This window comes from Mariniphaga sediminis (genome assembly GCF_003573545.1).
Taxonomy (GTDB): Bacteria; Bacteroidota; Bacteroidia; order Bacteroidales; family Prolixibacteraceae; genus Mariniphaga; species Mariniphaga sediminis.
On the sequence record NZ_QWET01000025.1, the window covers coordinates 1 to 57,671 of the forward strand.

The window sequence follows — 57,671 nt, forward strand, 5'->3', positions numbered from 1 at the left end:
AAGGGAAACATCTTTTCGGCTTACTCTTATGCGATGGAATTGACAGGTTGCCCGGGGAATTATCACACAGATTATGACACCGCAGTTTCAGAAGAACTGAAAAACGAAATATCTGATGTGATGAAAGTAATAGGAGAGATTTAATTCCTTGTAAACCGGTATTTGTTTAAGGTGCTGTGTGTAGTATTTCCCTTTTGTTTTTTTGTGTTTCAACATAGAAAAACAAAAGGGAAATGTATTTTAAAAACGGGGACCTGATGTAAGATGAAATTCTGAAAATCCCGGCAGAAATGAAACCCTGACCGGTTTTTATTTCTGACAGATTCAATTTTGTGCCTGAACGGTTGTTTGCCTTTTTTTGAAAAGGTGGATGAAATTTGACACGCCGGCGATTTTTGAAACGGTTTTGTTTACCCACAACCCTTAAGAGATAGGCAGTCCGGTTTCGCGAATGATGGTCTGGCGCAGTTCGTGTGTCTATTTCAGCGCTCCCCAGAACCGATCGATGCCGGTAATGTCGAGGTAATGTTCATCAACGGAAGCCTTTTCGTAAAGCGGCGCTTTCCCGGCAATAATACCGATTACCAGCCGGGAATATTTACTGTACAGGTTCATGTCGCCCCTGATGACAGTGGCATCGTGGCAAAGGTTCAATGCCATTTTCATGGGCATGGCCGAATGTACGCCAAACCGCCGGGCTTTCTTTTTTTATTACCGTACCAGCCAAATCAGGCTCCTGTATTTTTATGCTTTTATAACATGGTTTAGTCTTTTCTTATATTCTATATTTGGGGCTTTAATAAAAAACCGGCCAATACTTTTACTATCCGCTGTTTTACAAAGTATTGCTTCGTATTTAATTGATTGAGATGAAGAAATTACGAAAACTTTTACGGGTTTTGCACCGTGATTTAGGGTACTTTATAGTAGGGATGACCCTGGTTTATTCCCTGTCAGGAATTTTTCTGAATCACCGTCATGATTTTAATCCGGATTATAAAATAATTACGGAAAATTTTCAGACCAGTATTACATTCGATACCCCCGTTAGCGAAGAGGTGGTAAAAAATGCACTGGAAGGATTGGAATATGATGTAACGTATAAAAAACATTACATGAACAATCAGGGAAATATAAAAGTGTTTGTCGAAAACGGGGAGGTGGTGATTAATCCCCAAACGGGCAAAGGAACGATGGATTACCTGCAGCGCCGGCCTGTTATTTTTGAGATGAATATGTTGCACAAGGCAACCATCGGTTCTTTGTGGAAGTGGGTGAGTGACGGCATGGCGGTTATCCTGCTTTTTGTTGCTGTTTCCGGGTTGTTTTTATTAAAAGGGAAACGCGGTTTCGGGCGTTGGGGCTGGTGGTTTACAATTACCGGGATTATCGTACCCTTATTTTTTGCTTTAATGTATATTTGAAAAAAATAACCAGGAATTACGAATAAAGATGAAGAAAATTACTTTGCTTTTTTCTGTTTCTCTGTTCCTCTTTAGCTGCGGAGGCCGGAAAACACAAAATGAAAATACCGCAGCTATTTCCGAAAAAGCCGCTGTGGTTTATAAGGTGGATGAACTGTATGTCCGCGCCGCTGATTTGGTGGATCAGGAAGTAACGGTAAAAGGTACTGTGATGCATGTGTGTAAACATGGAGGCGAAAGGTGTTTTCTGATGGGGAGTACGGAAGATTTAAACATCAGGGTAGAAGCCGGAGAAAAAATAGGGACGTTCAGCCAAAAACAAATGGGTAGCGACCTCACCATTACAGGCATTTTTAAAGAGGTAAAAAATGAGGCCGACGCCCACAACCCGGGCAGCGGACACGGCGAGGAAAACCATAGCGGGGATAAAGAAACGGAAACCGCCCACCAGGTTATTGCAGAAGCCGAAAAAAATGCTCCGGTGGTTTATTTTATGGAAGGCCTGGAAATCGTTAAAGAAGAAATTTAGCCTGAAACCAGCCTTTTAAAGGGATTCAGATTTTGAAAACCCGTTACTTTTTTGCCGGTATAAAATCGAGGGAAACGGAATTTACACAATGCCGGGTATTTTTTTGGGTGAAACCTTCACCGTAAAAAACATGCCCCAGGTGGCCCCCGCAATTACTACAGGTTATTTCAGTACGCATTCCGTCAGGGTCGGGTGTTTTGGTAACCGCTCCTTCAATTTCATCGTCGAAACTGGGCCAGCCGCAGTGAGAATCGAACTTGTCGGACGACTTGTAAAGCGCCGTTCCGCAGCGTTTACAAACGTAGGTCCCTTTTTCCTTGTGGTTGTTGTACTCCCCGGTAAACGGGCGTTCGGTCCCCTTGTTTACAATAACGTATTCTTCAAATTCTGTTAGTGGCTTAAAATTCTTCACCTTTTGTTCCTCCATAATTTTTTCCTGTGCCTCCACTTTCGCTTCTGCCTTTTCGGGCTCCTTTGTCTGCCGCACCTTCTGTCCGCAGGCCGAAAAAGCCATTGCAATAAATAATATGGAAATTATTGTTTTCACTTCAATGTTAATGACAATTGGGAAAGGAGAATGGTTCAAACTGAGGGGATTATTTAAAAAAAAGTTCCCCACGCCGGGGCATCGATTCTCCGGTTCCAACCGGAACGGCAGCCTCCTTTTTTTATGTGTGTGCGCATCCACCGGAAACATAAAATCTATGCTAAGGTTATGGAAAAAAAGTTGGTGAGGATATGAATGAACTTAAACAAAAGCTGATAAAAAAGGGTCTGACTTAATTCTGCGGACATTTCATAGAATAGTGAAAATTTTTATAGTTTTGTTACCTACTATACCAGCAAATAGAGCATGAATGAAAATGAACAACAACTTTTTGAAAGATTAAAAAACAGTGATGAAGCTGCTTTCAGGGTCATTTACAATAATTATTCTTCAAAGTTGTATTATTTCGTTTTTGAGTTCATTCCCTTAAAAGACGTTGCTGAAAATATTGTCCAGGATACTTTTGTAACGCTGTGGAACAGGCGTAAGGAATTAAAAGACAATACCAACCTGGCTTCATATCTTTTTACAGGAGCTAAAAACAATGCTTTATACAGATTACGTGATAAAAAATACAGGCAAAAATTGTTCTCAGATGCAATAGATGTCAGTGAACTGAATTTAAACGTTGATGCATTAGCTACTGCCGATACTTCTGCTTTTGCATTTCAGGAAATTGAACAAATCATACAAAAAACATTAAGCAGTCTGCCTCCCCAGTGCAGAAAAGTCTTTGAGTTGAGCAGGTTCAGGGAAATGAAGAACAAGGAAATTGCGGAAGAACTCAATATTTCTGTCAGAACGGTGGAGGGACATATTTCAAAAGGGATAAAAGCATTCAAAATTGCCCTGAAAGATTACCTGCCTTTAGTTGCATACCTTTTTGTGGTCTGAAAATCATTCTATTATATAGAATAAATAAAAATGCATAAAAAAAATGCAGTGTACGACCAGGTGTAAATGCTTATTTGTGCATTATTTCTATATAGCATGGAAAATTTTGAAGACATATTAAAACTGGTTACAGGCAATTTAGCCCGGGAGGAAAAAGAAAAAGTACTTTCTGAAATCAATGCAAAGAAAGGAAACCGGGAAATTTTCAGGAAAGTAAAAATTGCATGGGCAATCTTTTCTTCCGGTAGTAAACAATTAAGCGATTATGATGAAGAGAATTTATTCCTGAAAATTAAAGATGAAATTTCAGGAAAAAAGAAGAGTCTGACCATCTCCGTTCATACAGTGCTTAAATATGCTGCGGTTATAATTTTTATGATTAGCCTGACAACAATATTTTATTTAAATAAGCAAAATAGTAATCCCGAAACTACAGACGAATCACTGTATACTTCTGTGGTAACCGAAAACGGTCAACGGTCTAAGGTCATTTTACCCGATAGTTCATTCGTATGGTTAAATTCGGGCACGACCCTTTCTTATCCCAACAATTTTTCCAGTCAAAACAGGAAGATTTTACTTAACGGACAGGCATTTTTTCAGGTTTACCACAAAGAAAATTCTCCTTTTTTAGTGCAAGCGAATTCCCTGATAGTAACAGTGCGGGGTACAAAATTCGACGTGGATGCATATCCTGATAACGATGCGGTTACTGTTGTGCTTGAGTCGGGAAAAGTAGATCTTTCACACCAGGGCATTGAGTCGTTTAATTACACCATGCAACCCGGAGAAAAGGCAAGTTTCAATATAGCCGCCAATTCATTGAACATAGGTCATGTCGATACTGTCATTTATTCTTCCTGGAAAGACGGGAAGCTTATATTCCGCAATGAACCCATGAAGAATGTAGTTGAAAAACTGAAAAAATGGTATAACATTGACATTGAGGTTGCCGATACAGAAGTTTACAGCTCCATTTTCTCAGGGACAATTCAAAACGAAAGCTACGAAGAGATTTTCAGGCTTATCGGAGCCGTTTGCCATGTTAACTGTAACTTGATACATAATTACGAAAAAGAAGCGAAGCCAAAAATTATCATTTCAAATAAATAGGAAATAATTGTCTAACAAAAAAATTTATGCCTATGATATGAATAAACTAAGACAAACAAAAAGGAGATGCCGTTAACATCTCCCCCTTTTCTTTTTTAATGCCTCGTGGTATACAACTTCAGAAGCATAATTAACTTGAATTTTAAAAATCCAAATCAGGACAAATTTATGAAAAAAAATTATTATGGATTGATTTCCGGAGCATGTATAATCTGGAAATCCAAATTATTGAAAAGAATGAAGATTGTTACATTACTAATTCTGGTTACCATAACCCAAGCGTTTGCGCTTGACAGTTATGCGCAAAACAAACGGTTAAGTCTTCGTTTTACGAATGAAAGAATCATCAACATTCTGGATGAGATTGAAGAACAATCTGAGTTTTATTTTATGTTCGACGCTTCAAAAATCGATGTAAACCAAAGGAAAAGCATCGATTGTGAAAACCAGACAATAACCAATATCCTTGACCAGCTTTTTGAAAATACAAGGATAACATACCGTGTCAGCGACCGCCAGATTGGGCTTATCAGCACTAATTTTGCAAATGCTGACCAAAGTCAGGCAGTTTCCGGAAAAGTATCTGACTCCTCTGGTTCTCCACTACCGGGAGTAACCGTAGTGATAAAAGGTACTACGCAGGGAACGGTTACCAATGGTGATGGAGAATATTCTCTGTCCAATATTCCGGATAATGCTGAATTGGTGTTTTCTTTTGTAGGGATGAAGACACAGGAAATAACTGTGGCTGGGAAAGCTAATATTAATGTTGTAATGGCAGAAGAAGCAATTGGTTTAGACGAAGTGGTTGCTGTTGGATATGGAACACAAACAAAAGCAAGTCTAACTGGTTCAGCTCAGGTTGTTAAAATGGATGACATCGAAAAAAGAGGTATTTCTACCGGTAATATTGTTAAAGCTATTGAGGGTTTTGTTCCCGGGCTTCAAATTTCCTATAACGGAAATCCTAATAACACAACATCGATGATACTTCGCGGTAGAGGAACATTGAATAGTGGAATCGCTCCTCTTATTATTATTGACGGAGTCCCGACAAACAGAGGATTAAATGAGTTAGCAGTCCATGATATTGAGAACATCCAGGTACTAAAGGATGCATCATCAGCAACAATATATGGCTCTCGGGCGGCAAATGGAGTAATACTCGTAACGACAAAAAAAGGAGAAGAAGGAAACAATATTACGATCAATTCATCCATAAAAGTTGGTTTTTTACCACAGAATACAATTCCACTATTGAATACCGAAGAGTACGGAAGGGCCCAATGGATTGCAGCCAAAAATGATGGAGTTGATCCAAATTATGGAACTTATAGTTATCTGGACCATCAGGATGCAAGTGGTAAATGGATTTTAGATGAAATTATTTTACCAGATTTCTTGGATGCTGATAAAACGATGAAGCCCGCCAATACAAACTGGGAAAAAGTTATTTCCCGTAATGCAATAACTCAAAATCATAATATAGCAGCTTCTTTTGGAGGAAAGAAAGCAAATGCTTTATTATCATATGATTACTTAAAGAGTGAAGGAACTACAAAATATAACAATTGGATAAGAAACACCCTGCGCATTAATTCTAGTTATAATTTAATTGGTGGAAGACTAGAAGTTGGCGAGAATATTTCATTAATAAAAATGATGTATACGGGAAGCTCTTACCTTGATAGAATTCCCACAATACAATCAATTGTACCCGTTCACACGATAGATGGCAAAGGTTGGGGGGGGCCAGTTAAAGGTATGAGCGATCGAAACAATCCACTTTTGATGATTATGAACAATAGACAGAATCATTCCGATGATTTACGTTTAGTCGGTTCTCTTTATATGGATTTAGAACTTTTTAAGAATTTTCATTTTAAATCAACAGCGGGGGTAGATTATGATGGGAAGTGGCAACGTACCATGAATTTGAAATATAACGCAGGATTTATGTCGGAAGATGTTACAAAAATGGAAGTCTATGCTTCATATGATGGAAGTTGGACTTGGAATAATGTCTTTAACTATCAGTTCAAACTGAACAAAAATAATTTTAATTTAATGGTTGGGCAGGAGCTAACTGAAGCTAATGGTTCATATTTATGGGGGGCAAGAGATGGGTTTGCTATGGAGAGTACCGATTATATGTATCTTGATGTAGGGGAAGAAAATGTTCGTAATGGAAACATAGCCTGGGATAATGCTTTAAACTCATATTTTGGACGTCTTGTATATGATTATTCAAGGAAATACTTATTAACTGCAATAATAAGAAGGGACGGCTCTTCTCGTTTTGGCACAAACAATAAATATGCATTATTTCCTTCATTATCAGCAGGATGGGTGATAACAGAAGAATCTTTTATGGAATCTTTCAATTGGCTTTCTTACTTGAAGATTAGATATGGTTGGGGAAGAACAGGAAATCAGGAAATTGACAACTATGCTTCTTATAGTCAGTATATGGCACAATATGACGACTCGACGACTGGTATCAATCCAAGTAATTCAACTGCTTATGATATTTATGGTAATGATGAGGGCTTCCTTCCTTCTGGATTTAGAATTTTACTAAATGGTAATAGCGATTTGAAGTGGGAAACTACAACTCAAAATAACTTCGGAGTTGATTTTAACCTTTTCGATTCGAAACTAACTGGTTCATTTGATTATTATATAAAGCATACTTATGATATTCTTGTAAAACCGCCAACCCTCAGAGTAACTGGGTATAATCAAAGTACCTGGTATAACGGAGCAGAAATGAAAAATAAAGGATGGGAAGCAACTCTCTCTTATTCAGGACAAATAAATAAATTAAGCTATTTTGTTGGGTTTACAGGATACCACAACGATAATGAATTTGTATATATTATGCCTGAAGCTTTAGGTGCATATGCAGGAAATGGCAAAGATCAAACTATCTTAGGAAGACCTTTGCGTTCTTTATATGGCTATATAGCTGAGGGTATTTTTCAAAATCAGGAAGAGGTTGATGCTGCTCCTGTTCAACCAGGGAAGGGTGTTGGCAGAATTAAGTACAGAGATATTAGTGGTTCCAATGGTGTTCCTGATGGTAAAATCGATTCTGATGATAGAACCTGGATAGGAGTTGATGAACCTAAGTTTGCCTGGAGTTCAAACCTACAAGCAAAGTGGAAAAATTTTACGCTTTCTATGTTATGGAACTCAGAGATAGGCAGAGAAATATCAAGTCCGACAAAAGGTCTTACAAATTTCTTCGGATTCTATGGTGGACAAAATTATGGAAAGGCATTATTGAACGCCTGGACAACTGATAATAACAAATCAGATATACCAGCTTTAACCAAAAGTGATAATAATAGTGAACAGCGTTTCTCCACATATTTTGTTGAAAATACGTCCTATCTAAAACTACAATCCTTTGAATTAGGATATGAATTACCTAAAGCTATTGCTCAAAAGCTTCTAATGCAAGATGCCCAGGTTTTTGTACAGGGTGAGAATTTATGGACAATCAAATTGCCAGGGAACTCCTTTACTGGTTACGACGAAAAGAACCCAAACTTAACTTACCCATTACCGATTTCATTCACATTTGGTTTAAACTTTAAATTTTAGAACACTATGAAAAATAAATATATTGCAATCTTTGGGATTTTATTTTCGCTTTTATCTTGTAACGAAGATTTTTTAAAACGACTTCCTCAGGGAGTCATATCTACAGAGCAACTTGAAACTATAGAGAATGCTGAAAAAATGGTTATTGCTGCTTATGCCGGACAAATTAATGAAAGGTACAATCTACGTCCACTTACACCATGGCCATATGGAGATTTGAGAAGTGGTGATGCCTACAAAGGAGGAGCAGGAATTGGTGATAAAAAGCAGTGGCATCAACACGAGACATTTGTTCTTTTAGATGTAGACAATACTGGTGTTAGAGGAAAGTGGGAAATTGAATATGAAGCTATTTCGAGAACAAATCAAGCATTAAAAATAGTAAATGCCGTAGAAGAAGATTATCCGGAAAAAACTCAACGTATTGCTGAAATGAGATTTCTACGGGCTAATAATTATTTTTGGTTAAAAGTTAATTTTCGCTATCCTGTATATTTAGATGAAACAATACCTGTAGAAAAATACAGGGAAGTTGGAAATAATTTATCTGATGAAGAATTATGGAACAAAATTATTGATGATTTTAGATTTGCTGCAGATAATTTACCTGAAGAACAGGATGCAGTAGGACGTCCCACGAAGTTTGCTGCACAGGCATATTTAGCTAAGGTATTATTATTTGCTGCTTATGAACAGGATAAGAATAATCAATTGGTAAATATCAACAAAGATAAGTTGAATGAAGTTGTTGCACTCTGCGATAAAGTTATTCAAGGGTCGGGAAAAGATTTATTTAATGATTTTGGTGATAATTTTGAATGTGGGCATCAAAATGGGATAGAATCAATCTGGGCACTCCAGTTTTCTCACAATGATGGAACGGAAACAGGTCGCATAAACGCCATGAATGAAACATGTTATCCTATGGTTGCAGAATATGGTTGTTGCGGTTACCACAGTCCGTCTCAAAACTTAGTGAATTCTTTTCGCACCTACCTTGGGTTACCTGATTTTGACCATTTTAATGAAATCAATATTGGCGAGTACTCTAACAGTGTAAAAGAAAATCCAATAGATCCGCGTTTACTGCACACAGTAGCAATGGATGGACTACCCTATAAATACAAAGTTGATTTTATTTACGATAGTGAGACGTGGCCTCGCCAACCTGAGATATATGGTCCTTATTTATCAATGAAAGAAACTGTTAGATACGATGACCCCTGTTATCAGCCTGTTAATCCGTGGAAGAGCAGCTCTTTAAATCGTGATGTAATAAGACTTGCTGATGTTATATTATGGAAAGCAGAAGCATTAATTCAACTGGATCGTGAAAGCGAAGCATTGCCACTTATTAATAAGATTCGAATGCGTGCCGCCCAAAGTACTGAAAAATTAATAGATATAGACGGTATGCCAACAGGTGATTTTGATGTAGCGCAATATATTGATGGAGATAACTGTAATTGGACAAAAGATTTTGCTTTTAAAGCACTACAATGGGAAAGAAGATTAGAGTTTGCTTGTGAAGGATTTCGTGCTTATGATTTGTTAAGGTGGGGTATAATGGCTGAAACATTAAATGAATATATTGATGTTGAGAGGACTCGTCGTCCTCATTTAGCCAATGCTAAATTTACAAAAGGGAGGGATGAATACCTGCCTATTCCAAAGTACGAAATAGATCTAAGTCAAGGCCTTTATAAACAAAACATTAGTTATTAAAAAATGGCACTATTGCCATCCTTTGAATCAATAATTCGGAATATGCTGATGGATACATTTCGTTGATTTCAAAATTTGTAAACTGAAACTCTAAATAAATTAAACTTTGACAAGAGAACACAAAGTGCGAATTTGTAAATTAATGAGGTGAATCCTTCAGCAATATTTAAAATTCTATAATTAAACAAATTAGACACTTAATAAGTATCAATTAAAATGTAGCTAAAGATATTCTGGTTATACTATGATATAATTCTTAAATAGATAGGTTATTCCCAATATCCAAAAAACTATTATGTTTATTGGATAGATTTCTAATTTAATTTTTGATTGAAATATTTTAATATTATGTTGAAAAAAAAAATGTTCCTGATATGCTTATTACTTGTTCAAATGCATATAGCTGTTTCTGCCCAGGAAGATTCCATTTCTAATGCAGATATAGAAGCAGCAAGAAAAATTAGAAAAATTGAACTTGAAGACCCTATTCGTCCCACCTGGCATCTTACAATTCCTGAAGGCAAAGCACATCCTTTCGACCCTAATGGTGCGATTTTCAAAGACGGGGTTTATCACCTTTGGTACATTTATCAAGCTAACGGAGAACATCGCTGGCAACATGTTTCAAGTATCGATTTGTTTCATTGGAGATGGCATTCAAATGATTTACAACCTACTCCAAATGCTCCGGAAAATGGTATTTATAGCGGTAACGCATTTTTTGATAAAGACAGCAATATTGTTATTGCTTATTACGGACTTGGAACAAAAGGTAATTGTATTGCAGTTAATTATGATGAAGATTTAAATTTGTGGAAGAAATTGGAAGCCAATCCTATTGTAACCGAATCGCAAGGGGATCCTCATATGTGGCTAGAAGGAGACACCTATTATCAAATTGCAAGAAATTTACCCAGAAATAATCCTCCTCTACTTTTTAAAGGAACCTCGTATGACAAGCCACTTGAAAAAGTTGGCTATTTCATGAGTCACGATATGCCCGACGCCGAAGATGATACGGATATTTCTTGTGCTGATTTCTTCAAAATGGAAGATAAATGGGTGCTTTTATGTATAAGTCATACCCATGGAGCAAGGTATTACATTGGTAATTGGGATGGGAAACAATTTACACCCGAATCACATCATCGGATGAACTGGCCCGGAGGAACCTTCTTTGCCCCGGAATCTCTAATTGATAATAAAGGAAGGCGTATTTTTTGGGCATGGATTTTAGATCGAAAAACAGGTTCATCAAGTGGAACGATGTCAATGCCACGGGTAATAACCCTTGCGGAAGACAAACTATCATTAAATATTGAACCGCCAAAAGAAATAGAACTTTTAAGATATAATGCAAAAGAGGAAAAACCATTTGAGGTTTCAAAAGAACAAAGGGTTACTTTAGAAAAAACGAAAGGGAACATTCTTGAAATAGATATGACTATAAATCCAGGACAGGCCAAACGTTTTGGGATAAAAGTCTTTTGCTCAAAAGATGGAAGAGAAGAAACACCAATAATTATTGACCTAAACAGGAATACCATACAGATAGGTATGGAATCATCAAGTTTAAGCAGGCCTGATTATTTCAAATATGTCATGCGCACTCCAAATCCGGTAGTTACAACTCAAGAAGCGCCATTTATCTTGCAAGAAGGAGAAAAAGTACACTTAAGAATATTTCTCGATAAATCGATAATGGAAGTTTTTGCAAATAACCGTCAATGTATAACTCAGGTAATATACCCAACTCTCAAAGATGCCATATACGTGAGGCCATTTACGGAAGATGCGCCAATTAAGATTGAAAATATTCAATCGTGGAAATTATTTCCTGCGATGCAATGGTAAAGGATACCTAAAATATTAAAATACTTTTCTAATGATTTTCTATTTTTATGAAAAATACAAACAGAATTTATAAATGGTCATTAATAGTCGCGTTAGGCGGTTTTCTTTTCGGATTTGACACAGCCGTAATATCAGGAGTGGAAAAGTCTATTCAACAACTGTTTCAGTTAAATCCTTTCTGGCACGGTTTTACAATATCATCTGCTTTAATTGGTACTATAATTGGTGCTTTAACTGCAGGTAAGCCAGCAGACAAATACGGACGTAGGTTTCTTCTCTTTATTATCGCTGCGTTATATGCCATCTCAGCAATAGGAAGTGCAATAGCACCTTTTCTTAGCTTGTTTATTGTTTTTCGTTTTTTAGGGGGAATAGCTGTTGGGGCATCTTCGGTTGCCGGGCCAATGTATATTTCTGAAATCTCGCCAGCAAATATGAGAGGAAGGATGACCGGCTTATTTCAGTTTAATGTAATTTTTGGAATTCTGCTAGCTTACATTTCCAATTATTTATTGAGAAACACAGGAGATGAACCCTGGCGGTGGATGCTGGGAGTAGAAGGAATTCCATCGGTCATTTTTTTTCTTTTACTTTTTAGAATACCAAGGAGCCCGCGTTTTCTGGTAAAAATAAATAAGATTGATGAAGCCCGTGAAGTTTTGAATATAATAAACAACGGGAATACTGAATCAGAAATTGTAAAAATAAAAGATGGATTACTAAAGGGAAAAACTGCCAGTCAGGTTCTGTTTTCAAAACATTACATGAAACCTATTTTAATTGCATTTTCGGTAGCAATGTTTAATCAATTATCAGGTATTAACGCTATTCTTTATTATGCTCCGAGAATTTTTGAACTTACTGGCTTGTCAATTGCAGATTCAATGTTTCAGCCTGTTCTGATTGGTATAACCAACGGGATATTTACAATCGTAGGTATGATTATTATTGACCGGGTTGGAAGGAAAAAATTACTAATTGTTGGTTCTCTCGGGATGGCTGTATGCCTTGGGTTAATTTCCAGGACTCTTTTTATTCAAAATTTTTCGGGGTATGGAATTTTAGTATACTTACTTGTTTATATTGTTTTTTTCGCTTTTTCTACCGGTGCAGTTATATGGGTATTAATCTCTGAGGTATTTCCCAATAGTGTTCGAGGTAAAGGGCAGGCATTGGGAAGTTTTACCCATTGGAGTTTTGCAACTTTGATAACATTCTTGTTCCCAATATTTAATAGTACCCTGAAAGGAAGCAGTTATTCCTTTGCATTTTTTTCTATAATGATGATTATTCAGGCATTGGTTGTTTGGCGTTACTTTCCTGAAACAAAAGGAAGATCTTTGGAGGAATTAAGTGAAGAACTTTCAAATTAATATATAGGCGCTACCGGAAGTTGAAAAAGTTACACCATGTTATTTTTAACAAGTCAGCTGATGAAAAACCTATCTTTTTCCAACCCTACCGTTGTGTTAATAACCGATCCTATCAATGTAATTTGTATTTCAGATGAAGCAGACAGAAGCCAGACAATAATATACCCCAGAACTTAAACAATAGGTTAAGTTCTGTTTTTTTATTTGAGGCTCTGTCTCGGGGTATAAAGGAAAGTTTTAAAACCTATAGGTTTTCATGGTGCTTTTTAAAAAGGATAACTTTATTGGATGAGTGGACATATTACTAAAAGGCATAATAAAACGCTTTGCTATATCATATAGTTAGTCCAATGAAATATCGTAGAGGTTTAATAACAAAAGAGATAGGAAATAGCTTAAAAGAAATTTGTTTGCAAATTTTAGAACGAAATGAGATGCATTTTGTTGAAATAAGATATGAGCCTGACCATGTCTGTTTTTTTGTTCAAAGTGTACCCAAACAGAGTGTTTCAGAGATTGCAAGGACTTTAAAAAGCATAACCGCCAAATAGCTTTTTCTGCGTCATCCAGAAATTGAAGCAAAGTTATAGGGCCGTAATTTTTGGAAAGTGAATATTATGCGAATATAGTGGGGCAATATGTGAATGACGAAGTAATATGAAAATATATTGAAAATCAAGGAAAAAAAAGTACACGAAGATGTATGTTCAGTGTTCTGCCTTATGTTGCTGATAAATAGGGGCTTTTCTCGGGATAGTTCATTGATAAAAGAAATTCCACAATGCAGGATTATACCTTGTCCGCTTTGTTAACGAATGAATGCTGACGAAGTATATTAAAACAGAACAGGATAAGTTGGAGCAAGCTGGTCAAACGCTTGGCTAATTAGGAATTTAAATTTTTGCTACCCAATCTTATTTACTACTTATTATTTACCCCAAACCCGTTGGTGGAATTAATTTGTTAATAAATTATCGAATAACTTAATGTTAAAAAAGCTGTGCATATTATTGGTATTTAGAAATTTAAGGTTGCGAAACAAAAATTACATACCTATGCACAACTTGAAGGTAAACTTCGATAAAATATTGAAAATTTGCAAGTTAAACAGCAATGATTTGGTAAATGAATTTGGGAATGTTCCTCGTCCCGGCCCAATTCCAAAGTTTTCAGACCTGGAAGTAATTTCTCTAAGCATGATGGCAGAAGCTTTGGGAATTGATAGTGAGAATCTTCTCTTTCTGAAGATAAGAACTGATTATCCGGAAGATTTTTGAACTATTATCTCCCGACGACAATATAACGACAGGAGAAAATCCTTGTTCCCATTGCAAAAGGATATTCAAAGCCGTATGTTATTGTGCCACTCAAGACTTCTATTATTATGGCTATAAACTTCATGCTGTAACAAGTATGCGTGGTGTAATTCACTCTTTCGATTTGACAAAAGCTTCTGTTCACGACCTACATTATCTGAACGATGTGAATATTGAGATAGAAGATTGTACACTAATAGGTGACAAAGCATACCTAAGTAAAGAAGTGCAACTCGATTTGTTTACAACTTCAACTATTGTTCTTGAAGTGCCAAGGCGGGTAAACCAGAAAGAATATAAACCCCAATTCCCTGTATTTAAAAAGATACGCAAGAGAATAGAGACCGTATTTTCTCAGTTGGATGGCCAATTTATGTTAGGACGAAATTATGCCAAAGACATAGATGGCTTATTTACAAGAGTTTTAGCAAAAATATCAGCACTGACTGTGCTGCAGTATATAAACAAATTTGTTTTGAATCAGCCCATTGGCAGAGTCAAGCATACTTTAGCTGCTTAATTCCGCCAACGGGTTATATCAACAGTATCATTTATTGCTACTTCAATCTTGCAAGGCTTTTCCTGATGTAATTCCAGCATTAATAGAATTAAAGAATCATCAACTAGGTATTATTTCAAATGGTATCTATTCAGACCAGATTTACAAACTAAGACAAAACAAATTACTTCCTTTTTTTAGTGAAATTATTGTTCCTGAGGATATCGGCTTCTCAAAACCCGCCAAAGAAATATTTTTTTACGCAGCTCAAGAATTTGGTGCTTCACTATCAAATTGTATTTATATTGGAGATTCATATGAATTAGATTATTTAGGTAGTATGAATGCTGGTATGCGAAGTATATTATTAGACAGAAAAAAAATCTACTCGCTCAATCAGTTGAAATTTGCCATAGAATTATAAGGTCTTACCCTGAAATAACTTGACACGAAAAATGTCCTTCAACTTTATTACCCGTCCTGCGTCATTTTAGGCATTTCCTGCGGCCTTTTTTTTGATTCTGCAGCGTTTTTAGTCATTTCTGCGGTATTTTTTGTTGTCCTGTTTTGTTTTTTTGAATTTCTGTAATACAGGGAATTACAAATTTGAGACAGGGAGGAGTAAAAACAAGCAGGGCGCTCCAACAGGATGTAGGAAGTACCTATTTAAGTTGTTTAGTGTAAATAATATCACCAACGCAATAAAATTATCTTTTAGCCGGACACTAATGATAGAAAAACAAAAGGGAAATGTATTTTAAAAACGGGGAGCTGATGTAAGATGAAATTCTGAAAATCCCGGCAAAAATGAAACCCTTACCGGTTTTTATTTCTGACAGATTCAATTTTGTGCCTGAATAATTTTTGCCATTTTTGAAGTTCAAAATTGACTAATTATCGGCTTGCCTGTTAAAAGAAGGTTTAATACATGGTTTTATGAAACGAATTGGATTGTTGTCAGATACCCACGGATTTGTGCCTGAACGGTTGTTCACTTTTTTTGAAAAGGTGGATGAAATTTGGCACGCCGGCGATTTTGGCGATTTAAGAACAGCCGATCAATTACATGCATTTAAACCGCTAAAAGGCGTTTACGGCAACATCGACGGACAGGATGTGCGTACCGTTTATCCGCAGCATCAGCGTTTTATGTGCGAAGGTGCGGATGTGTGGATGACCCATATCGGAGGGTATCCCGGCAGGTACGAACGGTATGTAAAACCAGAAATCTTTTCTCATCCGCCCAAACTTTTTATCAGCGGACATTCCCACATTCTGAAAGTAATTTACGATAAAAAGCTTGGTTTGCTGCATATTAATCCCGGCGCAGCAGGTTACAAAGGTTTTCACAAAATGTGTACTGCCGTCAGGTTTGTCATTGATGGTGACAATATCAGAGATTTGGAAGTTTGGGAAATTCCCAGGGAATCTTGTTTCCCGCAAAGTAAATAGTTCAGTTATTTTTGTTAAAAATATAAATTGAAAGGACGCAACCTTTTTGTTGGCTTTACATCTTTATAAAAAACTTTAACGATGAAAAAAAAGCTAACGTATTCCTTGTTTTTATTTCTTCTTTTTATCGCTGTAGCGGGTTTTGATATTTTACCCAATAGCACATATGAACCGGTTTTTATGCGGCGTTCTGAAATGGAAAAAAATGTAATGCTGGAAGAACCCCGGAGTATAAAAAATCCCGGAAAGATTTATCTGAAAGACCATCTGATTTTTATCAACGAAAAGTACAAAGGCATTCACGTGATTGATAATTCCGATCCGGAAAATCCTGAAAACATTGCCTTTGTAAAAGTGGATGGTTGTATTGACATGGCAATGAAAAGCAATGTGTTGTATGCCGACAATGCTGTGGATTTGATCGCATTAAAGTTTGATGAAAACCTGAGTGCCATTAATGTGGTGAAAAGGATTAAGAATGTTTTTCCTGAACCGGTTTCTCCCGATGGAAGGGGATTGACCTGGAAAGAACAGCAGGCTGTTCCGGAAGATGCAATTGTTGTTCGGTGGGAACCTAAATAAGGAACGAGATTATGAAAAGTAGATTTTTGAAATATCTGTTTTCAGCTGTGCTGTTGCTCTTTGGAAGTGCATGCAGCTATGACAATGCTTCATTCGATAACAGTACAGAAGGAGGAAAAGGCGGTTCAATGGCGCGTTTTACTGTCGTGGGGGATCACTTGTTTACGGTGGATCATGAAAACCTGAAGGTTTTTGATATTTCCTCAGTTGAGGCTCCGGAGTTCAGGTGGGAAAGCCATGTGGGGTTTGGAGTTGAAACCATATTCCCGATGGGGGATAAACTCTTTTTAGGAACCAGTACAGGAATGTATATTTATACGGTTAATGAAAGCGGCATCCCGGACAAACTTTCGTTTTATGAACATGTCATTGCTTGCGATCCTGTTGTTTCTGATGGAAGCTATGCTTATGTTACATTAAGTACAGGGCGGTCTGGCTGCTGGCGATCCATAAATGAACTACAGATTGTTGGGTTGCAGGATTTAAAAAATCCGAAACTGGTAAAGGGATATCCGATGAATAGTCCAAGAGGGCTGGCAGTGAAAAATGATACACTTTGGGTGTGTGACAATGGACTGAAGGTTTTTGATATTTCTGACAAAGAAAATATGGAGCTACTACATCACTTCAGTGATTTGGTGGCATACGATGTTATTTGGGATGAAGATCGTGCTCTGGTCATTGGCGAATCAGGTTTTGTGCAATATACGCTTGAGAACGGCACAATAAAAAAATTAAGTGAGTTACCTGTTGAATCTGAATAAATAGAAATAGAATGAAACATTTTTTTGTCCTTCTTTTTTGTCTTCCGTTGTTACTCGCGGCGCAGAATGTTACTGATGAAGAACAGGTGCAGGCAACTTTCGGAATAGGAGTTGTTCCGCAATATGCAATTTCAAATGGAATGCGCATGGATCTGGATTTCAGAATTAATGATAAAAACCATTGGTTAGTGATAGCGCCGCAGTTTTACCTGAGAAATGATCCGAGTTTCACCTGGGATTACAACAGCATGAGTGGCGTTGGGGTAGAACTTCAGCATAAAGTATTTCTGAAACGGAAGTTTAGAATGGTTAATCCTTATTTTGCCTACGGACCTGTTTTTAACTATTTCTCAGTAAAGGATGATGGTTTGACAGCCCGCGCTTTTGCGGAAGACGGAGGAAATTATATTGGGCTTACGGAAGACGAAATGACTACCCGGATTTATAAGTTCGGCGGAAACATAATTTTTGGCCTGCATTATTTTATGTTGGATAATTTATATCTCGACGCCTATGTTGGAACCGGGATCCGTTTTAGTTACGATAATCAGACTTCGGGTCTCCACGGTTATTACAACGATTGGTGGTTGGATATGGGCTACTCCGGAACATTAATGGTAGGGGGCATCAGGTTTGGAGTAATGTTTTGATAAACCGGATTTATGGTTTTACGAAGATGCCAACAACCCAATTGTTTTTATCTAAATGGCCTTTGAAGTTTAAGCCCGATTGCCGGGCTTTATTTTTTATGTCTTCCAAATCATTCAGGTAGAAGCCACTCATTAAAAGTTTTGCTTCCGGATTCATTGATGTGCTGTATGCCGGGATATCTTCCAGCAACACATTTTTATGAATGTTGGCAAAAATCAGGTCATATTTTTCATTCCCTAACAACGATGCGTCACCTTTTTTTACGGTCAGGTTTTTGATATTATTTCGGACGGTATTTTCTTGTGTCCCCTTCACCGACCAGTCGTCAATATCGATGGCGGTAATGTGTGCTGCTCCTTTCATGGAGGCCAGAATACCCAGAATACCTGTGCCGCAGCCCATGTCGAGTACCTTTTTACCCGCCAGGTTTTCTTTTAAAATGGTTTTCAGCATTAAAGAAGTGGTTTCATGATTCCCGGTGCCAAAAGCCATGTTGGGTTCAATAACAATTTCATATTTACATTGGGGGTATTCTTTATGGAAAGGTGCCCGCACCAGGCATTCTTCTGCAATTACCAGTGGCTTGAAATAATTTTTTTCCCACTCTTCATTCCAGTTCCGGCTTTTAATCAGCTCTTTTTTTACCTCAAAAGAAAAGTTTTCTTCGAATGGTTGCAGCACAGCAAAAACACCTGCTTCGCTGAAATTACCTGCCGGGATAAATCCTTCCAACCCGGTGTCTGTTTCTGTGAAACTTTCAAAACCGGTTTCAGCCAGTTGTGCGGCCAGCACATCGCGCAGCCATTCCTCAAAAGGAGTGATTGTTATTTCAACTTTATAGTAATCCACAATGTATCTTAACCTTTGGATGTCTTTTAATAAAGAAAAAAGGCGGTTGGGAAACCGCCATATCTTTAAAACCCTTTAATAATTCCGAGGAAATCTTCGGCTTTGAGTGATGCTCCTCCGATGAGTCCGCCATCAACATCTTTGTTGGCAAAAAGTTCTTTTGCATTACTTGGTTTGCAGCTTCCTCCGTACAAAATGGAAGTTTCTTCCGCTACTTCATCTCCAAATTTTTCAGCAATAATGGAACGGATATAAGCATGAATTTCCTGCGCCTGCTCTGAAGAGGCAGTTTTGCCTGTTCCAATGGCCCAGATTGGTTCGTAAGCGATAACCAGTTTTTTGAATTCGTCAACGGGCAAATTGAAAATGGTTTCTTCAAGTTGTTTTTTAACGAACTCGTTTTGAGCTTCTGCTTCGCGTACTTCGAGTGGTTCGCCACAGCAGTAAATGGGTGTCAGTCCGTTTTCCAGTGCCAGTGCCAGTTTTTTGTTTAGTACCTCGCTGGTTTCACCATAATATTCGCGACGTTCAGAGTGACCGAGAATAACATATTGAGCTCCGGTTGATTTTACCATCTCGGCGGAAACCTCACCGGTAAACGCCCCTTTGGGCTCAGCGGCACAGTTCTGGGCTGAAACGCCAATACGGTTGGTATCCACTGTTTCCACTACTTTAGTCAGGTGGATAAACGGAACACCCAACACCACTACCACATCATTGGCAGCTTCATTTGCTACAAGGTTATTTACTGCTCCTGCCAGTTCAATTCCTTCCTGTAAATTGGTGTTACATTTCCAGTTTCCTGCTACTATTTTCTTTCTCATTTTTCTGGTATTTAGTTTTTTACGATTAAATTTTACATGCAAAATTAACAGCTTATCCCGGATTCACTGATTCCGCTGTTTCAGGTAGTTTACAATTAACTATTTGTTGATGAATTCCTGCTGGAATTTTTCCGGTGTGGGAAAATCGTTATAATGATATTTTGCCACAATAGTACCGTTTTTTAACACCATCAGACCCGGGTTTGACCGGACAATGGTTTTCAGGGTAATTTCATCGCAATTGAAAAATTCGTAAGGAACATTATGTGTTTTTGTATAAGCCTCCCACTCATCGGGAAGGGAAGAGGTGAGGCAGATAAAGGACAGTCCCTGTTCTGTTGCCCAGTTTGCCAGGGTATTGATTTTTTCCTGCGGCCTGGTGCTTGTCTTTTTCAAATCGTAGGCAATGAGTATAAATACATAATTCTCGTCGTGCAGAAAAAAATCGATGATATTTTCTCCTTCGGGTGTTTCAATCCGGAAGTCGTGAATGGGCGGCTCGTAACCTTCCTGCAGGAGGATGGATTCCATATCGTCAAATTCCCAGTTAACAGTATCCTGCCATGGATAGTTTTCTTCTGTAAACTGTTCTGTTTCTCCGGTATTTTTGTTTTTGTAATAGAAAATATTTTCATATTCAGCATGAGGGGCATCTTCCGGGATAGACATGGCATCGGGAATATTGACCCCAACTTTGTAAGGCCTGAAATCGAACACAGGCAGGTGTTTGTATGAATAGATGACAAAGCCTGCGTATACTGCTACCGCCAGCAGAGACAAACCAAATCCCATTTTTTTTGCGGGCAACCCTTTTATATTTTTTCGGTAGAAAAAGATAATGAGGGTTAGTACAATTAAAACCAGGTTTTTATAAAATGTTTCCCAGTTGGAAATTACCAGTGCATCGCCAAAGCAACCGCAGTCTGTTACAGGGTTTTTAACGGCGATCCACAAAGTGAGCCCGGTAAAAAAAATCATAAAAAGCAGCGCCAGCCAGGAGAAAAAACGCAGGAAGACATTAAAGAGTAGCGCCACACCGATAGCAAACTCAGCGAATGACAGCAATATCCCCAGCGGAAAAGCTGCCCATTGAAGCCAGTCGAGATGCATGGCTGTGAAGTAATCAGAGAATTTATAGGCTGATCCCCACGGGTCAATACCTTTTACAAAACCGGAAAAGATAAACGTCAATCCCACCAGAATGCGGGCAGCATGTTGGGTTATTTTCATATCAACTCCGTTATTTCTTCGTCTTTAAAATCGATTTTTATCAGGGCAAAAACGGCATAGTTAATAATGTCGAGGTAGTTGGCATCAATACCTTCCGATACGGTTGTTTGCCCCTGGTTATCTTCAATCTGTTTGGTGCGTTTCAGTTTCATTAAAATAAGATCGGTGTATGAACTCACGCGCATCTTTCGCCAGGCTTCCCCATAATCATGGTTTTTAGCCTGCATCAGTGATTTGGCTTTTTGAAAATAACTGTCGTAAAGTTTCTGGGTTTTTCCCTTATCCAGTTCGGTTTCAGAAGAGCCAAGCTCCAGTTGAATAAGCCCCATAATAGCATAATTAATAATGCCGATAAATTCAGGGCGAATTCCTTCGTCTACTTTGGAAACGCCTTTTTCTTCAATACTTCTTATTCGTCGGGCTTTGATATAAATTTGATCGGTGAGTGATGCGGGCCTTAAAATCCGCCATGCCGTTCCGTAGTCCTTCATTTTATCGGAGAATACAGAACGGCATACGGCCACCACTTCGTCGTACTGCTGGTTTGTTTTTTCCATACCTCATTTAAAAAGAGGCATAAAAATAGGAAAAATTGATGAACTTGAGGGGTTTTGTTATACATTTGTATAACTTAATTGTATAACCATAAAACATTTTGCTATGTTGATTACCCAGTCTGCGGGTAAGTTTCTTAAACGGAAAAATTCGATCAATCTGGATGGCAAATTGATAGATTTTTCTAACCCGGTGGTAATGGGAGTTATAAATGTTACTCCCGATTCTTTTTCAGATGGAGGAAAACTCTCAAGTAAAAAAGTTTTGCTAAATACGGTGGAAAAAATGATAGATGAAGGTGTTTCTATCATTGATGTAGGAGCCGTATCTACCAGGCCCGGGTCTACCTTGGTTTCAACCAAGGTGGAGTTGGGGAGGCTTTTGCCGGCAGTTCATGCTATTCGGAAAGCCTTTCCGGACATTCCGCTATCTATTGATACATTCCGCTCGTGGGTTGCAGTGAGGGTTATTGATGAGATTGGTCCTATAATAGTGAACGATATTTCCGGCGGTACACTTGATTCAAAAATGTTTGAAACCATCGGGAAAATGAATGTGCCGTATGTGCTTACCCATATTCAGGGAACACCTCAAAACATGCAGGAAGATCCGCAATACGAAGATGTGGTGAGAGATGTTTCAAACTGGATGAGTGATCGGGTAAAGCTTTTGACTAAATTGGGAGTGAAAGATGTGATTATCGATCCGGGATTCGGTTTTGGAAAGAACTTACAGCACAATTATGATTTGCTCAACCGCCTCGACTCATTCAAAGTTTTTCAACTGCCAGTAATGGTAGGGCTCAGCCGTAAGTCCATGATCTGGAGCTGGCTGGGCATTAAACCCGAGGAAGCCATTAACGGAACAACCGTGGTCAACACCCTGGCTTTGCTGGGTGGCGCCGATATTTTGCGGGTACACAATGTAACAGAAGCAGTACAGGCTATTGAAATTGTAAAAGCCCTGAAACTTACTGTAACCTGATGCAGGCCTTTATTACCATACGGTTTCTGGACATCCTCGATATCTTGCTGGTAGCTGTACTCCTTTATCAATTGTACCGGTTTATTAAAGGAACGGTCGCGTTTAATATCGTTATAGGATTATTCTCACTCTACTTGCTGTGGTTGGTTGTCAGGGCATTGAATATGCAATTGCTGGGATCCATTATGGGGCAGTTTATTGGGGTGGGGGTGTTGGCACTTATCATTGTTTTTCATCCCGAAATCCGAAAGTTCCTGGTGTTTATCGGAACCAACTACAACGTAAATCGTGTGTTATCGCTTGATAAACTCTTTGGTACCAACAAAGGGAAAGCTGTGGGTAGCGAACAGGTTGAGATCCTGGTGGACGCGTGTTTTTCGCTTTCCAAATCGAAAACGGGCGCTCTTATTGTTATTGCGCGGAATTCGGAATTATTGGAACAGATAAACACAGGAGAGATTCTTAATGCCCAGATTTCTTCGTCGCTGTTGCGTACGATTTTTTTTAAGAACACTCCACTGCATGACGGGGCCGTAATAATTAAAGATAACATAATTGTGGCAGCCGGGTGCATTCTTCCGTTAACTCAACGCGACGTGGATAAAGCCCTGGGACTGCGTCACCGTGCGGCCATCGGAATAACTGAAAATACCGATGCGTTAACCATTGTTGTTTCCGAGGAACGCGGCTCGGTTTCATTGGCTATTGACGGCGAGCTTAAAAGACGTATTTCAAAAGAAGTGTTGATTGAATTACTTGAGGAAGATTTAAGCCCGCCGGCTTAACTGAATTTCATTTAGCTTCCTTTCACTTCATCAAATAGCATAATTTATATGAACAGAGTTTGTCAAATATTCAATATAAAATATCCTGTGGTACAGGGAGGAATGGTGTGGTGTTCAGGCTGGCGTCTTGCTTCTGCGGTAAGTAATTGCGGAGGGTTGGGTCTGATTGGCGCCGGCTCCATGCATCCTGAAACATTGGAAGAACACATCTTAAAAGCCCAAAAGGCAACAGATAAACCGTTTGGAGTGAATGTTCCTTTACTTTATCCCGAACCGGAAAAAGTAATGGATATTATTGCAAAAAGCGGGGTGAAAATAGTTTTTACATCTGCCGGAAGCCCTAAAAAATGGACTCAATGGCTTAAGGATCGCGGAATTATTGTGGCACACGTTGTTTCAAGTTCGCTTTTTGCAGAGAAAAGTGAAGCCGCCGGTGTAGATGTTATTGTCGCCGAAGGATTTGAGGCGGGAGGCCATAACGGACGGGAGGAGTCGACCACTTTTACGCTAATTCCATCGGTGCGAAAAGCGACGGGATTGCCATTGCTTGCCGCGGGGGGAGTTGCCACAGGCCAATCGATGCTGGCAGCTATGGCGTTGGGAGCTGACGGAGTTCAGGTTGGTTCCCGTTTTGCCATTTCTGAAGAATCGTCGGCTCACCCTAATTTTAAACAGCTTGTTTCGCAACTGGGGGAGGGAAAAACCCTTCTGACGCTGAAAAAACTGGCTCCGGTGCGCATGATAATAAACGATTTTTTTGAGCAGGTAGATGCTGCAGAAAAACGAGGTGCTTCGGTTGAGGAGTTGAGGCAATTACTGGGAAAAGGCCGGGCGAAAAAAGGCATTTTCGAAGGCGATCTGAAAAATGGTGAGTTGGAAATAGGACAGGTTTCAGCCCAGATAAACGAAGTGCTTCCGGTGAGGGAAATTATGGAAAACTTAATTTCGGAATACCTTTCGGCGTTGGAAAAGATAAGGGAAGATGGTAAATTCAGGTTTTAGCCATTCTGTTTCAGAATGAGTACCGGAGTTTCAGATGCTAAGTATATCATTCTCAGATTTTGATCGGTTGGGGTAGTCTGATTGGCTTTCCAGCGCTTGTCTTTCTTTTATTGCCTTTTTCGGTAAAGAAACTGTTTCAATTTTTTTCTTGTTCAATCAAACGTCTGTTGGTCTATCTGGTATTTATTACGATCGCTTGAACTGCGTGAGATAAGATCGCCCAGAAAACCGGCAAGGAAAAACTGCGCCCCGATGATCATGGAGGTAAGTGCTATATAAAAATAAGGACTGTCGGTAATTAAATTACCTATAATTCCATGCCTGAGCTGAATAATCTTTTGAATACCCAGCCACACCGCTGCTGCCAGTCCGATGAGAACCATAAATATTCCAAGAATACCGAAAAAATGCATCGGACGTTTTACGAATCGGGAAATAAACATCACCGAAAGCAAATCGAGCGGTCCCCTGATAAACCTTTCCAATCCGAACTTGGTAACTCCGTATTTTCTTTCGCTGTGTGTAACTACTTTTTCACCAATCTTCTTGTATCCGGCCCATTTTGCCAGCACAGGAATGTACCGGTGCATCTCCCCGTAAACCTCAATGTTTTTTACTACGTTTTTACGGTATGCTTTCAGGCCACAGTTCATATCGTGAAGTCTGATACCCGTTAACCTTCTGACCGTCCAGTTGTAGAATTTGCTGGGTATATTTTTTGTTAGAACCGGGTCGCGCCGCTTTTTTTTCCAACCCGATACCAGGTCAAAACCATCCTCTTTTATCATCCGGAATAATTCGGGAATTTCATCCGGACTGTCTTGCAAATCAGCATCCATGGTAATTACCACATCGCCTTGCACTATATCAAAACCGCAGTAAAGGGCGGCCGACTTTCCATAGTTGCGCCGAAATTTTATCCCTTTAATATTTGGATTTTCTTTTTGCAGGTTTTCTACAACTTGCCAGGACTTGTCCCTACTTCCATCGTCCACCATCACAATTTCGTAAGAAAAATGGTGGGCCTCCATTACCTTTTTTATCCATGCAGCCAATTCCGACAGCGATTCTTCTTCATTATAAAGTGGGACAACAACAGAAATATCCATATTCTTCTTACTTCTTCCTGGGTTATGCTGAGAAATCTTCTTTCGGTTTTTTCTGAGTGAAAATAGATGTGATGAGTGAAATAATCAATCCGACAAAAGTGCCGCTAAGAATACTCATTACAAACATAATAGCCGGCTTTTGGAATTTTGCAGCCATTTCTACAGCCATATCTATCTGTTCTTCCGGAACTCTTCCCTGTTTTACCAATTGCTCTTCGATTGAAAGCCGCAACTGTTCCTGAAGGGAAGGGTCAATGATTGCATAGAGCAGGTAGGTGAAGAATCCTGTAATAACCGAGGCAAAGAGCATGGTGAGTACCCCAATGGCAAGTGCCTGGCTGTAGGTCATTACTTCACCCAGCAACTTACGATAACTGAATTGAGCAATAATGACACCTGCAATCATGACTCCGTAACTTATCCATTGTGCCGATTTGGCAAAAGGATTACCTGTAACATAAAAAATAACCGAAATAAGAATGATGGCAATGCCGAGATAAAGACCGTATGTAAGCGATGATTTCCAGGGTGATATAGATTTCTCCTCCATTGTAAATTGTTTTTTTAAAGGTAAAGTTTCGTACAAATATATGTTTATTTGATCGTAAATTTGCCGGGAAGGTAAAATTTTCTACTTTTGCAGCCGGGTAAGTCCTGTGCGACCAGCTCCTGCTGAATTCCCCCAGGGTCGGAAGGCAGCAAGGGTAGGCGGTTGTAGCGGTGCGACACAGGTAGCTTACCCACTTTTTTTGAAAAAAAAACATTGGTTTGAAAGTTTGAAAAAAAATCTTGCAGAATTAAAAATTAATTCCTTTCTTTGCGCCGCTGTTTTGAAAAAACAAACGTTCTGAAAGTACTGAAAAGAAAGGCCGGATTAGCTCAGTTGGCCAGAGCACGTGATTTGTAATCTCGGGGTCGTCAGTTCGAATCTGACATCCGGCTCAGCATATATCCGGGGAGATACCGAAGCGGTCAAACGGGGCAGACTGTAAATCTGTTGGCAAAGCCTTCGTAGGTTCGAATCCTGCTCTCCCCACTTAAGGGAATCATAGAAATATGGTTCCCTTTTTTTTGCCTTGTTCCGTTCATTTTTTAATTACTGAGGTGTTCAAGAATTTTAATATAATCCCTGATTCAATTTCAACCTGGGAAGAGTTTGAGATAATATACATGTTCATTATCTTACGGAACTTTTAGTACGATTTAAAATGTCCCGGAAAATTAATCAGTTCAGCCACGGCGGATTTATTGAATTTGATAATGGAAGTTTCGACAATTGGTGTGTTTTTGTGACGCGCGCCAACGGGGAGCGGTTTGCCCCCTCCGATGTGCAGTATTTTTCGCGATTAAACATTCTGGGAAAAAAATATGGATGCAGGGTTATTTACGACGATTTTGTGACTGTTTACAATCGGACAGGTCCGCAAATTAATAATGATGTGCTGAACCTGATAACAACTTTGAGCCGGTTTTACGGAACGGATATGTTGGAAATGGAAATCTGGTTTAACGTATTGTATGCAGGAATGATTGCGGAAGAGAATAAGGAGAATGCCGTGCTGAAAAAGCGGATAAAACGCCTGGGGATGCACCAGGTTCTGATTGAAAAAATGGAGCCTGAGATTGCCGCAGCCTTCAGTAAAGGAAAAAAGTGGAGGGAATTGGACAGGTTGATGAAACAAAAAGGTTTTTGAGTAGGTTTTTACAATTCAAAATCAACGGGCATCGGATGATTAAAACGGTTTACCGTAAAAACCGGCATGGAGCAACCATTTACAACTTCAGAAACAAATTTGCCAACCTGGGCGCCTGTCAGGCTCGAATCCTGGTGGGTACGAATAATAACCATATCCGGTTTTTCCTTTTCGATATAATCTAAAATGACAGCATGCTTTTCTTTTCCGTTTGTTTTAATGATATCTACATTGCAACTGATGCCCCGTTGAATAAGCATTTGCTTTAGTTTCTCGGCATCTCGCCAGACCAGACTGCGCTTAGTGTCTATATTTACTGAAAGGGCCGATACAATGTTAATTTTAGCCCCAAATTTTTTGGCAAAGTAAGTAGCCCACAAAAGTTTCTTTTTGGTGGATTGTGAAATGTCGATCGGGATAACAATTTTTTTGATTTTTTTTACCGGGAAGTTTTTACTGATAACCAATGCCGGGCAAAAGGCACGACTGATAAGTTTGTCGGTTTCATCCCTGTTTAATGTACTACCTGGTTTGCCCTTTTTAACCATCAAAAATTCGTATCCTCCGTTTTTCGATTGACCAATCAAAACCGATAGAGGACTTCCTGTTTTTACCCGGTACGACATGTGTTGTAAATCCTCCCTGGGAGTCCGTTTTTCAACAAAATCGTGCAAGGCTTTCAATTCTTCGTTTTTGACATTCTTCGACTGTTTGGACTGAAATAGTTTTTTTAGAAACGAAGGCTTTTCGATTATGTGGTAAAAAAATACACGCATATTGAGCGATTGCCTGAAAAATAAAATCTGCTCCAAAAAAGGTTGTTCTTCTTTATTTGGGGTAAGAAGTGCCAATATATTATTCGAACGGTATCGCATTTTAAATTTTTAATAAACCCTAAACATTACAATATACGAAATTAGGGGGTTGTAGGGTTGCAGATATTTTGTAAAACATAAAAAGAATTAAAGTAGTCTTGGTCTGACTTTGAATGTTTCCGCAGGATTCAAAACAAAAAGTTGATGAATATCCTGCTGGCTTAACCCGTTCTCCCGGAGGGCCGGAATAAGTATGTCTTCTATCTCTGTAAACCCCCGGAAATTGCCGCCTCCGGGCTCCCCGGGACGGTACCAGCCAGCGTCGTGCGAAAAAAGGACTTTGTGAAGAAGTCCATGCTTTTTCATAAAAAGGGAAAAGTCTACATAGCGCTCAAGCCGGTCGGGCCTAAAATTATCGAAAGCAATCCAGGCGCCCTGCTGTGCTGCTTCGAGGTGCTTGTTAAAGTCGGTTTCGTTATGTGCATGTGTCCAAATGAAAGCAGAAGGATGTACTCCATGTTCCTTTAAAATTTCAAGTTGCTGAAAAGCAGGTACTGCCAGGCCTGTATGCGACATAATAGTGAGGCCGGTTGCTTTGTGCGTCAGACAAGCTGCTTCTACCACTTTACGGTTTATTGCCTCCAGCGGTTTTCGATCCACAGAAATTTTTATAAAACCGGGAAATATTCCTGTATGCTCAATCCCGTTTTTTGCTTCTTCAATCCATCGATTGGCCAGTTGTACCGCTGTTTCATCAAAGGTGTGCCGGGGTAGAAATTTTCCTTCTACAGCCGAATAATACCCCGTATTGGTAAGTAGTTGGATGTCGGATTCTTTTGAAAGCATATGCAATAGTTCAGGGTCACGTCCGAGATAGGCAGGTGTGCATTCTACCAGTGTTTTGTATCCCAGCTTTTTCAGTTCGAGAAGGTAGGGGAGAAGCCGTTCCGCTACACTATCCTTGTTCCAGCGATGATATCCGGTGCTGTCAGCGCCAATAAAATCTACCAATAAATGCTCGTGATGCAGGGTTTTACCCAAGGCGCCTGCCGGAATTTTCCCGGTTACTGTGATGATTCCGGACTCATTTTTTGAACAGGAGGAAACAAATAGCAGAAAAAGGCATAGATAAAAAAAATGTAACTTCATTTTCATGCAAACAATGGTTTAATTCTGATTTCAATTTACGAAATAAAAAAAATCACTCCAAATAAATACTTTTAAGTCTTTATTTTGTAATTTGAACAAAAAATTAAATATACCTTATATGAAACGTTTACTTTGGATTGTTCCGCTTGTTTTAATTGTAGCGGTTTTGTTATTTGTTGCTTACCTTAAACTTGCACTGCCTGATGTTGGACCGGCCCCTGATCTGAATGTGGAAATTACCCCGGAAAGAGTGGAACGGGGAAGGTATCTTGCCAATCATGTGATGGCTTGCGCCGATTGCCATTCCATGCGCGATTTTTCAAAATATTCAGGCCCGGTAAAAGGTCAGCCATTTGTGGGAGGAGGAGAGGAGTTTACAGAAGAGTTTGGCTTGCCCGGTAATTTCTACCCCGATAATTTAACCCCCTTTCATCTTGGTGATTGGACCGATGGTGAAATTTTCAGGGCAATTACCTCAGGGGTTTCCAAAGACGGGAAAGCCCTTTTCCCAGCTATGCCTTATCCGCTTTATAACCAGGCCGACAAAGAAGATATTTATGCAGTAATTGCCTATCTCCGTACACTTCCGGCAACGGAAAATACAGTTAAGCCCTCCGAAGCAAAGTTTCCGGTTAGTTTACTGATAAATACGATGCCGATGGAATATTCTAATCCGAAAAAACCCGATATTCAAAATGTTACGGAATACGGAAGATATATGGCCACCATTGCAGGCTGTGTTGATTGCCATACGCCCATGGAAAAGGGAGAATTATTGCTGGAAGAGGCTTTTACCGGCGGAAGGGAATTCCCGATGCCGGGTGGACTGGTTAAAACGTCGAATATTACACCCGATAATGAAACAGGGATTGGAATGTGGACGGAGGAAATGTTTGTGACACGTTTTAAAGCATATGGCGATTCATCTTATGTGCCTCATGATGTTGATATAAGCAAAGATTTTAATACGCTTATGCCCTGGATGCTTTATGCCGATATGAAAGAAACCGATTTAAAAGCGATTTATGCTTTTTTGCGTACACTTGAACCAGTAAAAAAGCAGGTTGTGAAATTCTCCCCCAAAGAATAAATGAAAAACAGTCACTTTCCGGCAGAGAATTTCAAATGTCCGGCTCGTGTCTGAAAAATTTTTGTTTTTTTTGCTTTGCGATTACTTTTTAATGGAAACAAGAGTACTGCCACAAAGAAATCAGTACCCGAATTTTTTATAATAAAAGTATTTGTTTGAAAGGGATTAAAATGATTTTTTGTTTCATTCTGTTTGCGTAGAAATTTAATGCTGAGTAAAGGGATGATGCAAAAACCTAAAAACATCTTGTCAACGAAAATTTAAATCGATTGTAACCAAAAAAATAAAAGTATGATACGAACAGGAATAATTTTGATGCTGGCGATTATTACAGCTTTTGGAGCGATTGCCCAAACTGACGGCCCCATGCCGATGAAACCCGAAATGACAGAAATCTGGGATCCGGAGGTGCCGGTGGTAACTCCCGGTGCCACACCGCTTGATGCGCCTTCAGATGCCATTGTACTTTTTGATGGTATTGACCTTGAAAATGAATGGACGAATGCAGATGGCGGTAAACCAGAATGGAAGGTGGAAGATGGTTGTGCCACTGTAGTTAAAGGTTCGGGAGTTATTAAAACCAAACGGGTTTTTGACGATTTTCAGTTGCATATTGAGTGGCGGGCACCTGCTGAAGTAGTGGGTAAAAGCCAGGGACGAGGCAACAGCGGTGTGTTTTTGCAGGAACGTTACGAAGTGCAGGTACTCGATAATTACAACAACCGTACGTACCGCAACGGACAGGCAGGCAGTGTTTACAAACAACATGCCCCGTTGGTAAATGCCTGTAAAGAGCCAGGTACGTGGCAAACGTATGATATTATTTATACAGCGCCACGTTTTAATGATGACGGAACCTATTTTACTCCTCCCGTGGTGACTGTTTTGCATAACGGAGTATTGGTCCAAAACAATGTAACGCTTCGCGGACCGACGGAATATATCGGAATTCCTGAATACAGCGTAGAGGAACACGGACCGGGAAGTATTATTCTTCAGGATCATGGAAATCCTGTTAGCTACCGTAATATCTGGATCAGGGAATTATAAAAAATATTAGTGGCTGAGGTATAAAAAAGACGGGGCCATTTTTTAGCCCCGTCTTTTTTTATGCGTCAGAATATTTTTTAATTCTGTGTCATAACTATTTCAATTGTTCTTTGAATATCTTTCTGAATTTTTCCAGTTTGGGAGCCACCACAAACTGGCAGTACGGCTGATCTTTATTTCGTTCAAAGTAATTGTGGTGGTAATCTTCTGCAAGGTAGAAAGTATCGAAAGGTGTAATTTCAGTTACAATTGGGTTGTCATATACTTTTTCTTCTTCAAAACGTTTTATGATTTTCTCAGCTGTTTGCTTTTGTTCTTCGTTGTGAAAAAAAATGGCTGAACGATATTGCGTGCCAACATCATTCCCCTGCCTGTTCAGTGTTGTAGGGTCGTGTGTCAAGAAAAAAACTTCCAGAATTTCAGCAAAGCTGACCTCCTTCGGGTTGAAAGTAATCTGCACTACCTCGGCATGGCCTGTACGTCCGGTGCAAACTTCCCGGTACGAAGGGTTTTTAATATGCCCGCCACTGTATCCGGGCACTGCTTTAACCACGCCTTTTAGTTCTTTATATACTGCTTCGGTACACCAGAAGCAACCACCCCCCAACGTGGCTTTTTCCAAACCGTTTCCTTCAGCTGAAATAGAATTCATGGTAAGTGTCAATAATATTAAAGTTAAAAAACTCATTTTCTGAATTTAAAACGCGAAAAAACTTTCTTTTCAAATTCCCAGGCAAACTTGTGCTGGCCCAACAATGTTCCAATAACTAAAAATAAAACCTGGTAAGCCGGGAAAATAATAAGTACATAAAGTGGAATTTTTACCCAGAGACTGGTGTCACCCGTTATTCCAATCCATGAAAATACGGCCTTGCGAACAAAGAGTGAGGCGCTTCCTGCAAATGAAAAAGCCAGTAAAATCAGCGTTAACTGAAGGTTACTCTGGATATTCCATTTTTTTTTGAGTTGTTTAAGCATAAATAGCGTAAAATGTTTTCTTCTACAACAATTTTGCTCAAAGCTTGTTTCTTTCGTTATCGTTTTTTTGAAGGTTCTAAGGATTTCCTTCTGCGTTTTTATCCGGATTTTTTGGAACTTCAATAAAAAACGTAGTTCCTTTTTCAACCGAACTTTCAAACCACACTTTACCGCGCAGGTACTTTTCCCCAAACAATTTCATACTATATGTTCCTATTCCTCTTCCCATCCCTTTGGTGGAAAAGGAGCGATTAAAAAGTTGCAACTGAATTTTCCGGTCGATGTAGGAATCGTTATGTACGGAGAATCTTACCGAATGGTTAATGCAGGAGCAGGAAAAAGAAATGGTTGAACCCGGCATGGATGCTTCCAGCGCATTTTTTAGCATGTTGCCGGTAATGCGTCGAAGAATGACCGGATCGGAAAAAAAGCTGACGTTTTCAGCATTCTCCTTGAGAGAAATACACTTATTGGAAGCAATTTCGTATTTAGAATACATCTCAGTAATGTCGTTGAGCAGTTTAAGGCTTTTTATTTCTTTAAATTCAGGAATTAAATCTCCCCGTTCTGCTGCGCTCAAATTTTGTTGCATCTGAATTTCATCGATCATATGTTCCGTGGCCTGCTTAATGCTACTGACAATTTCGGTTATCTCGTCCGGATCTTTTATCTCAAGTAGGATGGAAGACAATCCTGCAACACTACCTGCTGTATTTAGCACATCGTGAAAGAATATCCGCTCGAGTGTTTGTCTTCGTTTCTCATGACTAATGTCGTGGATGGCAAATGCAGTGTATTCAGAGCCGTTTTCCATATAGGGAGTCGCTGTTACCCGAAGGTCAAGGGCATCTCCTGAACGAGTTGTTATCCGGCACTCTTTTACTGAACTCTTCCCTGTTTGAGATTCCAGAATGGCCTGCACGGCTCCACATGTCCGGCAAAATTCACTCGTGCCACAACCTCCTTCTTCCTCATTGGAATGAATACATTTGAGTGCTTCTCCGGGGCGTTTCCCTGCTACATCATCAATGTTTTCCAGACGAATAAAATTAAGGAATAATTGATTGGCGAAAATAATTTGCCGTTGCCTGTTTAGGATTACCAGCATTACAGAAACAGCGTCTGCAATTTTATTTAAAGCCGGATTATTGGCAAACATTCGGATATCTTCTTCTATTTGAAGAGAGTTGGCTCTTTCTGCGGGTGCAAAGTATGTTGGTTTTTTCCTATTCATCTTATCCCTTCTACTGAAATTTTCCGAAAGATAACTTTTAAATCGTCAATCGTAATTGATGTAAAACAAAAAAGCCCCACAAATGTGAGGCTTTTCTGCTTCTGTGGTAAGGTTAAATACTTTTTATCTCGGTCACCAGTTTTTGAATCGAACCTTTGGCATCGCCAAACAGCATACGCGTTTTGTCGTTGAAAAACAAGGCGTTCTCGATACCGGCATAGCCTTTGCCCATCCCGCGTTTCATAATAATGATATTCTTTGCCAGGTGAGCATCAATAATTGGCATACCGTAAATAGGGCTTCCCGGATCGTCATAAGCTGCCGGGTTTACCACATCGTTGGCACCAATCACAATGGCTACATCCACGTTGGGCATATCGGGATTAATGTCGTCCATTTCCACCAGTTTTTCATACGGAACATCAGCTTCTGCCAGCAACACGTTCATGTGTCCCGGCATACGGCCTGCTACCGGATGAATAGCATATTTTACATCTACTCCTTTGCCCTCGAGCAACTCGTCAAGTTCCTGTGCAATATGTTGTGCCTGTGCAACAGCCAACCCGTAACCCGGAATAATGACTATACGTTGCGAATAACTCATCAATACGGCTGCATCACTCAACGTAATTTCTTTTATGGTTCCCTGCTCGCCAGAAGCAGCAGAGGCACCACCGCCAAAAGCACCAATAATTACATTAATAAGTGAACGGTTCATGGCTTTACACATCAGAACAGTAAGAATCATTCCGGCAGCACCTACCAGGATACCGCCTAATATCATCGCCTGATTGTTATAAATAAAACCAGCCATAGCCGCCGCAATCCCGGTGAACGAGTTTAGCAGTGAAATAACCACCGGCATGTCGGCTCCTCCAATGGGCATTACAAACATTACCCCGTAAACAATAGAAAGCGCCAAGAGGGTGTAAATGGCCCAAATCATTTCGGCTGGTGGATTGGGAGAGACAATAATGTAAATTCCCAAACCAAGTGTAAGTGCCATCAGAAACAGGTTAAGGTAGGTCATGAACGGTTTCATGATGTCACCGACTTTTCCGTCGAGTTTTCCGAAAGCAATCATACTTCCGCTGAATGCTACCGCCCCAATGATGAGTCCCAATACGGTTACCAGGATTGAACCAACGTCGCCGGCAACAGCATTAGGGTATTCCAGCAGGGCTACCAATGCAGAGGCAGCACCTCCGGTTGCATTGTAAAATGAAACCAGTTGGGGCATGGCTGTCATTTTTACTTTCCGGGCAATAATCCATCCAATAGCGGCTCCTACACCGATGGCTGCCAAAATAATCCAAATGTTTGTAAGCGATATTTGATTTCCTTCCCCGTCTTTATGAAGTAATAAGGTGGTAAGCATAGCCAGTGCCATCCCCCCAAAAGCCCAAAGGTTTCCCTTTCGTGCTGTTTCCGGGTGGGAGAGCATTTTAAGCCCTGTTACAAATAGAAGGGCAGCTACCAGGTAGCTTAATTCCAACAGGGTATCACCTATGGTAAATTCCGTTCCGTTTATTATTCCCAATACTTTATTCATGATTTCCTACTTTTTTTTCTTTTTAAACATTTCAAGCATCCTGTCGGTAACGGCAAACCCGCCTACCACGTTGAGAGTTCCAAATATAAGTGCCAGTAAACCCAGCACCAACTCTAACGAAAATGATGAGAGATCGGCATGACCGACCAGGATGATACCCCCTACGATAATTACACCGCTAATGGCGTTTGCACCCGACATAAGGGGAGTATGTAAAACCGCAGGTACTTTGGAAATCACTTCAATACCCAGAAAAATGGATAATGCAATTATAAAAATGGCTTCTTTATATTCAAAGAAATACTGTAATACTTGTTCCATATCCGGTTTTTATTTGTTTTCAATAGTTGATTTAACGCGTTCATTGTAAAGTTCACCCTGGTGTGTGATACACGTCCCTTTTACAATGTCGTCTTCGAAATTAAGGTTTAGTGCGCCCTCTTCTCCAATTATGAGTTTCAGGAAGTTTAATACATTTTTGCCGAACATACGGCTGGCATCTATAGGCATCAATGAGGTATAGTTTGATTGTCCGATGATGGTTTTTCCCTGAAAATGAACAGTCTCGTCATTTTTAGTGAGTTCGCAGTTTCCACCAGTTGATGCAGCCAGATCTACAATGACCGAGCCGGGCTTCATTTTTTCCACTGTTTCTTTCGGTACCAAAAGAGGTGCTTTTCTCCCCGGAATCTGAGCTGTACAAATGATTACATCAGATTTTATCGCCTGGGCATTAATGGCTTCCTGCTGTTTGTTTTTGTATTCTTCTGTTTGCTCTACTGCATATCCTCCGGCATCTTTGTCCTCGGTGGCGCCTTCCACTTCCACAAACTTGCCGCCTAAGCTTTTTACTTCCTCTTTTACAGCGGAACGAACATCAAAAACAAATACCTGCGCCCCAAGTTTCCGCGCTGTAGCTACTGCCTGCAATCCTGCTACACCAGCTCCGAGAATAAGAACATTGGCAGGGCGGATTGTTCCTGCAGCAGTCATAAACATAGGGAAAAATGTAGGCAACTTTAATGCAGCTTCCAGCGTGGCTTTGTAGCCGGAAACAGTAGCCATAGAGGACAAAATATCCATTGCCTGTGCACGGGTGGTGCGGGGAATGGAATCAAGGCTGAACGTTGTCAGTCCTTTTTCCTGAAAGGTTTTCACAAGGTCTGTTTCCCAAAGCGGGTTGAATGCGCTGATCCATACCTGTGAACCTTTCAGCTTGTCCACCTCATTAGTAAGAGGTAGCTGGATTTGTAACACCACCTCCGATTTCTCAAAAATTTCGTTTCGCGTAACAATTTTTGCACCAGCCTCTTCATAGGCTGCATCTGTTACAAAGGCTTTCTCACCAGCTTCTTGTTCTACTAAAACCTCTACTTTCAGATCAGTCAGGTTCTGTACTATGTCCGGCAACAAAGCTACACGAGTTTCTGTTCCGTGCTCTTTTAATAACCCAAGAATCATATATAATTTGATTTAGATAAAATTTGATTGCAAATCTAATACTTTTTCTTTACCGTTAACGTTAACGGAATATATTTTTTAACATGTTCTTGCAGTCTTCCTGAAATAATGGAATAAATGGGGAGTTTTCATTTGAAAGGGATAGTGAAAAAGAATTGTGAACCTTTTTCCGGCTCTGATTCAAGCCAGATTTTTCCATTCAGCATATCTGCATAAGCTTTGGCAATGGATAATCCCAGTCCGGCTCCTTCGTAGGGTTTTGAAAAACTCATATCGGCCTGCACAAAACGGTCGAAAACAACTTTCTGACGGGCTTCTTCAATTCCTATCCCGGTATCTTTTACAAAAAATTCAATCATATTGTCTTTTATACAATACCCGAATTCAATATTTCCCTGGTTGGTGTATTTGATGGCATTTTTTATAAGATTTGCTAAAATACCATTTAGTTTATCTTTGTCAGATTTAATAAATGCTCTATCAAAAGAAAGTTCTTTTTGGAACGATAGATTTAATCCTTTTTTTTCGGCCTCAGGTTTAAAAAAGTTGTAATAATAATCGATCTGCTCATTGATATTAAAATGGGAATACTGTACCTCTACCGTCCCTGATTCAACTTTTGATATTTCAATTAGATCGTTGATAGTATCGAGCATTCGTTCTCCGCTTTTTTGGATAATTTTAATATACTTTTTCTTTTCCTTACCCTTTAGCTGCGGTTCTTTCAATAATTCGGTAAAACCCATAATCCCGTTCATGGGGGTACGTATTTCGTGGCTCATGTTAGCCAGGAAAGCCGACTTCAGACGATCACTTTCTTCCGCTTTTTCTTTGGCGGCAACGAGGTCTGCCATTATTTTTTTCTTTTGAGTGACATCTTCTTTTACAGCCACAAAATGGGTAATTTTTCCCTGTTGATCCATAATGGGTGAAATGAGGTCTTCTTCCCAATAAAGTTCCCCGTTTTTCTTTTTATTTTTTAATTCTCCCCGCCAGTTTTTACCGGACAGAATGGTTGTCCACATTTTTTTGTAAAATTTTTCCGACTGATGTCCGGACTTTAGCACCCGCGGATTTTTATCTTTTATTTCAGCAAAGGAGTAGCCTGTTATTTTTGTAAATACAGGGTTGACATATTCTATATTTCCTTTAGCATCCGTTATGACGATAGCTACCGGGCTTTGTTCTACCGAACGACTCAGTAACCTCAACTTATCTTCAATTCTGATGCGTTCCGTAATATCCCTGGCAACGCAAAGAATAGCCATTTCTCCGCGGTAGTTTATCGGGCTGGAACTTATTTCTACCGGTATTTCTTTTCCGCTTTTAGAAGTATGCCAGGTATGGAAAAACTGAAATTCATTAACTTCCATCGACTGTGTTAAACTTGAAATTTCCCCATTTGTAAGGTAATGGTCGATGCCCGGAAGTCCGATTTCAAGTAATTCTTCCCTGCTGTACCCCAGCACTTCTACAGCTCTCCTGTTTACATCAAGCAGCTTGCCGTTGGGGGTAATAATCCAAACCGTTTCGTTCATACCGTTGATTAGATCGCGGTATTCTTTTTCCCGTTGAATCAGTTTCTGTTCATTCAGTTTCTGTTCCGTTACATCGCGAGCAATTCCTTCAATGGCCACCAGATTTTCAGATTCATCTGATATATTTATATTGCGTTGTTCCGTCCAGGTGGTTTTTCCGTCTTTTTTGATCCATCTGAGAACAACCGGCTTTGTTGTGTCTGCTGTTCCTGTAGCCAACCTGCTGAGATGGTGGCGATCGTTCGGATGTATAATCTTAAAGGTTAAGTTGGGATCATCATAGAACTCTTTTGGGGAAAAGCCGGTGATATCAAGGACTGCCTGGTTCATGTAACTATACCTTCTTTTCGGAACCAATTCCACCCTGAAAACGATATCCTGTGCATTTTCGGCCAACCTCCGAAAACGTTCCTCGCTTTCCCTTAGCCGTTTTTCTGCCTCGAGTGTTTTTTCTTTTATTTTTCTTTGTTCCAGAGAATTTGAGACAGCCTGTCCCAGTCTTTTTAACGACTCTTTTAAGATATAATCAACGGCTCCTGCTTTCAGACATTCTACAGCTGTTTCTTCGTTTATGGAGCCGGTTAAAATAATAAATGGAATTTCGGGCGAGTGTTCCAGGGTAATTCTTAATGCTGTAAGCCCGCTAAAACCTGGCATGGTGTAATCAGAAATAATTATATCTGGACGGAATTCATCCAGTGCTTTTCTAAAACCTTGCTCTGTATCCGTCACCTGATCAATAAATGGAATGCCCTGTTTTCTGAGCTCACGTTTGGCCATTTCAGCATCAGCAGGAACATCTTCTGCAAAAAGTATTCTGATGGGTTGGTCTTTACTATCCATTTAAATGATTATTGTCTTGAGCTAATGCAAAGATACAAAAAATGAGAATTCACCGAGCATTCAGGTATCTGATTAATAATGCCTTTTATGTATAATAAATAATTTCTATGTAAAGAGAAAGAATCAATAGAGCATATGTTTTATTGATTCTTTTTGCCGTTAATCCGGTTGCTGATTCAGTAGTAACCAGTAGAGGCCCAAATCACGCACGGCATCCACAAATTTATCAAAATCTACCGGCTTTACAATGTAACTGTTCACCCCGAGTTGGTAGCTTTTCAGCATATCTTTTTCCTCCCGCGAAGAGGTTAAAACAACTACCGGGATTATTTTCGTTTCCGGGTTGCTTTTTATCTCCTTTAGAACGTCCAATCCATCTATCTTTGGAAGTTTTAAATCCAGCAAAATGATTTTGGGTTTCCGGGATTTCTGCCTGGACGCAAATTTTCCTTTGGCAAAAATAAAGTCGAGCGCTTCTTCACCATCCACTGCAACCATCACCTGATTGGACAGGTTGTTTTTTTTGAGCGCCCTGAGTGCCATTTCTGCATCATTCGGATTATCTTCCACTAACAGAATTTCTATTTCGCCAAAATTTTCCATAATGAAGTGTATTGTTTGTTTTAACTATTATTTTATTCTTTTGGTAAGGAAAAATAGAAGGTGGCGCCTCTATTTGGTTCTCCTTTGGCCCATACCTTTCCTCCATGGCGTTTAATAATACGTTGAACAACTGCCAGGCCTACACCGGTTCCTGCAAATTCCTGATCGGGATGCAGGCGTTGAAAAACGCCAAACAGTTTGTCTTTGTACTTTTCATCGAACCCCGCTCCCCAGTCCTTAATGTAAAATGTAATTTCTTTCTTTTTTTCTCGGGTGCCGATTTCAATTTTTTTTGTTTCTGATTTCGAACTGTATTTTACGGCATTTTCAATCAGGTTTTGCCATACCTGCTTCATGAGGTTCAGATCACATTCTACCGCGGGCATTTTATGAATAATAAACTCAAATGTTTCCTGCTCCTTTTGCGTTACAATGTCATGATATACAGACCGGACAGTTTCGGTTATATCAATCTTTCCAAGACTCAGATTCGTACGCGATACCCGGGAGAGATTGAGCAAATCCGAAATTAACATATCCATTTTTGTAGCATTGTCCCGAATGGTATTTATAAAGCGTTTCCCTTCGTCGTCGAGTTGATCTGCATAATCTTCCATAAGAAAGTTTGAAAAACCGTTTATGGCGCGCAACGGCGCCCGCAAGTCGTGAGAAACGGAGTAAGTGAAAGCCTCCAGTTCCTGGTTTGCCAATTGGAGTTTACGTCGTCCATCTTTCAATTCGGCTGTAATACTGTTCAGGTCTTCCACCATGTAAAGCATCGCTTTTTGACTTTTGTCGAGCTTTTGTACTTTTTCTTCCAGTTCGTTCGTTCGCTGTGTCACCTGCTTCTCCAATTCATCTTTTAATCCAATCAGCTCAGCCTCTGCTTTTTTTCTGTGAGAGATATCCCAAAAAGTAACTACCGAGCCTGTAATTTTTCCATTTTTGCGGAAGGGGTAGGAAAAATATTCTACAGGAAAACTTGTACCATCAGCACGCCACAGCACTTCATCGTCGCTGTGCGTGCCTCTGTTTTCCTTAAAAGCCTGATAAATTTTACACGCTTTCTCCTCATATTTTGAACCGTCATTTTTTGTATGATGAATGAGCCGGTGCATATTTTTACCGATTACCTGCTGCATATCGGTGTAACCCAGGGCCTCAAGTCCCGATTGATTCATGAAAATGCAACAACCGTTCAGGTCAATCCCGTAAATTCCCTCGGCCGTTGAATCGAGAAGCAGGCGAATTTGTTCTTTACTGCTTTTTAATAAATCCTGCTGTTCCTTTAATATCTCCAGTGTTTTTTTACGTTCTGCTATTTCATTATTTAAGCGTTTGGTGCGCCTGCTTACTTCCCGCCGTAGAAAGACAATCCAAAAAACGATTAGAATTAGTATGAGGGGAATCAAAATAAAAAGACCGGCTTTTAGTAAATTCTGAGAGAGTTGTTTTTCTGTACTCTCCGGGCCAAACCATTTATTTCTGATTTCTTCAAAAGTGTCGTTTGTTATAACAATGGAAAGCCCTTCATTTAAGCGATTCAGTAACGGGGCATTTCCTTCCCTTACCGCAAAACAAAAGTCCTGTCTGAAAGAAGGAATCTGAACAGGCAGCGGTACAACTGATTTAATATTCAGCTTTTTCAGTAATTCAATACCTGTAATCCTTTGGGTTATAACAGCATCGTGTCTTCCCGCCGCCAGTTGAATAAAGGCTTCTTCAAATGTATTGGTAGTGTATATTTTATCTGAGATATTTTCACGTCGCACAAACTCCTCTGCATTGTCCCCTTTCATTACAACTATTTCTTTTTCTTCCAGATCTGAAAGGGACTGAATATCTGAGGTTTCCGTTCGTACAAAAATAGCTCCGTGAAGTGAAAGATAGGGCATGGTAAAGTCGAACCATTCTTCACGTTCGGGAGTACGTCCTACCAAAGGCAGGGCATCTATTTTACCATCGTTTAAATCTTGTTTTATTTGGTTCCAGATGTCAACTTTAATTTTTACTTCCATACCAACAGCGCGTGCGGCAGCCTTAAATAATTCGACAGAGAACCCGTCGGCATTACCATTTTCGTCTATAATACAATATGGAGGGTAATTGGGTTCGGAACCAATGGTAATGGTGTCGGAAAATAATTCCTTTGGCTCGGTTAAGCTATTTTTTTGGGAAGAACAAGGCCATACACACCCTGTAAAACAAGCAAACAAAGATATAGCTGTTTTTATTGATATAGTTGAAACATATCTTTTCTTGTTGTTAACCCGGGAACGAATTCCTTTAAAAAAAATGTGCCTGAAACTGTTCATTTCAAAAGTTTATATTATTCCACCCCGGAACTTCTTTCCTGTTTCAGAAACTTAATTTCCTGTCGCAGTTCTTCCATGCGTAATTCTCGCTCAATGGTTGCTTCACGGAATTGTTCCAACTCCGTTATCCTTTCATTCAATTCTTTCGTTTTTGCTTTCACCTGTTTTTCCAGATCGTTTTTCAACTCCCTCAGTTCCGTATCTATTTTTTTACGTTCAGTGATATCATTCAAAAAACCGATAAAACGTGTGTCGGTAATTTTTACCGCATCTACTGTCCAGTATCGGATTCTTCCTTTTTTTGTAATGAACGGGAGTTCTCCGGTAGAGTTACCGGTAGTTAGCACACGTTGGAAATGTTCGCGTGCCTCTTTGTGTGATGTTTCCGGAATCAAATCAGGAATACTTTTATGTATCAGTTCCCGCTTGGTGTAACCGGTGATAAGGGTTGTTTTGGGGTTGACTTCAACAAAATTTCCCTTTTCATCAGCCACTAGGATTCCAAACGGCGAATTTTCAAAGTAACGTCTGAACTTTTCTTCTTCATTCTGAAGTAACAGGTTGCTTTGCTCCAGTTTGTTTGATTCTTTTTTTACCCGCTTTCTCAAAAGTAAAATAATGCCCCCAGCCAAAACTACCGCTGCGATAGCAAGAAAAATATACCACCTGTATGATTGTTCTGCAGTTTTTACTATCGTCATTTCATTATGTTTGTTAAGTGTCTGATAATAGAATGACTGAGGTGTTACTTTCCATTTGATAAGATGCCGGTCAATGGTTTCCAGAAGGTCTGAATTTTTACCATTTTCAACGGCAAAGTGTAAAATTGTAGGATCAAAAATTAAGGAGGTTCTTTTTAAAAGGAACTTTTCAAAATGCATCTCGCCAAAAAAGTGGTTAACAATGGCCACATCTGCCACGCCGATTTTGGCAAGAGAAAAGGCATCCCCAAAAGAACCGGTCTCCACTTCCCGAAAGGAATACCCAAATCCATCCATTAATCGTTTAAACCGGATTTGCTGAACAGATCCTTTGAGTGTAGCCACTCGTTTACCCTGGAGTTCGGAAAAATGTTCAATGTTTTGTCCGGGAGCAGCATACACCTGTGACCAGCTTTCGAGAACCGGGATTTTGTTGAAGTCGAATCGCTCACTTCGCTGCCGGGAGAATGCCACATCCGGGAGTAGATCAATCTTGCTGTTGTTCAGGGAATCAAGGCAGTCGTTCCACTGGCAGGGTACATAGTTTAGATTCCACCCCTCCAACCGGGCTATTTCGTTCAACAGGTCTACGAAAATGCCCTGAGGTTCCCTTTTTTCGTCCAGATAAAGTTTGGGCGGATTTTGATAGATCCCGACATGAATCGTACTATCGGGTGAACCATATCCGAAAAACGGCCCGGCAACCAGTCCTGCCAGAGCGAAAAAAAACAACGCCGTTTTTCTGCATTTCAAATATTCCATAGTTTTCACGGTTCGGGTTTACTATTTTCCTTTTTCAGCGCTTTTATTTCCTTTTTTAGTTCTTTTATCCTGAATTCACGTTCGATGGTTGCTTCATGAAACCTTTCCAGATCTGCAATATATTCCTGCAGTTCTTTTGTTTTTTCCTGTACTTGTTTTTCCAGGTTGTTTTTTAGCTTTTGTAGTTCTAATTCAGCCATTTTTCGGTGGGTTATGTCCTGAAATGATCCCCGCATTTTTACAACTTTTCCGTTTTTTACAGTCGGTTTTCCAATGGTTCGTACCCATTTATACTTTCCTTTGGCAGTAACGAGTTCCAGTTCAAGATCATAAGGTGTTTGCTTTTCAATGGCCATTTTTACTGCTTCTTCTATTTTTATTTTTGAATCGGCCGTGTAAAAACTCATCCCCAGTTCAACGTTGGTCTCCTTTTTGGGATCCATGTCGTGTATTCTGGCAGTTTCTTCTGTCCATGTCCCCTTTCCAGTCTCGGGGTCGAATTCCCACCCACCTATTTGCGCCACACTACCCATTTCGCGTAATAGTTCTTCATTGTATGCCAGTTCTTTGATACGCGTTTCCAACTGATGTGTTTTTTGCTCCATCTTCTGGTGGTAAAGCTCCAACTCCTCCAGCAGGTTATTCAGTTCTCCTTCCGGCAAGTTCTGTTTGCAGTAGGAAAACAGGTCTTCAATCTTTTTTTTCAGGAAGTTCCTGCTATTTCTTTCGCTTGGTAAAGTGTCCGGTTTCATAGTTCACTGCTTTTAATTTATCCGGTATAATCTTTATATCAAAGATTTCTAAAATGAACAATCACAAATAAAAAACTATTTAAAGACAGTAAAGTTTACTTATATGCTGAATAATATGTTCTTATCAGGTCTTTTAGTCCGAATTTATTTCTTTTATCAGACGACGTATTTCAGCTATGGCAATAGTTATTTTTTGAAAGTGGCGAATGTCTTCCTTACTAAGAACCGAGCCATGCCGGTCTTTTAACCATTTTTTTGCAGGCCGAAAACTGCCAATAAAAAAATCCCAGATTTGTGGCGGTATATTATCAAAATACTGACGATCGTTAATCCATATCCTTCCTGTTGTTTTTGCAGAATTGTCAGGTTCCCAGCCGGGGCTTGTGATGGTCATTTTACGGGTAACCATGTTGTCCCCCTCTTTAGGAAAGTTTGTTGTAGATTGATTTATTTCAGGCAATTTGAGCAGGTGTATTTGGCGCAATTGCCTGCCATATTCAACCCATTGCCAAAAGGTTTCGGCTTTCGGAAACGGGATTTGCGGAATGCCGGAGTGGGGGAGTTTCCCGAAATTTGCGTTGTAGGAAGATGAATGCAAAACAGCGTAAATGTAACTCAGCAGATCGGAGGACGAGAAAGTTTGCCTGAACTCCGGACGAACTTCCGGATTGTTTGCCATGCAGACATTACCGAAAGTGATTGAGCCGGAAATATAAAGAAGGCCCAGCTTTCGGGAAATTTCATTGAATCGATTTTCGTCTAACCGAAATATGTTGCAGGCTGTTTTAAAGTCAAGCTGTATTAATCCATCTGCGGAGAGTAAATGGTATTCCCTGAAAATATTAGATTTCAGACAGGTATCTGGTTGATCTCCATTAAGAGATTTTGACATGATATTGATTTTGAAAATTAACGCATTACTAATTTAAGGAAAAATCAGGAAGTATACATCAGAAAAAGAAACAGATAACTGGTATATCACTCTCAATTCAGGGGTGCAGTAATACAATACATCCCCTTAACGGGGATGTATTAAAGTCATCATGCAAACTCACACAGGGAATTTAAACCTGTTCCACCCCTTTCAGCGACAACTGGATTCTTTTCCGGGGAATGTCCACTTCTTTGACCCGGACTTTAAGGTGCTGGTGTAGTTTTACAATTTCATTGGGATCAGAAATATAGCGATCGGCCAATTCAGAAATATGAATGAGTCCCGACTGTTTTACGCCAATGTCAACAAAAGCGCCAAATTTGGTAATGTTGTTTACGATTCCCGGAATGACCATTCCTTCCACCAGATCTTCCATTGAAAAAATGCCATCGGCAAATTCAAAAACCTTGATAGCCTTTCTCGGGTCGCGTCCAGGTTTGAGTAGCTCTGTTTTTATATCGTTGAGCGTGGGTAACCCTACGTCTCCTTTTGCATATTTTGAGAGATTGATTTTGTGTGCCAGCGCTTCGTCCTGAATCAGTTCGTTGACTCCACAGCCCAAATCACGGGCCATTTGCTCCACAATGTGATAAGATTCGGGATGTACAGCTGAATTATCCAGTGGGTTTATACCACCGGGAATCCGAAGGAAGCCGGCAGCCTGTTCATAGGCTTTGGGTCCCATACGCGATACTTTTTTGAGCTCTTCGCGCGATTGAAACAGGCCATTCTCCCTGCGGTAATCCACAATGTTTTGTGCCAGTTGTGGCCCCAGTCCCGAGATGTAATTGAGCAGATGCTTGCTGGCTGTGTTAAGGTTTACACCCACTGCGTTTACACTCAATTCTACCACCGAGTCTAGGCTGTTTTTTAGTTTTTTCTGATCCACATCGTGCTGGTATTGCCCTACGCCAATACTTTTCGGGTCAATCTTTACCAACTCGGCCAGCGGGTCCATGAGCCGTCGCCCAATAGAAACAGCGCCGCGCACCGTTACATCATATTGTGGAAATTCCTGACGGGCAACCGGTGATGCAGAATAGACCGAAGCGCCGTCTTCATTCACCACAAAAACTCTAATCTCATGGCTGTATCGCAGCTTTTTTACAAATGCTTCGGTTTCCCGGCTGGCTGTTCCGTTTCCGATGGCGATCGCTTCAATCCGGTACATTTCTACCATGGATGTCAGTTTCTTTGCCGCCATCTTTTTTTCTTCCTGTGGCTTGTGCGGGTAAATGTTTTCATTGTGAAGCAGGTTCCCCTGTTCGTCCAGACAAACCACCTTGCATCCCGTCCGGTAGCCGGGGTCGATAGCCAGTATCCGTTTTTGTCCCAGGGGCGGAGCCAGGAGGAGTTGTCGCAGGTTTTCGGCAAAAACACCAATAGCTTCATCATCCGCTTTTTCTTTGGAGAGGGATGCAAATTCGGTTTCTATGGAAGGTTCCATCAGCCTTTTGTAGCTGTCTTTTACCGCCATCTCTACCTGCAGCGAGCAGGCATTGTTGCCACTTATGAAAAAACGGGTAAGGTGTCCCAATGGGGTTGTTTCATCGGGTTTTACGGAAACCCGCAAAAATCCTTCTTTTTCTCCACGCCGCATGGCCAGCAGTCGGTGTGAAGGGCATTTTTTTAACGGCTCATTCCAATCGAAATAGTCGCGGTATTTAGCGGCTTCTTCCTCCTTGCCTTTTATTATTTTTGAAGAGATAAAAGCACCCCGTGTAAATTCACGACGCACAATATTTCGGGCCTTTTCGTTTTCGCTTATCCATTCAGCAATGATATCACGGGCTCCGGAAAGAGCCTCTTCTACTGATTCTATTTCCTCGTTCAAAAAAGATTCAGCTTCCAGTTCCGGATCGTTCCCCAGTTGCTTTATAATATTTTCTGCCAGCGGTTCTAGTCCCCGCTCACGCGCTATGGTGGCTTTGGTGCGGCGTTTGGGTTTATATGGCAGGTAAATATCTTCGAGCTCTACCGGATCGTAACAATTTTCGATACGGTTTTTTAATTCCGGGGTCAATTGTTCCTGTTCATCAATGGTTTTTAAAACCGTTTCCTTCCTTTTTTCGAGTTCTGTAAATTTTTCTCCCAGTTCCTTGATTTGCAGCACCTGCACCTCGTCGAGACTGCCCGTGCGTTCTTTTCGGTAGCGGGAAATAAAGGGTACTGTAGCTCCTTCATTTATCAGTTCCAGTGTATTCGTTACCTGATTATTTCTTATGCCAAGGTTCCGGGCAATAATATCGGTTATTTTTTCATTCATAAGAACAGTGTTTCTCGAAAGACAAAGGTAAAAAAGTTCAAAAAAAAGCGGCCTGAAATTTATTTTTCAGGCCGCTTTTTATCTATTCGTTTATGAAGTTATTCTCCTACAACTTCGAATTCCAAATCAACAATAACATCTTTGAAGAGCTTAATTTTGGCAGTATAAGTACCCACTTCCTTGATGCTGTCTTCGGGCAGGGTAATTTGTTTCCGTTCTATTTCGAATCCTTTTTTGTTGATGGCTTCTGCCACCTGAATGGTATTCACCGAACCGAAAATTTTTCCTGCCGAGCTTACTTTTGCCCCAATTTTTACATTCTTGTTCATCAGCTTTTCTGCAATTGCCTTTGCTTCTTCTCTCAAACGTTCCTCTTTGTGGGCGCGTTGTCTGATGTTTTCAGCCAGAACTTTCCTGGCCGAAGTAGTGGCGGCAATAGCTTTGTTCTGAGGGATAAGAAAGTTACGGGCATAACCGTCTTTCACGGAAACAATATCGTCTTTGCTTCCCAGTCTTTCGACGTCTTGTATTAAAATAATTTCCATTTCAAGCTTCCTTTTTATTTCAACATATCAGTTACATACGGCAGCAAAGCAATCTGGCGGGCACGTTTAATGGCCTTGCCAACTTTGCGCTGGTATTTCAATGAAGTTCCGGTGATACGACGGGGTAAGATTTTACCCTGTTCGTTCAGGAATCTTTTAAGGAATTCAGGATCTTTGTAATCTACATACTTGATTCCGTTCTTCCTGAAACGGCAATATTTTTTCTTTTTTACCTCTACCGATGGAGGAGTCAAATACCTTATTTCACTTGAATTTTGTGCCATCTTTTATGCCTCCTTTTCTGTTTTTTCTTTCCGAAGTCTTCTTCTCTTTTCACTATACTCAACAGCATATTTGTCGAGTTTAACGGTCATAAACCGAATGACACGTTCGTCGCGGCGGAATTCAATTTCCAGCTTGGAAACTAATTCAGGGTTGACTTTAAATTCAAACAGGTGGTAAAACCCGGTAGATTTCTTTTGGATGGGGTAAGCCAGTTTTTTCATTCCCCAGTCTTCTTCATGGACCATCTCACCTCCGTTGCCGGTAATGATGTCCCTGAATTTTTTTACCGTTTCCTTTACCTGTGGCTCAGATAAAACGGGAGTACAAATGAAAACGGTTTCATACTGATTCAACATAAACATCAAATTTTAATTAAACGTATTTTAATTTTGAGGGCGCAAAAATAGAAATAAAATAATATAATTCAAACACTTCGGGAATGTTTTGACAAACAATTAATGAATAATACCATAAAATGGAAAGTTACAAGAATTTCCTTTTTTACAATGGAATATTCCCATGCTTTTTCGGCGGGTTTGATTTTCGCTTGTTTCGCGTCATTTCAAGTGCGCCGATAATTTTTTTACGGGTATCCTGTGGATGAATGATTTCGTCAACATACCCCAGAGAAGCTGCCTTATATGGATTGGCAAATTTCTCGCGGTATTCTTCCACAACTTTTCCCTTTTCTTCTTCACTGTATTTATTCCGGTAAAGAATATTGATAGCACCCTCCGGACCCATCACGGCAATTTCGGCGGTAGGATATGCAAAATTTACATCCCCGCCAATGTGTTTGCTCGACATTACATCGTAGGCACCGCCGTAAGCTTTTCTGGTAATCAGGGTAATTTTTGCTACGGTGGCTTCCGAGAAAGCATAAAGCAACTTGGCTCCGTGTTTAATAATCCCGCCGAATTCCTGTGCTGTGCCGGGTAAAAATCCGGGAACATCTACAAAGGTGACCAGGGGGATGTTAAAGGCATCGCAAAAGCGGACAAACCGGGCTGCCTTTGCTGAGGAATTGATATCGAGTACACCTGCCAAATGGGCGGGCTGATTGGCTACAATTCCTACCGGTTGACCAGCAAAGCGTGCAAATCCGCAAATAATATTCTGGGCATATTGCGGCTGTACTTCCAGAAAATGTTTGTTGTCAATCACACTCCGGATGATTTCGTGCATGTCATAAGGTTTGTTTGGGTCTGCCGGAATTAAGTTTTGCAGGTGTTCATCAATTCTGTCCGACGGATCGATGGTCGATTTAACCGGCGGGTCTTCCATGTTGTTGGATGGCAAAAAGCTGACCAGTTCTCGAATCATCATCAGGGTTTGCTCCTCGTCGTCACCGGTAAAGTGGGCAACCCCGCTTTTGGTACTGTGTGTATGGGCGCCACCCAGTTCTTCTTTTGTTACATCTTCGTGAGTTACAGTTCGGATTACATCCGGTCCAGTTACAAACATGTGGCTTTTTTCATTCACCATAAAAATAAAATCGGTGAGGGCAGGGGAGTAAACCGCCCCGCCGGCACACGGACCCAGGATGGCCGAAATTTGGGGAACGACACCGGAGGAGATAACATTGTTGTAAAAGATATCGGCATAGCCGGCCAGGCTTTCCACTCCTTCCTGTATACGCGCACCGCCAGAGTCATTCAGGCCGATAACCGGTGCCCCCATCTGGAGGGCCATGTTCTGTATCTTCACAATCTTGTCGGCATTGGCCCGGCTCAGTGATCCGCCAAAAACGGTAAAGTCCTGTGCAAACACGTAGACAAGCTTTCCGTTTATTTTTCCATAGCCCGAAATCAACCCGTCGCCAAGGATTTTTTTCTCCTGCATACCGAAATCATGATTTCGGTGTGTAACCAGTTTGTCAATTTCGTTAAAAGTACCCGGATCGAGCAGTTGCAGAATGCGCTCGCGGGCGGTCTTTTTGCCAGAACTATGTTGTTTTTCAATGCGTTCTTCTCCTCCTCCCAACTCTGCCTTGAGATTAAACTCTTCGAGTTGGCTGTATTTTTTTTGTATATCCATAAAAGAGTGATTTATTCGATTTCTATGAGAATTTGATTTCCTTCAACGGTTTCACCTTCTTTGGTATTCACTTTTTTTACCACACCGTCGATGGGAGCTTTGTATTCACTTTCCATTTTCATTGCTGAAATTATAATGGCCGTATCTCCTTTTTTGATTATATCCCCTTGGCTGACCAGAATTTTCACGACCTTTCCAGGCATGGGCGAAGTGATGGTTTTTTCATCTTTTCCAACCCCGTTCGAACCCCTGTTGATGAGATAACGGGCTTCGGCATCAACCACCTCTACATTGAATGTGTCATAAAGTGTATGGGCGACATATTTTTTAGGTTGTTTTTGGGGGACGAGTTCAATATTGTAAGACCTCCCGTTTTCAATAATCGAAAAGGTACCGTCCTGAGTGTGGAGTAAGTCTACCTGGTAAATTTTACCATCTACCTCCACTTCCAGAAGATTTCCGTTTTGTTTAACCAGTCTTACCCACGCTAAACGATCGTTAATTTTTATTTCAACTGCCATACTGTTTTTTTAGAAATGGTTAATGTAGGAAATTTTTTTCCAGCGGCTTTGTGCCGGTGCGAACCCCTGATTGTCTGTCTGTATCCGGTTAATTTTATCGAGATAATCGATGTAAGCCGCAATAATTACCATATCGTCGGAATCCTCAGGAGTTCCATTGTTCAGAAGATATTCCTGGTTTTTTTCTATAAAATGAGTATCGTACTTTCCCTGGATAAAATCAGGAGTATTCATTATCCGTTCCAGGTATTTAATAGATGTTTTTACTCCTGTTATTTTGTATTCGTAAAGGGCCCTGCGCATCCTTCTGATGGCTTCGTCCCGGGTACCTCCCCAAACAATAAGTTTCGAAATCATTGGATCGTAATGAATAGGAATTTCATATCCTTCATAAACGTAGCCGTCGGTTCGGACTCCAAGTCCCAATGGTTCAGAGATTTTATAGATTTTACCCGGACTTGGCATAAAATTGTTGTCGGGATCTTCGGCATAAATCCGGCATTCAATGGAGTGCCCTCCCAAAGCGAGCTTTTCCTGTTTAATACTTAGTTCCTGGCCTTCGGCAATCTTGATTTGCTGTTTCACCAGGTCTATTCCGGTTACCCTTTCAGTGATTGGGTGTTCAACCTGCAGACGGGTATTCATTTCGAGGAAGTAGTAATTCAGGTTGTCGTCTACCAGAAACTCAATAGTCCCGGCGCCTGAATATTTAACGGCTTTGGCCGCTTCCACTGCCGCACTCCCCATTTTTTCACGCAGTTCCGGTGTCATAAGCGGAGACGGAGTTTCTTCTATCATTTTCTGATGTCGCCGTTGTACCGAGCACTCGCGCTCAAAAAGATGGATGGCATTGCCATGTTGGTCTCCGAGTATCTGAAACTCGATGTGGTGGGGGGAAGAAATATATTTTTCGATGTAAACCGAGTCGTCGCCAAAAGCCGATTTAGCTTCGGAACGCGCTGCCCGTACAGAAGAAACAATATCTTTTTCGTTGTGTACCAGTCGCATACCTTTTCCGCCGCCGCCTGCAGAGGCTTTAATCATAACCGGTAATCCGATTTGCCTGATGGCACGTAAAGCTTCTTCTTCTGTATCTACACTGCCTTCGGTTCCGGGAACTACCGGAATTCCGGCTTTTTGCATGGTTTCTCGGGCTTTTATTTTGTCGCCCATCTGGTCAATTACTTCCGGTGAAGGGCCTATAAAAATAATGCCTTCTTCCTGGCATCGCCTTGCAAACCGTGCGTTCTCAGAGAGAAACCCATACCCGGGGTGGATGGCATCAGCGCCGCTTTGTTTGGCTACTTCAATTATCTTTTCAACGTTCAGGTAACTTTCGCTCGATGGCGCTTTGCCAACATAAAAGGCTTCATCGGCATACCTTACATGCAACGAGGTGCGATCGGCTTCCGAAAATACAGCCACCGATTTTATTTCCATTTCCCTGCATGTACGCATGATACGGATAGCTATTTCCCCTCGGTTGGCTACCAAAATTTTTTTGATATAATTCATTTCTGAAATTTTCCATTTTAAAAAAACACCTATTATAACCTTACTTTACCCAAATTGTTTAAGATCTTTTTTCTCCTTTTTTCGCAAAGATGAAATTAATTTTAAGCTAACTTCCGGCAAATCAATATGTGTTAATAATTGTAAATTGACCGCTTCTGTAAAAAAAAAGCAGGTTAATTTTTGAATCATGGACACCTAAGTTCAAAAGTTACAAAAAATAATAAAAAAAATATTTTTTTGTTTAGTAAAACATATTAGTTTTGAGTTCTTAAAACTAACCTTTTATGAATCTCAAACATATACTAATCTTATTTTTTATTCTGAATATTCTGGGGACTGCAGCCCAAAATTTTGATTACACCCTGTCAGATGATTCTTTGGTAAATTACCATGCAAGCCTGAAAAAAATATACCATGCAACCCGCACCGAACTCAGACCGAAGATAGACGGACAACTCGATGATGTGTGCTGGAAACAAGTTGGAAACTGGCAGGGAGGCTTTATTCAGCAACAACCCAATCAGGCCGGAAAGCCTTCGCAACAAACAAGTTTAAAAATTTTATACGACGATACTTACCTTTACATTGGCCTCGTATGTTACGATAATGAACCCGAAAAAATAAGGGATGTTTTGGGACGCCGGGATGAATGGAATGGGGATATAGCCGGGATTGCCCTGGATTCGTATTTTGATAAACAAACAGCATTCGAATTTAATATTACGGCAGCAGGACAAAAAGTGGATTTAATGCACCTGGGGGATTACGGTTGGGATTATAACTGGGATGCCGTGTGGGATGGAAAAGCATCAGTGGGTGATTCGGCATGGTATGGCGAAATGCGGATCCCGTTCAGTCAACTTCGTTATGCCGATAAGGAGGAACACGTATGGGGAATGCATGTATGGCGCTGGATTGACAGACTAAAAGAAGAGGATCAGTGGAAACTTATTCCGGTAGATGCGCCTGCCATGGTTTATATTTTTGGCGAATTGCACGGCATTAAAAACATCACTGCCAGGCGTAACTTCGAGCTTTTACCCTATGCCAAAATGAAATACATCCCGGAACCGGGCAAGTTGTTTAAGGCCGATAGTAATTCTCCACCGGCTGCGGGCTTCGGCCTCGACGGCAAGATTGGCATTTCCTCCGACTTTACCCTTGATTATACTATCAACCCCGACTTTGGCCAGGTAGAAGCCGATCCGTCTGTTCTGAACCTTACCTCTTATGAGGTTTTTTACGAAGAAAAAAGACCGTTTTTCCTGGAAGGAAACAGTATTCTGGATTTTGGTGCGGGAAGCGATTTGCTTTTTTACTCCCGTCGAATCGGGACTGCGCCAGGTTATCTGCCTTCTGTGGATGAAGGAGAAAACCTGTCGATGCCGGATCAGACATCAATCCTGAATGCGCTGAAATTTACCGGAAAAAACCGATCGGGACTGTCGCTGGGAATAATTAACAGCATGACTTCGCGTGAACATGCCGTTATTTCATCTGAAAGCCGGGAGCGAAAAGAAACAGTGGAACCGTTCACCAATTATTTTGTCGGAAGGGTCAAGCAGGATTTTAATGAGGGGAATACTGTGCTGGGCGGAATGGTAACCTCTACCATCCGAAATATAAAGGAAGACCACCTCAAATATTTGCCAGGTAGTTCGCTGGTAGGGGGAATCGATTTCAACCACAACTGGCTGAACCGGAAATATTTCATCGATTTCAATGGTTTTTTCTCCAGGGTGGAGGGAGATGAAGAAGCCATTTCTGATTTGCAGCTTAATTCGAGGCACTATTTTCAGCGGACAGATGCCCCGCACCTTCATTTTGATGAAACGCTGACTACATTACAAGGATGGGGCGGCAATCTAAGGGGAGGTAAACGCAGCGGTAAATTCAGGTTGATAGGAACCCTCGACTGGCGATCTCCCGGACTGGAGTTAAACGACCTGGGGTACCTTCGGCAGGCTGACTATATTGATCAAGAGCTGAGTATGCTCTACTGGATAAATAAACCCAAAGGAATTCTTAACAGCTACTACCTCCAACTGGAGCAGAAACAACACTGGAGTTACGGGGGAGAAAAACTGGGAGCCGAATTGTCAGGGCGCATCCGGTTAGAATTTAAAAACCTTTGGAAACTGGACTTGATCGGTAACAGGATTTTTTATGAAATGGATACCCGCCAGTTGCGGGGCGGGCCTTCGTTGCGAATCGATGGCAGCACCCTGGGCCGGTTTTTTGTTCAGACAAACAGCAGTAAAAAGTTGTTTTTGGGAGGAGGGTCTCATTTTATGTGGAATGATGACAAGATATCCTGGTGGGGGCAGCATGTTTTTCATGTGGAGTGGTTAATCAGCAACCGTTTAAAATTATCGTCGAGGACGACTTATACAGATCAAACCGACAATAACCAGTTTGTTATGCGAGCCACAACGGAAGACGACAGGAAATACGTTGTGGGCCGAATTGATCGCCACACGATTTCTTCTACGCTCCGGGCCGAATTTTTTGTTACCCCGGAACTTTCCTTTCAGTATTACGGAAATCCTTACGCAACAGTGGGCAGGTATTACCAGTTCCGGAAAGTAGCCGCTTCAAAATCAACAGATATTACCCGGCGGTTTACCCCGCTGCCGATTGAAACGGTGAACGGTGACCCCTGGCTGCTGGATGAAAACAGAAATTTGTTGCTGGATTTGTCTGAGAGCAGCCCCGATTTCAATTTTCAGGAATTTCGTTCCAACTTTGTTGCCCGGTGGGAGTACAAAACCGGCTCTACTATCTATTTTGTGTGGACCAATACCCGCTCGCGTTTTCAAAGTTATTACGAACCGTCGATTATTAATAGTTTAAAAGGACTAAACAAAGTTAAGGCTGACAACGCATTCATGATTAAAGTGAGTTTCTGGTTCTCCATTTAGGACAAAGATGTATTTTTGTCCCCCGTGAATTTTACACACTATATACCTTTTTACAGGCGAAATCTCCGACTGGCTTTTCCGGTTGTTCTTTCGCAAATCGGGCAGGTGACTGTATCCCTGGTCGATAATATGATGGTAGGGCATGTGGGTACCACAGAGCTGGCTGCCTCGGCTTTTGCCAATAGTATTTTTACAATCGGGATGTTTTTCGGGATGGGTATCACCTACGGAATAACCCCGCTGGTAGGCAAAGCTTTTGGAAATAGAGAAACGGATAATGTGGTACAATGGCTGAAAAACGGGACTTTTACATTGTTGATAGTCACTTTCGCACTTGCACTGATTATGTTTGGGGGATATTTCCTGTTGCCGTTTATGGGGCAACCTGCCGATGTAATGGAACTTGCAGGACCGTACTATCTTTTACTTAGTGCCTCCATCATTCCTTTTATGTTATTCTTTTCGCTGAAACAGTTTTTTGAGGGAATTGGTAATACGAAAATTGCCATGCAGATTACGCTGATTTCCAATGCCATTAATGTGGCGGTAAATTACGTGCTGATTTTCGGAAAGTTTGGCTTCCCTGAACTGGGATTGATAGGAGCCGGAATTGGGACCCTGGTTTCACGCATTTTTATGCCGCTGCTTTACATTATATATATAGTATGGATTCCGCAATTCCGGCGGTATTTTACGCTGGCCCGTTTGCAGGCCTACAGTAAAGAACGGATTTTGTCTGTCCTGAAAATTGGAATTCCAATTGGGTTTCAGCTTATTGTAGAAGTACTTACTTTCAGTATTGGTGCGGTAATGATGGGATGGCTGGGAGAATCTCCGCTGGCAGCACATCAGGTTGCCCTCGGACTGGCCAGTTTCCCTTATATGATTTCCGTCGGTATTTCGCAGGCGGCCACAATCAGGGTGAGCCACCAAATGGGAAGAAACGATTTCCATTCGTTACGGATGGCAGCTTTTGCCTCCATGCACCTGGTGGTTGTATTCATGTTTGTGATGGGGCTGATTTTTGTGATAGGAAGGAACATTTTGCCGCTGATGTTTACTACCGATCCGCATGTTGTTTCAATCACAGCCCAATTATTAATTGTCGCTGCCATTTTTCAGGTTTTTGATGGATTGCAGGTAGTAATGCTGAGCAGTCTGAGAGGAATGGCCGATGTGAAAATTCCTATGTTGATAGCTTTCGGCGCTTACATGTTGATCGGAATTCCTACATGTTACGCCCTCACCTTTTTACTCGATTTCGGGCCTCAGGGAATATGGTTTGGATATCTTACAGGCCTTGGGGTAGCAGGCATTTTCTTCTATTTTCGGTTTAAATATAACGTTAGAGAAAGGGCATAAAAAAACGGGTTACCCTTGGTGACGATAACCCGATTGTTCATAGCTTAGTTTAGTTAGACCTGGAAATAATATTGGTTTAACAGAGAAAAGGTAGTGTTTCAAATAACGTTTAATTTACATTGAATTAAAACTCTGCTAATATAGCACAAAATTGGTTTAAATGTCAAATAAAATTAAAAAATTATTAATAAGTGTTAAATAATGTTCTGGCGAAATTTGTAATTAATTGATTATTAAGAAACACAAAAAAATGACCGACAGAAAAAATTTTTTGGTTTCTGAATATTTTTTCGTTCCGGTTCCCCAAAGAGTTTTCATTAATATTCATTTAAAGAAGAATTTTTAAAAATGAATAAAAAATTACAGGATTTGGCAGGATTCAATTTTTAGAATAAAAATATACCTTGCAGGAAATAAATAAAAGATTTGAAAATGAAGAAGGTGGTTTTAACAGGGATAAGGGAGATGCAAATGACAACCACACCCGAACCAGTTCTTTTACAGGAAGATGAGGTGAAAATAAAGCTGGTTTCCATCGGTGTATGCGGCTCCGATATTCATTATTATTCCGAAGGAAAAATTGGTAGTCAGGTAGTTGAATACCCGTTTGCCGTAGGGCATGAATGTTCGGGGATAGTGGAAGAAGCAGGAGCCGGGGTTACCCATGTTAAGCCTGGTGATTTAGTGGTAGTCGACCCTGCCGTGCATTGCGGCCATTGTGATCAGTGCCTGTCGGGGAGGCCTCACACGTGTCGGAACAATCGTTTTTTGGGGTGCCCCGGGCAATTGGAGGGCTGTCTTTCCGAATATATTGTGATGCCGTCATTTACCTGCTTTCCGGTAAGCGGAAAGCTGAACCCGGTGCAGGCTGCCTTAATTGAGCCGTTTACAATTGGCGTATACACGGTAAATCTGGCGGAATTAAAACAACCGGATGCATCGGCTGCTATTTTTGGCGCAGGTCCGATTGGTCTGAGCGTGTTGCTGAAGTTACTGGCCGATGGAATAACAAACGTGGGGGTGATTGAACCATTGGAATATCGCCTTAAAAAAGCAAAGGAAATAGGGGCAAAATACC

51 protein-coding genes, 2 tRNA genes, 1 other RNA gene and 2 pseudogenes (1 of these 56 running past the window's edge) are annotated in these 57,671 nt (G+C 40.5%); 27 read left to right on the forward strand and 29 right to left on the reverse strand.

What is annotated here, in order from left to right; genetic code table 11:
* Positions 1 to 477 precede the first annotated feature (477 nt).
* A pseudogene (locus D1164_RS21105) lies at positions 478 to 693 on the reverse strand (Y-family DNA polymerase); the annotation flags it as partial.
* Between the two features lie 176 nt (positions 694 to 869).
* Here D1164_RS21105 and D1164_RS21115 point away from each other — a divergent pair.
* Both D1164_RS21115 and D1164_RS21120 read left to right on the forward strand, forming a co-directional pair.
* On the forward strand, positions 870 to 1,424 hold the full coding sequence (locus D1164_RS21115; protein ID WP_119351901.1) for a PepSY-associated TM helix domain-containing protein: 555 nt from the start codon (positions 870 to 872) through the stop codon (positions 1,422 to 1,424).
* A 28-nt stretch (positions 1,425 to 1,452) separates the two neighbouring features.
* Positions 1,453 to 1,953: a hypothetical protein gene (locus D1164_RS21120; protein WP_119351902.1), complete on the forward strand. Its 501-nt coding sequence runs from the start codon at positions 1,453 to 1,455 to the stop codon at positions 1,951 to 1,953.
* Between the two features lie 43 nt (positions 1,954 to 1,996).
* On the opposite strand, the gene D1164_RS21125 is transcribed toward D1164_RS21120, so the two are convergent.
* Positions 1,997 to 2,500, reverse strand: a complete 504-nt coding sequence (locus D1164_RS21125) for a methionine-R-sulfoxide reductase (protein WP_241558308.1) — start codon at positions 2,498 to 2,500, stop codon at positions 1,997 to 1,999.
* 306 nt (positions 2,501 to 2,806) lie between these two features.
* Here D1164_RS21125 and D1164_RS21130 point away from each other — a divergent pair, with 306 nt between their 5' ends.
* The 13 genes and pseudogenes from D1164_RS21130 (at position 2,807) to D1164_RS21190 (ending at position 18,331) form a co-directional block, all read left to right on the forward strand.
* Positions 2,807 to 3,394, forward strand: a complete 588-nt coding sequence (locus D1164_RS21130; protein ID WP_119351903.1) for an RNA polymerase sigma-70 factor — start codon at positions 2,807 to 2,809, stop codon at positions 3,392 to 3,394.
* Positions 3,395 to 3,490: 96 nt separating this feature from the next.
* Complete coding sequence (locus D1164_RS21135; RefSeq protein ID WP_172594572.1) at positions 3,491 to 4,507, forward strand: FecR family protein; 1,017 nt, start codon at positions 3,491 to 3,493, stop codon at positions 4,505 to 4,507.
* Positions 4,508 to 4,675: 168 nt separating this feature from the next.
* Complete coding sequence (locus D1164_RS21140; RefSeq protein WP_119351905.1) at positions 4,676 to 8,116, forward strand: TonB-dependent receptor; 3,441 nt, start codon at positions 4,676 to 4,678, stop codon at positions 8,114 to 8,116.
* 6 nt (positions 8,117 to 8,122) lie between these two features.
* On the forward strand, positions 8,123 to 9,841 hold the full coding sequence (locus D1164_RS21145) for a RagB/SusD family nutrient uptake outer membrane protein (RefSeq protein ID WP_119351906.1): 1,719 nt from the start codon (positions 8,123 to 8,125) through the stop codon (positions 9,839 to 9,841).
* A gap of 348 nt (positions 9,842 to 10,189) precedes the next feature.
* Positions 10,190 to 11,695: a glycoside hydrolase family 32 protein gene (locus D1164_RS21150; RefSeq protein ID WP_119351907.1), complete on the forward strand. Its 1,506-nt coding sequence runs from the start codon at positions 10,190 to 10,192 to the stop codon at positions 11,693 to 11,695.
* A gap of 47 nt (positions 11,696 to 11,742) precedes the next feature.
* Positions 11,743 to 13,068 carry a sugar porter family MFS transporter gene (locus D1164_RS21155; protein ID WP_119351908.1) on the forward strand — a complete coding sequence of 442 codons (1,326 nt, stop codon included), beginning with the start codon at positions 11,743 to 11,745 and terminating at the stop codon, positions 13,066 to 13,068.
* 326 nt (positions 13,069 to 13,394) lie between these two features.
* Positions 13,395 to 13,619 carry an IS200/IS605 family transposase gene (gene tnpA / locus D1164_RS21160; RefSeq protein ID WP_262707178.1) on the forward strand — a complete coding sequence of 75 codons (225 nt, stop codon included), beginning with the start codon at positions 13,395 to 13,397 and terminating at the stop codon, positions 13,617 to 13,619.
* Between the two features lie 435 nt (positions 13,620 to 14,054).
* Positions 14,055 to 14,904: pseudogene (locus D1164_RS21165) on the forward strand (IS982 family transposase).
* Positions 14,897 to 15,307 carry an HAD family hydrolase gene (locus D1164_RS21170; RefSeq protein ID WP_119351910.1) on the forward strand — a complete coding sequence of 137 codons (411 nt, stop codon included), beginning with the start codon at positions 14,897 to 14,899 and terminating at the stop codon, positions 15,305 to 15,307. Before D1164_RS21165 ends, D1164_RS21170 begins: the two are co-directional and overlap by 8 nt.
* A gap of 512 nt (positions 15,308 to 15,819) precedes the next feature.
* A complete protein-coding gene (locus D1164_RS21175; RefSeq protein WP_119351911.1) occupies positions 15,820 to 16,335 on the forward strand; it encodes a metallophosphoesterase family protein in 516 nt (171 codons plus the stop codon).
* 81 nt (positions 16,336 to 16,416) lie between these two features.
* Positions 16,417 to 16,917: a hypothetical protein gene (locus tag D1164_RS21180; protein WP_119351912.1), complete on the forward strand. Its 501-nt coding sequence runs from the start codon at positions 16,417 to 16,419 to the stop codon at positions 16,915 to 16,917.
* An 11-nt stretch (positions 16,918 to 16,928) separates the two neighbouring features.
* Positions 16,929 to 17,681, forward strand: coding sequence for an LVIVD repeat-containing protein (locus D1164_RS21185; RefSeq protein WP_119351913.1), 753 nt, complete (start codon positions 16,929 to 16,931; stop codon positions 17,679 to 17,681).
* A gap of 11 nt (positions 17,682 to 17,692) precedes the next feature.
* Entirely contained in the window at positions 17,693 to 18,331 is a 639-nt protein-coding gene (locus tag D1164_RS21190; RefSeq protein ID WP_147372257.1) for a hypothetical protein, read from the forward strand.
* A gap of 10 nt (positions 18,332 to 18,341) precedes the next feature.
* Here the strand turns inward: D1164_RS21190 and prmA are convergent, their stop codons facing one another.
* The 4 genes from prmA to D1164_RS21210 form a co-directional block, all read right to left on the reverse strand.
* Positions 18,342 to 19,181: a 50S ribosomal protein L11 methyltransferase gene (gene prmA, locus D1164_RS21195; RefSeq protein ID WP_172594574.1), complete on the reverse strand. Its 840-nt coding sequence runs from the start codon at positions 19,179 to 19,181 to the stop codon at positions 18,342 to 18,344.
* A 65-nt stretch (positions 19,182 to 19,246) separates the two neighbouring features.
* Positions 19,247 to 20,005, reverse strand: a complete 759-nt coding sequence (tpiA, locus tag D1164_RS21200; RefSeq protein WP_119351916.1) for a triose-phosphate isomerase — start codon at positions 20,003 to 20,005, stop codon at positions 19,247 to 19,249.
* 99 nt (positions 20,006 to 20,104) lie between these two features.
* Positions 20,105 to 21,235, reverse strand: coding sequence for a BT_3928 family protein (locus D1164_RS21205; protein WP_119351917.1), 1,131 nt, complete (start codon positions 21,233 to 21,235; stop codon positions 20,105 to 20,107).
* Positions 21,232 to 21,792: a DUF1599 domain-containing protein gene (locus D1164_RS21210; protein ID WP_119351918.1), complete on the reverse strand. Its 561-nt coding sequence runs from the start codon at positions 21,790 to 21,792 to the stop codon at positions 21,232 to 21,234. The genes D1164_RS21205 and D1164_RS21210 overlap by 4 nt, the downstream gene beginning before the upstream one ends.
* 103 nt (positions 21,793 to 21,895) lie before the next feature.
* Here D1164_RS21210 and folP point away from each other — a divergent pair, with 103 nt between their 5' ends.
* From folP to D1164_RS21225, 3 genes are read left to right on the forward strand one after another with little or no spacing between them, the layout of a single operon-like run.
* A complete protein-coding gene (gene folP / locus D1164_RS21215; protein WP_119351919.1) occupies positions 21,896 to 22,774 on the forward strand; it encodes a dihydropteroate synthase in 879 nt (292 codons plus the stop codon).
* A complete protein-coding gene (gene cdaA, locus D1164_RS21220) occupies positions 22,774 to 23,559 on the forward strand; it encodes a diadenylate cyclase CdaA (protein ID WP_119351920.1) in 786 nt (261 codons plus the stop codon). The genes folP and cdaA overlap by 1 nt, the downstream gene beginning before the upstream one ends.
* Positions 23,560 to 23,607: 48 nt before the next feature.
* Positions 23,608 to 24,561 (forward strand): NAD(P)H-dependent flavin oxidoreductase, encoded by a 954-nt coding sequence (locus D1164_RS21225; RefSeq protein WP_119351921.1) that lies wholly within the window; start codon positions 23,608 to 23,610, stop codon positions 24,559 to 24,561.
* Positions 24,562 to 24,713: 152 nt separating this feature from the next.
* On the opposite strand, the gene D1164_RS21230 is transcribed toward D1164_RS21225, so the two are convergent.
* Positions 24,714 to 25,670, reverse strand: coding sequence for a glycosyltransferase family 2 protein (locus D1164_RS21230; protein ID WP_119351922.1), 957 nt, complete (start codon positions 25,668 to 25,670; stop codon positions 24,714 to 24,716).
* Between the two features lie 22 nt (positions 25,671 to 25,692).
* Positions 25,693 to 26,220 carry a DUF4199 domain-containing protein gene (locus tag D1164_RS21235; RefSeq protein ID WP_119351923.1) on the reverse strand — a complete coding sequence of 176 codons (528 nt, stop codon included), beginning with the start codon at positions 26,218 to 26,220 and terminating at the stop codon, positions 25,693 to 25,695.
* Between the two features lie 95 nt (positions 26,221 to 26,315).
* Here D1164_RS21235 and ffs point away from each other — a divergent pair.
* The 4 genes from ffs to D1164_RS21255 all read left to right on the forward strand — a co-directional run bounded on the left by ffs (position 26,316) and on the right by D1164_RS21255 (position 27,364).
* Positions 26,316 to 26,415, forward strand: an RNA gene (ffs, locus tag D1164_RS21240) — signal recognition particle sRNA small type.
* Positions 26,416 to 26,538: 123 nt separating this feature from the next.
* Positions 26,539 to 26,612 (forward strand) — tRNA-Thr (locus D1164_RS21245).
* A gap of 12 nt (positions 26,613 to 26,624) precedes the next feature.
* Positions 26,625 to 26,706 (forward strand) — tRNA-Tyr (locus D1164_RS21250).
* 172 nt (positions 26,707 to 26,878) lie between these two features.
* A complete protein-coding gene (locus tag D1164_RS21255) occupies positions 26,879 to 27,364 on the forward strand; it encodes a DUF7004 family protein (RefSeq protein WP_119351924.1) in 486 nt (161 codons plus the stop codon).
* Positions 27,365 to 27,372: 8 nt separating this feature from the next.
* Here the strand turns inward: D1164_RS21255 and D1164_RS21260 are convergent, their stop codons facing one another.
* Positions 27,373 to 28,239: a universal stress protein gene (locus D1164_RS21260; RefSeq protein WP_119351925.1), complete on the reverse strand. Its 867-nt coding sequence runs from the start codon at positions 28,237 to 28,239 to the stop codon at positions 27,373 to 27,375.
* A gap of 87 nt (positions 28,240 to 28,326) precedes the next feature.
* The gene (locus D1164_RS21265) at positions 28,327 to 29,328 is read right to left on the reverse strand and encodes a phosphotriesterase family protein (protein WP_119351955.1); all 1,002 of its coding nucleotides are present in this window, start codon (positions 29,326 to 29,328) and stop codon (positions 28,327 to 28,329) included.
* Between the two features lie 118 nt (positions 29,329 to 29,446).
* Here D1164_RS21265 and D1164_RS21270 point away from each other — a divergent pair, with 118 nt between their 5' ends.
* Both D1164_RS21270 and D1164_RS21280 read left to right on the forward strand, forming a co-directional pair.
* Complete coding sequence (locus D1164_RS21270) at positions 29,447 to 30,418, forward strand: c-type cytochrome (protein ID WP_119351926.1); 972 nt, start codon at positions 29,447 to 29,449, stop codon at positions 30,416 to 30,418.
* Positions 30,419 to 30,709: 291 nt separating this feature from the next.
* Positions 30,710 to 31,468, forward strand: coding sequence for a 3-keto-disaccharide hydrolase (locus D1164_RS21280; RefSeq protein ID WP_119351928.1), 759 nt, complete (start codon positions 30,710 to 30,712; stop codon positions 31,466 to 31,468).
* 94 nt (positions 31,469 to 31,562) lie between these two features.
* On the opposite strand, the gene msrA is transcribed toward D1164_RS21280, so the two are convergent.
* The 19 genes from msrA to accC form a co-directional block, all read right to left on the reverse strand.
* Entirely contained in the window at positions 31,563 to 32,156 is a 594-nt protein-coding gene (gene msrA, locus D1164_RS21285; protein WP_119351929.1) for a peptide-methionine (S)-S-oxide reductase MsrA, read from the reverse strand.
* Entirely contained in the window at positions 32,153 to 32,446 is a 294-nt protein-coding gene (locus D1164_RS21290) for a DUF6787 family protein (protein ID WP_119351930.1), read from the reverse strand. The genes msrA and D1164_RS21290 overlap by 4 nt, the downstream gene beginning before the upstream one ends.
* A gap of 76 nt (positions 32,447 to 32,522) precedes the next feature.
* Positions 32,523 to 33,680, reverse strand: a complete 1,158-nt coding sequence (locus D1164_RS21295) for a sensor histidine kinase (protein ID WP_119351931.1) — start codon at positions 33,678 to 33,680, stop codon at positions 32,523 to 32,525.
* A gap of 112 nt (positions 33,681 to 33,792) precedes the next feature.
* Positions 33,793 to 35,232, reverse strand: a complete 1,440-nt coding sequence (locus D1164_RS21300; RefSeq protein ID WP_241558309.1) for an NAD(P)(+) transhydrogenase (Re/Si-specific) subunit beta — start codon at positions 35,230 to 35,232, stop codon at positions 33,793 to 33,795.
* A gap of 6 nt (positions 35,233 to 35,238) precedes the next feature.
* On the reverse strand, positions 35,239 to 35,553 hold the full coding sequence (locus D1164_RS21305) for an NAD(P) transhydrogenase subunit alpha (protein WP_119351932.1): 315 nt from the start codon (positions 35,551 to 35,553) through the stop codon (positions 35,239 to 35,241).
* A gap of 9 nt (positions 35,554 to 35,562) precedes the next feature.
* Positions 35,563 to 36,693 (reverse strand): Re/Si-specific NAD(P)(+) transhydrogenase subunit alpha, encoded by a 1,131-nt coding sequence (locus D1164_RS21310; RefSeq protein WP_119351933.1) that lies wholly within the window; start codon positions 36,691 to 36,693, stop codon positions 35,563 to 35,565.
* Positions 36,694 to 36,821: 128 nt separating this feature from the next.
* Positions 36,822 to 39,074: a response regulator gene (locus D1164_RS21315; RefSeq protein ID WP_119351934.1), complete on the reverse strand. Its 2,253-nt coding sequence runs from the start codon at positions 39,072 to 39,074 to the stop codon at positions 36,822 to 36,824.
* Positions 39,075 to 39,233: 159 nt separating this feature from the next.
* Positions 39,234 to 39,677: a response regulator gene (locus tag D1164_RS21320; protein WP_119351935.1), complete on the reverse strand. Its 444-nt coding sequence runs from the start codon at positions 39,675 to 39,677 to the stop codon at positions 39,234 to 39,236.
* Between the two features lie 32 nt (positions 39,678 to 39,709).
* Complete coding sequence (locus D1164_RS21325) at positions 39,710 to 41,992, reverse strand: transporter substrate-binding domain-containing protein (protein ID WP_119351936.1); 2,283 nt, start codon at positions 41,990 to 41,992, stop codon at positions 39,710 to 39,712.
* 14 nt (positions 41,993 to 42,006) lie between these two features.
* Entirely contained in the window at positions 42,007 to 43,455 is a 1,449-nt protein-coding gene (locus D1164_RS21330) for a PAS domain S-box protein (protein WP_119351937.1), read from the reverse strand.
* A 5-nt stretch (positions 43,456 to 43,460) separates the two neighbouring features.
* A complete protein-coding gene (locus D1164_RS21335) occupies positions 43,461 to 44,207 on the reverse strand; it encodes a PAS domain-containing protein (protein WP_119351938.1) in 747 nt (248 codons plus the stop codon).
* A gap of 133 nt (positions 44,208 to 44,340) precedes the next feature.
* Positions 44,341 to 45,099 carry a type ISP restriction/modification enzyme gene (locus D1164_RS21340; RefSeq protein WP_119351939.1) on the reverse strand — a complete coding sequence of 253 codons (759 nt, stop codon included), beginning with the start codon at positions 45,097 to 45,099 and terminating at the stop codon, positions 44,341 to 44,343.
* 172 nt (positions 45,100 to 45,271) lie between these two features.
* Positions 45,272 to 47,407, reverse strand: coding sequence for a Tex family protein (locus tag D1164_RS21345; protein WP_119351940.1), 2,136 nt, complete (start codon positions 47,405 to 47,407; stop codon positions 45,272 to 45,274).
* Between the two features lie 98 nt (positions 47,408 to 47,505).
* Positions 47,506 to 47,952, reverse strand: a complete 447-nt coding sequence (gene rplI / locus D1164_RS21350; RefSeq protein WP_119351941.1) for a 50S ribosomal protein L9 — start codon at positions 47,950 to 47,952, stop codon at positions 47,506 to 47,508.
* A 14-nt stretch (positions 47,953 to 47,966) separates the two neighbouring features.
* On the reverse strand, positions 47,967 to 48,236 hold the full coding sequence (gene rpsR / locus D1164_RS21355; protein ID WP_119351942.1) for a 30S ribosomal protein S18: 270 nt from the start codon (positions 48,234 to 48,236) through the stop codon (positions 47,967 to 47,969).
* A 3-nt stretch (positions 48,237 to 48,239) separates the two neighbouring features.
* Complete coding sequence (gene rpsF / locus D1164_RS21360) at positions 48,240 to 48,593, reverse strand: 30S ribosomal protein S6 (RefSeq protein ID WP_206611088.1); 354 nt, start codon at positions 48,591 to 48,593, stop codon at positions 48,240 to 48,242.
* A 145-nt stretch (positions 48,594 to 48,738) separates the two neighbouring features.
* Positions 48,739 to 50,274, reverse strand: coding sequence for an acyl-CoA carboxylase subunit beta (locus tag D1164_RS21365; RefSeq protein WP_119351943.1), 1,536 nt, complete (start codon positions 50,272 to 50,274; stop codon positions 48,739 to 48,741).
* An 11-nt stretch (positions 50,275 to 50,285) separates the two neighbouring features.
* Positions 50,286 to 50,795, reverse strand: coding sequence for a biotin/lipoyl-containing protein (locus D1164_RS21370; protein ID WP_119351944.1), 510 nt, complete (start codon positions 50,793 to 50,795; stop codon positions 50,286 to 50,288).
* A 9-nt stretch (positions 50,796 to 50,804) separates the two neighbouring features.
* Positions 50,805 to 52,310 carry an acetyl-CoA carboxylase biotin carboxylase subunit gene (gene accC / locus D1164_RS21375; protein WP_119351945.1) on the reverse strand — a complete coding sequence of 502 codons (1,506 nt, stop codon included), beginning with the start codon at positions 52,308 to 52,310 and terminating at the stop codon, positions 50,805 to 50,807.
* A gap of 284 nt (positions 52,311 to 52,594) precedes the next feature.
* Between accC and D1164_RS21380 the strand changes: the two genes are divergently transcribed.
* The 3 genes from D1164_RS21380 to D1164_RS21390 form a co-directional block, all read left to right on the forward strand.
* Entirely contained in the window at positions 52,595 to 55,231 is a 2,637-nt protein-coding gene (locus tag D1164_RS21380; protein ID WP_119351946.1) for a DUF5916 domain-containing protein, read from the forward strand.
* A 24-nt stretch (positions 55,232 to 55,255) separates the two neighbouring features.
* The gene (locus tag D1164_RS21385) at positions 55,256 to 56,593 is read left to right on the forward strand and encodes an MATE family efflux transporter (RefSeq protein ID WP_172594575.1); all 1,338 of its coding nucleotides are present in this window, start codon (positions 55,256 to 55,258) and stop codon (positions 56,591 to 56,593) included.
* Positions 56,594 to 57,025: 432 nt separating this feature from the next.
* Positions 57,026 to 57,671, forward strand: partial view of a zinc-dependent alcohol dehydrogenase gene (locus D1164_RS21390; protein WP_119351948.1) — the 5' portion only. The gene runs 395 nt beyond the window's last position; 646 of the gene's 1,041 nt are visible here — the first part of the coding sequence; it begins with the start codon at positions 57,026 to 57,028; the stop codon falls past the right edge of the window.

Excerpts from the sequence above, each read along its gene's own strand:
- D1164_RS21115 (WP_119351901.1), top strand. The coding sequence starts at position 870 with ATGAAGAAATTACGAAAACTTTTACGGGTTTTGCACCGTGATTTAGGG.
- D1164_RS21120 (WP_119351902.1), top strand. The coding sequence starts at position 1,453 with ATGAAGAAAATTACTTTGCTTTTTTCTGTTTCTCTGTTCCTCTTTAGC.
- D1164_RS21130 (WP_119351903.1), top strand. The coding sequence starts at position 2,807 with ATGAATGAAAATGAACAACAACTTTTTGAAAGATTAAAAAACAGTGAT.
- D1164_RS21135 (WP_172594572.1), top strand. The coding sequence starts at position 3,491 with ATGGAAAATTTTGAAGACATATTAAAACTGGTTACAGGCAATTTAGCC.
- D1164_RS21140 (WP_119351905.1), top strand. The coding sequence starts at position 4,676 with ATGAAAAAAAATTATTATGGATTGATTTCCGGAGCATGTATAATCTGG.
- D1164_RS21145 (WP_119351906.1), top strand. The coding sequence starts at position 8,123 with ATGAAAAATAAATATATTGCAATCTTTGGGATTTTATTTTCGCTTTTA.
- D1164_RS21150 (WP_119351907.1), top strand. The coding sequence starts at position 10,190 with ATGTTGAAAAAAAAAATGTTCCTGATATGCTTATTACTTGTTCAAATG.
- D1164_RS21155 (WP_119351908.1), top strand. The coding sequence starts at position 11,743 with ATGAAAAATACAAACAGAATTTATAAATGGTCATTAATAGTCGCGTTA.
- D1164_RS21175 (WP_119351911.1), top strand. The coding sequence starts at position 15,820 with ATGAAACGAATTGGATTGTTGTCAGATACCCACGGATTTGTGCCTGAA.
- D1164_RS21180 (WP_119351912.1), top strand. The coding sequence starts at position 16,417 with ATGAAAAAAAAGCTAACGTATTCCTTGTTTTTATTTCTTCTTTTTATC.
- D1164_RS21185 (WP_119351913.1), top strand. The coding sequence starts at position 16,929 with ATGAAAAGTAGATTTTTGAAATATCTGTTTTCAGCTGTGCTGTTGCTC.
- D1164_RS21190 (WP_147372257.1), top strand. The coding sequence starts at position 17,693 with ATGAAACATTTTTTTGTCCTTCTTTTTTGTCTTCCGTTGTTACTCGCG.
- tpiA (WP_119351916.1), bottom strand. The coding sequence starts at position 20,005 with ATGAGAAAGAAAATAGTAGCAGGAAACTGGAAATGTAACACCAATTTA.
- D1164_RS21205 (WP_119351917.1), bottom strand. The coding sequence starts at position 21,235 with ATGAAAATAACCCAACATGCTGCCCGCATTCTGGTGGGATTGACGTTT.
- D1164_RS21210 (WP_119351918.1), bottom strand. The coding sequence starts at position 21,792 with ATGGAAAAAACAAACCAGCAGTACGACGAAGTGGTGGCCGTATGCCGT.
- folP (WP_119351919.1), top strand. The coding sequence starts at position 21,896 with ATGTTGATTACCCAGTCTGCGGGTAAGTTTCTTAAACGGAAAAATTCG.
- cdaA (WP_119351920.1), top strand. The coding sequence starts at position 22,774 with ATGCAGGCCTTTATTACCATACGGTTTCTGGACATCCTCGATATCTTG.
- D1164_RS21225 (WP_119351921.1), top strand. The coding sequence starts at position 23,608 with ATGAACAGAGTTTGTCAAATATTCAATATAAAATATCCTGTGGTACAG.
- D1164_RS21230 (WP_119351922.1), bottom strand. The coding sequence starts at position 25,670 with ATGGATATTTCTGTTGTTGTCCCACTTTATAATGAAGAAGAATCGCTG.
- D1164_RS21235 (WP_119351923.1), bottom strand. The coding sequence starts at position 26,220 with ATGGAGGAGAAATCTATATCACCCTGGAAATCATCGCTTACATACGGT.
- D1164_RS21255 (WP_119351924.1), top strand. The coding sequence starts at position 26,879 with ATGTCCCGGAAAATTAATCAGTTCAGCCACGGCGGATTTATTGAATTT.
- D1164_RS21260 (WP_119351925.1), bottom strand. The coding sequence starts at position 28,239 with ATGCGATACCGTTCGAATAATATATTGGCACTTCTTACCCCAAATAAA.
- D1164_RS21265 (WP_119351955.1), bottom strand. The coding sequence starts at position 29,328 with ATGAAGTTACATTTTTTTTATCTATGCCTTTTTCTGCTATTTGTTTCC.
- D1164_RS21270 (WP_119351926.1), top strand. The coding sequence starts at position 29,447 with ATGAAACGTTTACTTTGGATTGTTCCGCTTGTTTTAATTGTAGCGGTT.
- D1164_RS21280 (WP_119351928.1), top strand. The coding sequence starts at position 30,710 with ATGATACGAACAGGAATAATTTTGATGCTGGCGATTATTACAGCTTTT.
- msrA (WP_119351929.1), bottom strand. The coding sequence starts at position 32,156 with ATGAGTTTTTTAACTTTAATATTATTGACACTTACCATGAATTCTATT.
- D1164_RS21290 (WP_119351930.1), bottom strand. The coding sequence starts at position 32,446 with ATGCTTAAACAACTCAAAAAAAAATGGAATATCCAGAGTAACCTTCAG.
- D1164_RS21295 (WP_119351931.1), bottom strand. The coding sequence starts at position 33,680 with ATGAATAGGAAAAAACCAACATACTTTGCACCCGCAGAAAGAGCCAAC.
- D1164_RS21300 (WP_241558309.1), bottom strand. The coding sequence starts at position 35,232 with ATGAATAAAGTATTGGGAATAATAAACGGAACGGAATTTACCATAGGT.
- D1164_RS21305 (WP_119351932.1), bottom strand. The coding sequence starts at position 35,553 with ATGGAACAAGTATTACAGTATTTCTTTGAATATAAAGAAGCCATTTTT.
- D1164_RS21310 (WP_119351933.1), bottom strand. The coding sequence starts at position 36,693 with ATGATTCTTGGGTTATTAAAAGAGCACGGAACAGAAACTCGTGTAGCT.
- D1164_RS21315 (WP_119351934.1), bottom strand. The coding sequence starts at position 39,074 with ATGGATAGTAAAGACCAACCCATCAGAATACTTTTTGCAGAAGATGTT.
- D1164_RS21320 (WP_119351935.1), bottom strand. The coding sequence starts at position 39,677 with ATGGAAAATTTTGGCGAAATAGAAATTCTGTTAGTGGAAGATAATCCG.
- D1164_RS21325 (WP_119351936.1), bottom strand. The coding sequence starts at position 41,992 with ATGAACAGTTTCAGGCACATTTTTTTTAAAGGAATTCGTTCCCGGGTT.
- D1164_RS21330 (WP_119351937.1), bottom strand. The coding sequence starts at position 43,455 with ATGGAATATTTGAAATGCAGAAAAACGGCGTTGTTTTTTTTCGCTCTG.
- D1164_RS21335 (WP_119351938.1), bottom strand. The coding sequence starts at position 44,207 with ATGAAACCGGACACTTTACCAAGCGAAAGAAATAGCAGGAACTTCCTG.
- D1164_RS21340 (WP_119351939.1), bottom strand. The coding sequence starts at position 45,099 with ATGTCAAAATCTCTTAATGGAGATCAACCAGATACCTGTCTGAAATCT.
- D1164_RS21345 (WP_119351940.1), bottom strand. The coding sequence starts at position 47,407 with ATGAATGAAAAAATAACCGATATTATTGCCCGGAACCTTGGCATAAGA.
- rplI (WP_119351941.1), bottom strand. The coding sequence starts at position 47,952 with ATGGAAATTATTTTAATACAAGACGTCGAAAGACTGGGAAGCAAAGAC.
- rpsR (WP_119351942.1), bottom strand. The coding sequence starts at position 48,236 with ATGGCACAAAATTCAAGTGAAATAAGGTATTTGACTCCTCCATCGGTA.
- rpsF (WP_206611088.1), bottom strand. The coding sequence starts at position 48,593 with ATGTTGAATCAGTATGAAACCGTTTTCATTTGTACTCCCGTTTTATCT.
- D1164_RS21365 (WP_119351943.1), bottom strand. The coding sequence starts at position 50,274 with ATGGATATACAAAAAAAATACAGCCAACTCGAAGAGTTTAATCTCAAG.
- D1164_RS21370 (WP_119351944.1), bottom strand. The coding sequence starts at position 50,795 with ATGGCAGTTGAAATAAAAATTAACGATCGTTTAGCGTGGGTAAGACTG.
- accC (WP_119351945.1), bottom strand. The coding sequence starts at position 52,310 with ATGAATTATATCAAAAAAATTTTGGTAGCCAACCGAGGGGAAATAGCT.
- D1164_RS21380 (WP_119351946.1), top strand. The coding sequence starts at position 52,595 with ATGAATCTCAAACATATACTAATCTTATTTTTTATTCTGAATATTCTG.